Source organism: Neolewinella agarilytica, from assembly GCF_900110645.1.
Taxonomy (GTDB): domain Bacteria; phylum Bacteroidota; class Bacteroidia; order Chitinophagales; family Saprospiraceae; genus Neolewinella; species Neolewinella agarilytica.
This window is the reverse complement of the sequence record NZ_FOFB01000025.1, coordinates 1-57671: the sequence shown is the minus strand read 5'-3', so window position 1 is coordinate 57671 and position 57671 is coordinate 1. Positions and strand designations below refer to the sequence as shown.

The window sequence follows — 57671 nt, the reverse complement described above, 5'->3', positions numbered from 1 at the left end:
AAGTCAAAGTGGTCTGGGTATAGCCGCCCGGATGGAGCTATACTTCAGTCGTGGCCGATTGTTCTCCCCGGATATTATTTCAGGACCTATCCCTGATTCCTAAGGTGCCAGGAGAGCGCTTTCGTCAGTTCGTACACCCCGTGGATGTTCTCTATTCCCTAAAACCGCCAGCGCCTGAAGGCTTCCATTGCTTCGTACTCTGTCAGACCCAACTGGTTGTACCGTCTGGCCGTCTCCCGGTTGCGCTGCTCCGCGCGCTGCCAGAACTCCCGGTCGTCCTCTCCCTGAAACATGACACCATCTTTTTGGCTCTGGTGGAAGAAAATGGCTTGTCTTTTTTTGTCTACTTCCTGAGGGCTAAGCGGTACGGCCATCTCAATTTCATGGATGGGCCATTCCTGCCAGGCGCCCCGGTAGAGCCAGAGCCAGGTGTCTTTGATGGCTTTGTCTCCCTTCAATCGCTTCAGAGATTCGAAGACGATGTCAAGGCAAACCCGGTGTGTACCGTGCGGGTCCGCCAGGTCACCGGCGGCGTAAATCTGGTGAGGGCGGACCTTTTTGATCAGCTCAATGGTTTTTTCGTAGTCGGCTTCGCCGGGAGGGTTTTTCTGGTTGTCGCCGGTCTCGTAAAAAGGCAGATCCAGGTGGTGGATCTGATCATCCGGCAGGCCGCAGAAACGCGCGCCGGCCCGGGCTTCGCCCCGGCGGATGAGCCCCTTGATGTTGAGTACTTCCTTGTGGGGTTTCTCTGATCGCTTTTGTTTGCGCAGCCGTTTGATGACCTGGTCCAGTTTCGGGTTTTCAACCTTAGCATGTTGGTTGAGTTGCTGGCTGAACTCAGCGAAGCGCAAAGCGTCGGCATCAGACACCGCAATGTTCCCGCTGGTTTGGTAGGCAACGTGTACTTCGTGCCCCTGGTCTACAAGCCGCAGAAAAGTGCCGCCCATACTGATCACGTCATCATCCGGGTGCGGGCTGAAGAGAATAACCCGTTTATGCTTCGGCTGCGGGCGCTCCGGCCGGTTCTGTCCTTCCGTTTTTTCTTTGCCTCCCGGCCACCCGGTGATGGTGTGCTGCAGGGCGTTGTACATCTGAATATTGAGCTCGTAGGCGGAACCTTCCCGGGCGAGCAAGTCAGACATGCCGTGGTTGTTATAGTCCCGTTCGGTAAGCTTAAGGATGGGCTTTTCTACGTAGCTGCTGAGCCAGACGATGGCTTTACGCTTCAGGTCTTCGTCCCAGTTGACGGGCCCAACCAACCAGGGCGTCTTAAAGCGCCGCAGTTCAGAACAGGCTTCCTGATCGAGCAGGACGGTGAGGTTGTCGTGGTCCTGCAGGAAAGAGGCCGGAACGACGGAGGTGCGCTCGCCTTCGACGGCCGTCTGAACGATCTCCGCCTTTTTGTGGCCCCAGGCCACCAGTACCACCCGCTTAGCCTTCCGAATGGTGTTGATGCCCATCGTGATGGCTCGCGTCGGCACGTTGTTCATACCCTGGAAGGCAGGGGCGGCGTCTACCCGCGTAAGATGATCGAGGGTAATGAGCCGGGTGAGGCTGCGGGAGTTGGAGCCTGGCTCATTAAACCCTACGTGGCCGGTTCTGCCAATGCCAAGCAGCTGGAAATCGAGTCCGCCATGATCATCGATCATTTTTTCGTACTGCATACAGTGGCTGTAAACATCCGCCAGCTCAATCATGCCGTCGGGGATATGGATGTTCTCCGGCGTGATGTCTACGTGTTTGAATAGGTTCTCCTGCATGAAGTGCCAGTAGGACTGGATGTCGCTCCGCTCCATGGGGTAATATTCATCCAGGTTGAAAGTGACGACGTTGCGGAAGCTCAGGTTTTCTTTTTCGTGTAGCCGAACGAGCTCTTTGTAGACTCCGATGGGGGAGGAACCGGTCGCCAGCCCGAGTACGCACTGTTTTTTCTGGTAAGCGCGTGCCCGGATCAGGTCCGCAATTTCGCGGGCTACGGCAATGGAGGCATTGTCGCTTTCGGAAAACACCTCTACGTGCATCTTTTCGTAGCGGGTGAGGTCCGTGCTGCCAACGTGACGGTAGGAAATATCGGCGTCGGGAGAGTTGTGAATGCTAAGCAGATCGATCATAAGTCAGTAAAATCAACAGTTAGCGAGTCAAGTTAGTAAAATCCTGCAATCTTCAAAATGTCAGTACCAATCCGCCACTCCCCGCACCATCTCCGTAGCTACCGCCTACGGATAGTCTGGTCCGGTGCTTTCGCTGCCAGTTTTTATGTATTTGCGGGGTCATGATACCGAAGAAAGCACCGACGGCCAGGCCAGCTACGGAGTCAGAGGGAAAGTGCTTCAGGGCTCGTACCCGCTGTACGCCAGCGAAGATAGGGGGGATGCTGGCCAGGCCGAAGGCCAGCGCCCGTTGGCCGCCCGTCCACTGCGGGTTATAGTCAGACAGAACTTTGGCGAAGAAGAAAGTACCCACGGCCGTCGTGCTCACGTGGCCACTGAAAAAGCTGTTCCGGCTATTTCCCTGGCTCCTTAGCCCGAAGTCCACCTCAGGGTAGTAAGCCACTGGCCGGATCCGGTCATTGAAGGTTGGCCCAAGAGGAGTCCAGGCGTAGGTATTCCCCGAAAGCGCATGGGCTTCGATATACAGCGTTGTGATATCCAACCAGTCTTTCCGGAACTTTTTATGCGTGAATAGCGTCAGCGGAAGAAGGATGGAGGCATTGAAGATATAATCGCTTACTTCCTCGGAGGCTTCCCGCTTTTCGGGGTCACGGCTAAGGCCGTAGCGATCAAAGCCCGGAACGTCGTCCCGGTTAAGGGCGTTTAATTCGTCGAGTGTAAAGCCTTCTTTTTCCCGTAACCGGTCGATGCCAATAGTAGAAATGAGCATGCCTCCGACGCCGACCCCTCCACTAACCCAGGGGTTAACGCGGTAGACTTTTTCGGTCTTGGGGTCATAAGTGTCTTCGTCGGTCTTCTGCGCAAATAGACTAATGGGGAGCAGGGCTGCGAGTACTGCGAAGGGAAATACTTTCATCTTGTAGCTGTGTTGTCTACCCAACGTAACCCAAGATGAGATGGTTCGTAGGGCGCTACCGCAGGTGCAAAGGGAGGTTGTAAAGGGCTAACGCATACTCGCTACCGGACCCTAACCGCGCAGCAGCCCCAAAGGGAAAGGAACATTTTACCCCTCGCTCCGCTCCGGAAAAGGTACGCTTCGAAGTCCTGGACTGTCCTTTTCAGGGTCCCGAAGGCGCTCAACCATGGAGCCGGAGGCGAAATTACAGAGTTCCTTTCAGCGTCCGGCGAGTCTGAACACGCACAGGAGTACATGTGATGGCCGGGCTAAAAAATCAGGGAAAATCCGGCTCCCGCTGCTCCGTTGCCGTAGACCGGCCGAAGCATCATCTTGCTCTTGTGGCGGCGCTCCCACCAGCGGTGGAGCTCCGGCACAAGGATGCCGCTGATGGCCCCGACACCGAGGCCGATGGCCACGTCAGTAGGGTAGTGCTTCAGGCCGCGAACGCGCATCCAGCCACCAACAAGTGAAGGGATCGAAGCACCGGTGTATAACAGTACGCGCTGGCCACCAGTGAACTGCGGGTTGTGATCGTCGATCATCTTGGCCGTAAAGTAAAAGCCGGTAGACATCGTGCTCACGTGGCCGCTAAAAACACTGTTGCGCTGGTTACCGTCAGTGCGGGACTCAAGCTCCGCCTCATCGTAGTATACCCTGGGGCGATACCGATCAATACTCGTAGGGCCAAAGGGAGCGAAGCCGTAGAAAAGCCCCTGGGTTACCTGTGCTTCGAAATACATCAGGCTGATGTCTAGCCAGTTCTTACGGTACTTCTTCCAAATGAAGAGGGAGAAAGGGGCGAATTGCCCAAAGCCAAAGAGATTGTCGGAGTTGATGATGGCCTGCTTATGCTTGTCAAAATCCTGCCGCAGGGCGATGCGGTCGATGCCGGGGACATCGTCCGGATTGCGGTTGGCGATCTCCAGGGGAGTAAGCCCGGGCTTATCCTGTAACTTTTTCAGGCGGGTCTGGCTACCCCACGCCCCGAGCGCAATGACGGGCACACTCACCCAGGGGTTGACGGCGTATTGATCGTGAATGTCGAAGTCTGTCGTCCGGGTAGTGTCCGTGTACTGAGCGAAGAGACTGCTTGTGGTAAACGCCACAAGGAAGAAGAGGGGGTAAAATAGTTTCATATAGTTTGTTTTGCACTCGCCCGCTTCTAACGGGCCGGAGAACCTTTTGTTCCCTGTTAATAGTACCGGAAGGAATTGTCAACAGGCTGTGAATAAGGCACTTTGTTCATGCATTCCTGTGAAAACCCGCATCTTAAGCTAAAATCAATACTGATGAGATTAATCCGATGTTTTACGCTCCTTGCGCTCTTAACCCTTCTCTGCACCTGCGACAGCGCCACATCCTCCGAAATGGCCAGAGACGCCGGGATGGCGATGGAGTCACCCACGATCATGGAGGAGATGCAATTTGATGGAGATGATAGCGATGGAATGGTAAGTAACCTGACGGTGGAATCTTCACCTGACGTTTCCCCGGAAAAGGCCTCGACTGCTCCCAAAATCATCTACACCGCCAGCGCCCGCGCCCGTGTGGAACAGCTGGATACGGCGCTGGCCATCGTAAGCCGCACGGTAGCTGAAGCGGGGGGCTATCTGGCCAGTCAGCACCGCCGGAACTCTTCCTACGAGCATACGGTGACCATGGAGATTCGTCTGCCGGCAGATCACCTTAGCAGCACGCTGGAGCTTTTGCCCCTGATTGCTCAGGACATCGACTATCAAAACCTGGACAGCCGCGACGTAACCGCCCAGTGGCTTGACCTTGAATCTCGCCTGCAAACCAAACGCGACGTTCGGGATCGTTACATCGATGTTCTGCGTAACCGCGCCCAGAAAGTGGAGGATATTCTTAATGCGGAAGACAAAATCCGCGTCATTACCGAAGAGATCGAATCAAAAGAAGGGCAGCTGCGCTATCTCCGCGATCAGGTTAGCCTTTCGACGCTGACCCTGGAACTTTACGAGACACAGGAGTACCGGGACACGGGAGATAGCTACCGGCGTAGTTTCGGTAATAAGTTGTTGTCGAGCCTGGCCTTCGGCTGGGAAATGATCCAGGAGTTGGTGCTGGGCCTTGTTGCCATCTGGCCTTTGTTACTGATTGGTGGAGTAGCGTTTTGGGGCTTTCGGCGGTGGCGACGGAAGGGGCGGGGATAGGTTCGCTGCTTGCCCTGGGGTTTTCTCACGCAGAAGGACGCGGAAGGGAGGAGAGGACGCAGAAGGGAAAGGCAGGGGAGGGGAGTGCTTTGTTATTGTAATTCCCTCCTTCAATAATTCTCTCCTGTTCTCGATTTTGCCTAGCTTGCCTTTGCCCAAGCCAACCACCCATAAGCACACAATATGTACAGTACGATTACAGCCGGCGTTGCCGGCACCGGATTCATCGGCCCCGTTCACGTAGAAGGCCTTCGCCGCCTGGGCGTCCGGGTTAAGGGGATTTCGAGCGCTACGCTTGAGTTAGCAGAAGAAGCCCGCCAACAGCTCAACCTGGAGCACGCTTACCCTGATTTTGACGCTATGTTAGCTGACGATGAGCTCAACGTCATTCACCTGGCGGTGCCCAACGTTTTGCACTACCCGATGGTGAAGCAAGTCCTTGCCGCCGGAAAACACGTCATGTGCGAAAAGCCACTGGCCATGACCTCTGAGCAGGGTATCGAACTGGTCGAACTGGCCAAAAAGAGCGGCCTGAAGGCCGGCGTCAACTACAACCTTCGCTTCTACCCCATGAACCTGGAGGTGAAAAAGCGACTGGAAGAAGGCGATGCAAAAATCTTCTCCGTTGTGGGGGGCTACCAACAGGACTGGCTACTCTACGATACGGACTACAACTGGCGCGTACTGGCCGATCAGGGCGGCGCCCTGCGTGCCGTGTCCGACATCGGAACGCACTGGCTGGACCTGGTCCACTTTACCACCGGTCTCGAGGTGGAAGCCATCCTGGCGGACCTGACGACGGTGCACAAGACCCGCCGCCGGCCCAAAGGCGAAGTAAGCTCCTTCAATAACGAGGTGCTACGCGACGAGGACCTGGAAACCATCGACATCACCACTGATGACTGCGCCAGTATCCTCCTTAAGTTTAAGGGGGGCGCTAAGGGCCAACTCTTTGTCACCCAGGTCAGCGCCGGGCACAAAAACCGCCTGACTTACGACATTGCCACCTCCGACGCTGCCTACGAGTTCAACAGCGAACGCCCGAACGAACTCCTCATCGGTCGTCGAGACCAAGCCAGCGAATTCCTGCTGAAAGACCCAGCCCTACTGCAGGGCCTGCCAGCACCTTTCGTAAACTACCCCGGTGGCCATAACGAGGGCTTCCCCGATACCTTTAAGCAATGCTTCCGGGCCTTCTACGATGCCATCCTCGCCGGCGATGCCGCCGATGACGAGCACACCCTCTACGCCAACTTCGAAGATGGCCTGCGGGAGCTTGTCATCTGCGATGCCATCATCAAAAGTGATGCGGAAGAGCGGTGGGTGTATCTGTAGGCGGTAGTAATGTCCATTTGGTGATATACACGATGGTAACCGCGTGAGACAGGGCAATCGGTTTTAGTGCTTATGGCCTTTTGAGCTTGCCGAAGGGCGCACCGAAGGCCTGATTTGTCTAAAAGTGATTGCCCTGCCGCGTGCAACGTTCCCTCGAAAAAATACGTTATCTTAGCAATATGACTGTGCAAAATTTGCCCATTCCGGTATTGGATGAAACGGAACTGATCCTGAATCAGCACACCTGGACGTTGGAGCAGTACGAAATGATGATTGAGTCAGGAGTGCTGGGGGACACAGATAAGGTAGAGTTGCTTTTTGGAAAAATTGTTGATATGAGTCCGATTGGTGCGTCACATTCTTTTGTGTTGCAAGAGATGAATTACTTCATGATAACGAATTATGGAAAGAAGTACATCTGCCGCCAGGAGCAACCCGTAGCCTTTCCACTTCACAGTATGCCTGAGCCAGATTACGTGCTGGCCCGTAAAATGAAGCATCGGTTTCGCAAAAAAAGACCGCAGCCAGAAGACGTCAGACTGATCGTCGAAGTAGCCGATTCTACGCTAGGCCGCGATCGTGGTCCAAAAGCTAAGCTCTACGCCTCTTACGGAATCCAGGAGTACTGGATCATCAATCTGATTGACCATCACCTGGAACTGCATACCGAACCCACCGAAAAGGAGGGGTACGAAAGCATTGTGTTCTTCTCTCGTGATGAAACGTTCGATAGCCCGCTATTGGGCTCGTTTGCAGTTGGCAACGTGCTGCCACGGTCTAAGTGGGAAGAGGAATAAACGGAGCTTTACGCTAAGCGAGTATCCGCTCCAATATCCGCACCGTAATCAAGTATGCCGGCTTTACGCCATCAACTCCCAGCGAGCCGGAGGCGAGCGTATGACCGGTCACCAGCGGATTATCACTGGCGTAGTAGGCATAGCGGAGCTTTAGGTCAGGGTTGACGGACTTGCGGATATGCGTAGCGGCCTGGATGGCTTTCTGATAGTGCGCGCCTTCCATTTCCAGGCCCGAAGCTTTCCAGCTGCTGGTGAGGAAGTAATCCAGAATCGGAATGTTCTGCAAGCTGGTGCCCAACACGGTAACCATGGGGCCGGCGTATACATCGAGGCCTTCGTCGGTAAAATCTTCGACGGTAAAGTCGTTTTTGAACGGGTAGTTATCCGCCGTACCTTCAAAGATGTGCGCATCGGGCACCATGATGTCGCCCTTTTTCCCTTCCAGAATACCGGCTTTACCCATCACGTTAATGCTTTCAACGGGCATGTCGTAGACTCTGCCCGTGGTAAGATCATGGTAGGGGCGCAGGAGCTCATCCATCGCCTCGTAAGCTTGCTCGCCGAAGGGGTAATCCATCACGAGCAAGACGGGGGCCTGATCGGGGTTTTTCGCGGGGCTGAAGTTTAGCTCCGGAGCGATGACCTTGGGGTCAAAGGCCGCGGTGTCAAAGAGTTGAACGCCCAGGTTGGTGCCGCTTTGGTCCGCTACGTCGATTAAGCCGTTTTCCCGGGCTACCTTAAACACTTCGGGGCGCAAATGCTTGAATTCCTGCTGGCTCATGGCTCTGGCGAATTCAAAGAGGCCCTTATGCTTTTTTAGTTTTGGAGATAAGGCTGCGGCACCGAACAGGCTGTTCGCCACGCTGTGTAAGTTGGCGCTGATAATGTGAATGGGGCGCTCGATCAGCTTATGCTTCAGCAAGGCCGCTTTAATGTTGAGCGCCCACTGCTCTCCATAGTAGTGGTGCCCGGTATACTCCCGGAGGGTGTTGCTGAAGGAAATTTCCCGGTCGTGGTCGTGCTCGGATTCTTCTTTGGCCAGGCGACCAAGCCAGTAGGTGATGTGGAAGAGTGAGTTCACCTCATCGACGGCGGCGAAGCGCTCGCAGGCGTTGACGACCTCATCATAGGTGCGGCCCAGTAACGTGCTCAGATAAGTGTAGGCCGTCTCCACCTTGGCGGGGCTGTTTTTCTTTTTGTTCAGTACAATGTCTTCCAGTAGCCCCCATTCCCGTTTAGGGCGATCTTTGCTGTCAAGGCTGTTCTGGTAAATCTTATTGGCCTCGGCGTAGAGAAAGGTGAGGTGGGTCAGAATATCATAGATGTCAGAGCGCCCCCGCGTCATCTCGATGTACATCTCATTATCATCAATGCGATAGGCAGAGCGACGGCGCGCAGGTGCAATGATGGGCTCGAAGTGGCTGTTTTCATAGCCTTCCCGGGTAATGAGTTTCACGAAGCGGCATTCTTCAATCCCCTTCGGCAGCCGGGTAAAAATGTAGTGCAGGCCGTTGAGCTCTACCTTCTCGTCGTCAGCAATAGAACCGTAGATTTCCGGACGTAGCACCATCAGGTTATCCATCAGCGTCTTACCGCTCATGCCACCGGGCTTGTAGCTGCCACGAATCAGCAAGTGACGCATAGCAATGTAAAGACGTTGAACGGCGGTACGGGATTCTTGAGCGCGGGTACGGGACATATGTAGACGGTAGTTTGGTAGACGGTAGACAGTAGAAGGGTAGAGCGGTAGTTTTGTAGACGGTAGACAGTAGGATGCCTTATCTCTGAGGATTCTGGAGAAGACAATTTGATGGCCGCTTTTGTTGCCTGCACCAACTGGCTTCCTGACTGGCTAAAGTGTGATAATACATCACCATTAAGATTGTTCATTGGTGCAGGCAGGCAGGCCCGTCAAAAAAAGCTCCGTAGCCGAAAATAAAGAGCGTTAGCCGGGCAGCGAACCTGTTCCGGCCAGCTTGCGTTGCCAAAAAAAACCGGTCGCCGGGTAATTTGTGTAAACGCTCTTCGTTCTGGTGACGCTAAGAATAACATTTTATAACCACACCCAAATTCTAAACTTAGGTTTCTGATTTTTTCAAAGCCGGTCACTTTTGCACCAGTCGCCGGTAAAACCAATTTAATCCATTATCATGAACGCAAATTTCATTTTCACACGCTTCGCCGCGTGCCTCCTCCTTGTGTCCGTACTGTTCAGTTGTGAAGATGACGACGTTGTCGTCTCCACCAGCGAAGGACGCTTCTCCCTTGAGTTAACCGATGCCCCGGTAGATGACCCTAACGTCAGCGCGGTCTTCGTTACGGTAGCTGACGTAAAACTGGACGGCGCTTCCGTTTCCGGTTTCTCCCGCACTACGGTAGAGCTCTCCGCTCTGCAAAACGGCGTAACGGAAATGATTGCCAACGCCGACGTAGAGGCCAAAGCCTACAATTCCGTTGAAATCGTTCTGGACGACGCTAACGATGCCACCAATTCCGGTGGGCCTGGCTGTTACGTGCTTACCGCTGACAATGCCAAGGTCGCCCTGGAGGTCGTCGGAGATGGCAGCCTGGAGGCCGCCAACTCAGGGTTCACCATCACCCAGGGCGGTAACCTGGCTACGGTCATCGATTTTGACCTGCGCAAGGCACTCGTCCGGACGGACGATGCCGCCCGCCCCTACGCCTTCGCCGCCGAAAACCGTCTGGAGAGCAGCCTGCGGTTCGTAGAGCGGGAGAGCACTGGTACGCTAAGCGGTTCGGTCACTAACAACTCCGGTGAAGACACCGAGGTGGTTATTTACGCCTACGCCGCCAATACTTACACCGCTGCAGAAAGAGAAGGAGACAGTGATGATGAACTGTTCCTAAACGCTGTTGCTTCCACGAGGTTATCCGCAAGCGGTGACTATGAATTTAATTTCCTCCCGGCCGGCAACTATGAGCTCGTTGCCGTTGCCTACGAAGACGAAGATGGTGACGGAGAAACAGCGCTGAAAGGTAGCTTTGTGCTCAATGCCTTTGGCTCTCTGAGCTTGTCCGGGGTTCAGGTCAGCGCTCAGGCTTCCACCACCATAAACCTGACACTGCTGTCACTGCTTCCTTAAGGAAAGTGACGGCTATCCGGCCAACGGAAAGTCTAATCCGCCCCCCATTGTAGTCAGCTGCAGTGGGGGCTTTTTTTGCAAAAAGCAGAGGAGGTGAATCCACCCGTATGAACTTTTACGTAAGTAGCGGTAAGGTATAAGTTCTCATTTAATCCCATTCATTTCTGGCAGCCCCTGATCAATATGTGTCAGGGGCTTTTTCTGTGCGGTTAGCATTGGAGGGAGGGACCTTCCACTGCACCTGCGCGCCGTCGCCCATATTCTCCCTGGTCATCCTAACCACCAAAGCAAAAAACTTCCCACTGCGAGTACTACACAAAGCGGACTGTAAATCGCCTTGTCCCGCTCTGCAAAGATACCGGTTTGCCCCCGCTGAAAGAGCCCGACCTTTTTGAAATCCCCGACTGCCCGGATCGTGAAAATAGCGGCAACACCCAGGGTGATCCAGGGGCGGTAGGGCAGGAGAAGTGCCGGAATATCCCCTTTCCAGTAACTCAGCATCAGGTAAGCCATCAGGCCCAGACCGATAGCTACTACCAGTGTCATCAGCCGGAAACTCCACTGCCGCTCCGGGCGCATTACCTGCTCCCACATTTCCGGAAGCATGGCTCCATCCAGTGCCCGGCGCCCGCCGGCGACCCAGTAAAAGTGCATTCCGGAAAGGAAAGCGAAAACGGCGAACAACGTTATGGAGAGAAAAGGAATCATGGCTATAGAAATTTGCTGCCCTGAAGGTAGCCAGACCGGACAATATCTGAATTGTACCTTTACGACCCCGTAAAAAAGACCAGAGAAAACCAGCTTATTTATGCTCTCCATCATCATCCCCGCCTACAACGAGGAACGCACTATTCACCTGATTCTGGATAAAGTCCGGGATGTAGAGTTGATCGGCGGGCTGACTAAGGAGATCATCATTGTCAACGACTGCTCGTCGGACGATACGGCGGGCGCCGTAGCCCGCTACCAGCAGGCTAATCCGGAACTGAATATTCAATACTTCGCCCACGAGGTAAATAAGGGCAAGGGAGCGGCGTTGCACACGGGCATTGCCCGGGCCACCGGCGAGTATCTCATCATTCAGGACGCTGACCTGGAGTACGACCCGGAGGAGTATAACGACTTGCTGAAGCCCGTGCTGGCGGGCTTTGCGGACGTGGTCTACGGCAGCCGTTTCATGGGCAGCAAGCCGCACCGGATCCTCTTCTTCTGGCACACGATCGGGAACAAGTTCCTCACGACTCTCTCCAATATGTTCACCAACCTGAACCTGACGGATATGGAAACCTGCTACAAGCTTTTTCGCCGGGAGATGATTCAATCACTGACCTTGAAGGAAAAGCGGTTTGGCTTTGAGCCCGAGGTGACGGCGAAGATCAGCCGCATCAAAAACGTCCGTATTTATGAAGTAGGCATCAGTTACTACGGCCGCACCTACGAGGAGGGTAAAAAGATTGGTTGGCGAGATGGGGTACGGGCGATCTACTGTATTGTGAAGTTTGGTCTGCGGTTAGGGTAGGGCGCATACGCAGGTGCAAAGATTGTTTTTGGAGCGGTGTAAGTTGCTTCCCGCAGCGACCGGCCGCAGCGGCTTCCAGCCACGCTACGAATTTATAGCGCGTACGCCGGGCGCAACTAGTTTTCCCCGAGGAGCGTTATTTTGCAGCCATTAACCTCCCGCTATGCCTAACACCCCTGCTGATTCCAGTTTCAACTTCCAGGTAAATCTCGCCGGTATCATTGATATCCTGGCTAACCACTTGTACAGCGAAGAAAAAGTCTTCCTGCGGGAACTCCTGCAAAACGCTACGGATGCCATCACCGCCCGCCAAAAAATTGAAGACGGCTTTGTGGGGCAGGTGCGCCTTGATTTGATTCCCGGAGACGGGGACAGTCCGGCGCAGATCATTTTTGAAGATAATGGGGTAGGGCTGACGGAGGAGGAGGTCCATCTTTTCCTTTCCAGTATTGGCTCCAGTTCCAAGAAGACCGTCAATGAAGTGACTTCCCGTGAGGACTTTATCGGGCAGTTTGGCATCGGGCTGCTTTCCTGTTTTATGATCACTGATGAGATCGTGATGGTCACCCGCAGTGCTAAGGGCGGCTCCGCACTGGAATGGAGGGGCAATGCGGATGGCTCCTATAAAATTCGTCAGCTGGATCTCGAGCTGGAGCCCGGGACGAGGGTTTACCTCCGCCAGAAAGCGGGGGTAGAGAAATTCTTCCAGGCGGAATTTCTCCGTAAGCTGGTGAAGTACTACGGTGATCTTCTGCCCTTCCCGATTCACTTTGCGGAAGAAGCGACGCCGCTCAATGCCGGAGATGCACCCTTTATGAATGACCTGGTGTCGAGCGATGAGCTCGGTCGCTACGGCATCGAGCAATTCCGGACCCAGTTCTTCGATGCTGTCCCACTCCGTACATCGGACGGTACAACCCGGGGCGTAGCCTACATTCTGCCTTATGCTCCCAACCCCGCCGAGAAGACGACGCACAAGGTCTACCTGAAGCGAATGCTGATCTCGGAGAAGATCGATAACGTGCTGCCCGACTGGGCCTTTTTCGTTAAGTGTATCATCAATACGGGCAACCTTCGCCCAACGGCCAGCCGCGAATCTTTCTACGAGGACGAATACCTGAAGCAAACGCGGCAGGAATTGGGTGATGCCCTGAAGAACTACCTCAAGGGATTAGCGGCTAACCGCCCCGACCGGATGCGGCAGCTCATTTCCATTCACCTGGCTACCCTGAAGGGATTGGCCCTGCACGATGATGAATTCTTCGACGTTATCGTTGATCACCTGCCGTTCAAGACGACCTACGGGGAAATGCTTTTGCCTGAAGTAGCACGGCAGACGGACACACTTCGCCACGTACCGGACCTGGACGAATACCGCCAATTAGTAGGAGTAGCCAGTGCGCAAAAACAGCTTGTAGTCTGTAGCGGCTACCTCTACGATAACCAGTTGGTGGCAAAGTACGGGCAACGCAACCGTATTCCCGTTCAGGCGGTGAATACCAGTCACTTTATCCAGCACTTTGAAGACCTGACGGTAGCGGAGAGAGAGGCCACGTTTGACTTTCTGCAGCAGGCGGACGCTGCTCTCCACCGGTTTCAGTGTCAGGCGGTCTTGCGAAAGTTCGAGCCCGCTAACGTGCCAACGATCTACTACATGGACGACCGGACGAACTTTAACCGGTCCATTAAGAAGTCAAGAGAAATTGCGACGGATACTTTCGCGTCGATGCTAGATAGCCTGTCGGGGAGCGTTCCTTCCGTTTCCAATTCTCAATTATGCCTGAACTACCGTCATCCGCTGATTCAGCGGCTGGCAGCCAAAACGGGCGACCTCAAACTGGAAATAGAGATTTTATACGTTCAGGCGCTCCTGCTGGGCCATCATCCCCTGAACAATGATGAGTTAGATATTCTCAGTAACGGGCTGTTACAGCTTATGGATCGCTGAGGAGTGGCTCCGTTTTAACACGAATAATACCCCTGACTATGGCTGATTACCACGAAGAAATTGAACGCCTGCTGGCGCAAATTCCCAGCCGTGCTACGGAGCTGGAACATCTCCAAATGGCTGAGAACGCCACCCGGCTGGCGGATCTGCACCAGGATGAGCAGCTGGCGATAGATGCTCGTAACAAGCTCGTCCAGGCAGCTGTCCTGAACGGCTACCCTGAAAAGGCCCTGGTCGCTTATTCTTACCTGTTAGGCAAATTCGATAGTAAGCCTGAACTGTTTGGCGGTTTTCTGGATTCGCATATGCTAATGTGGCATTACAAATGGGTGATTGATAAGCTGCCGGCATTTCCCTTCATTTCCCGACAACAAATAGAGGATACATTAGGGGATCTTGAATCACGCTTTCAGAAGCTTGACCACGCAGAAGAGGCTATCCTGCAGTACCGGTTTCGGATTAATAGCAAAATAGGAGAATACGAACGGGCGGAAGCTGCGCTGGAGGAGTTGGGGGGACTGATTACAGAATCGTCCATGTTCAGCATGAGCGACTGTGTGGCCTGTTTTCGCAGCGGGCGGGTTTCTCATTACCGCAGACGAGGCATGTGGGAGAAAGCCATTGAGGAGGCCCAGCCTATTTTAAACGGGGAAGAGACTTGTGGTGAAATCCCATCCATGTTCTACGATGTAATGGCCATTCCTTACCTGAAAACCGGTCGGCGCGCAGAGGCACTGGCGCTGTTGGATAAAATGGAGCAGGAGGACACGGCCCGCAAACTGGATATCACCCACACGGCGCTCTTGCTGCACGCCGTTAATGATAATGTAAGCCGTGCTTTGGAATTGTTGGAGCGAAACTGGCACCTGGCTGACGGGATGCGGGAGCGACAAACGCCCTTTGATTTCTTTTTGGCTGCCCGCTTTCTACTGCGTCAACTCCGGGCTGCGGGGCGTGAAGAGGTTAAGCTGAACCTTAACGAACAACTTTCCTTCTACCGCTCAGAAAATAGTTATCCCGTAGCGGAACTGTTGGAAGTCCTTGACCATGAGATTGCGCTAATTCGGGAGGCCTTCAATAAACGCAACGGAAATGACCAGTACAGCCTGAGGGAGGGCTGGTTGGATGATCTGGGGGTTTAGAACGGAAAAAAACGACCAGCCATCAGTGCTCAAAGCGGTAGTGCCTGAGAGCTGATAGCTGGTCGTCAGGTGGCTCCGAAGAGCCGGTCATAATGATTATTCCCTTGTGTTACTCTTTTAGCTCAAAGAGAGTCTGGTCAATTTCGGCGTTTACCTCTGCATTCGTCACCTTCATTTCTATGGCGAAGGGCATAGCGCCGCTGATGGTCATGGCGTAGGGTAATTTTATCCCGCCTACCGTTTGGTAGTCGCCAAGATCGGTGGTGACGGTTTGTCCTCCCTGACTTTGAACAGTCCGTACCTGCAGGCCGGATTCCTGATCAAAATACTGCCGGCTGGTTCCGGTGGCACCTTCTACGGCCAAAACGACAACGTTCTTACCATCAATTTGCTCAATTCCGTCCAGCTTGACTTTGTCCAGCTGACTGAGCAGATCAACCACGGGGAAGAGTGCTGCCTGATCTTTCATCGCAGCATCGATTTCTGGGTTAGGGGGCATTGTTTGCCCTTGCTGAGTCATTTGCGCTTTCCCGTTGTTGTAGCGCTGGTCCATCATAACCATTCCCATCATGGTCATCTGGCTGCTCAGCTTAGAGCCACCATCCTTGATCAAGGTTTGGGAGAGTGTCTGCCCCTGAACGGAGGCTTCCATGGTCATTTTATAGTTCTTCACCTTCTCGATGGCAGCCATGCCGCCGATGGCATCAGCGTACTTCCTGACGACGCTTTCTACCGTAAGGTCAGAAGGGGCTTCCATTTCTACCATTTCTACGGGCTGACCGTTTTCGTCCAGGAAGTTTACTTTGCCGCTGGTGGCAAAGGAGGCTAGCTTTTCAGCGACACTCTTGTCACCGACAACGATGATATTAGTCGCCTGAGGCGTAATAACCTCCCTGGCAACTTCCAGCAGGTCATTAGCGCTGGTAGCAGCTACCTTTTTGAGGTAGGTGGGGTAGAAGTCGCGGTCCAGGCCATAGCGTACGGTGTTGAGGGCGTAGCTGGCGATTCGCTGCGGGCTTTCCAGGGCACGACCGAAAGAACCATTGAGCAGGCTTTTGGCACGGTTGAGCTCATCGGCCGTTACCGGCTCACTGCTGATTTTCGCCAGTTCGAGCATAAACTGTGTCACTGCGGAGTCGGTTACTTCATTGCGGACGTTAGAGTTCGCGCTAAAGCTGCCAATTACCTTGCTGGGAGACACACTGGAGTAAGCGCCGTAGGTATAGCCTTTGTCTTCCCGGAGGTTTTGAAATAACCGGCCGTTGAATCCGCTGCCAAGAATACTGTTTACGATACCGGCGCGGATGGCCTCTTTAGTGCCGGGTTGCAGCTCTACGGGGTGACTGATGATAATATTAGACTGCACGGCCCCGGCTCTGGGGACAAAACTCACGACGGTGCCCTGAGGCTGCTTTGGCATGGAGAAGGAAGGAGTTGGCACGTCTTTTTTCTTCCAGGAGCCAAAGTTTTCGTTGGCCAGTTTTTCGGCCTCTGCACGCGAGAGGTCTCCAACCATGACGAGGTAACTGCGGTTCGGCACGAAGTACGTTTCGTAGTACTTCTTGATGGTGGCCAGGTCGATGTTATTCAGGCTCTCCTCGGTCGTTAATTCTCCGAAGGGATGATCGGCACCGTAGGTTAATACCCGGCGTACCCGGCTGGCGATGGCGTCGGGGTCCGCAAGCTGTGACTTGAGCCCGGCGACTGCATCGGATTTTACCTTTTCGAACTCCGTTTCGGGGAAACGGGCGTCGAGCACGACCTTTGCCATCATGCCCATCATTTTGGATTTATACTTGCTGATGGTGGACGCAAAGGCACCGCTGCCGGAGGTAGAGAGTGAGGCTCCGATGAAATCGATCTCCTCGTCGATCTGTTCTTTAGTCATATCGGAAGTAGCCCGGCGAAGCATCTGCCCCATAATATCCCCTGCACCTGCGTACGCGCCCTCCAAATGCGGCGGCACATCGATAAAAAGCTGATAGCTTACGCGGGGAAGCTTGTGGTTTTCCACGAGAACAACCTGCAGACCGTTGTCCAGTTTGAAATCCTGAAAGTCTCCCAATTTGATCTCTGGCGCCGGACCGGCAGCGGGCGCCTTGGCCCGGAAGTCGTCCTTCATCATGGGAGTAGTGGCTTGTTCTGCCATCTTATCAGTAGTTGCTTTTGGCGTGTTACAGCCAGCAAGCAGAAGCAGGGCGAAAAGGCCCAGAAAAATGCGTTGCATTGATTTTATTTTTTCGGGCAATGCCCGGATAATTAATGTTGAAAAAAAGGGAGGGAGGCCTAAAGAAGCGAAATTGTCACGCCTGTCACGCCTGTCACGCCTGTCATGCTTGTCACGCCTGTCATGCCTCCAAAATGCGGCAGCCTACCAGACTACAAGACCACCAGACTACTTACTCGGCTTCTCGCCCGGCATCCAATACAGCGTGACCCGGTTGCCCTTCTTGTAGTATTCGCGTGCTACCCGGCGAATGTCTTCGCGGGTTACGGCCATATACTTTTCCGTTTCCGTGTTGATGAGATTAGCATCTCCCTGATACATTTCATAGTTGGCGAGGCCTTCTGCAATACCAGCCATTGTTCCGTAGCCGGAAATAGCGTCTGCCTCCACCTGGTTCCGTAGCTTTTGGAATTCCCGATCACTAATCAGGTCCGTTTGCATTTTTTTGACTTCACTGTTGAAGACTTCTTCTGCCGCCATTATATCCGCGCCTGGCTTTAGGATGGCGAAAGCAATGGCGAGCCCGGGGTCTTGGGTGAAAGAGGGGAAAGAACCGGCTTGTACGGCCAGTTGCTTCTCGTCAACGAGAACTTTGTTTAATCGGGAGCTTTGTCCCTGGCTCATTACCTGATTCAACATGCTGATGGCGTAGTAATCGGGGTGGTTCCGCTCTGGTGTCCTGTATCCCATAACCAGTGCAGGCAGTGGTGCTTTAGCATCGTAAACGGTGTCCCGGACTTCTCCGCCAAGTGTTGGCTCGACGATACTTACCCGTGGAGGCTCCGCTCCTCTGGGAATCGTACTGAAGTACTTCTCAACGAGCGCCTTGGTTTCTTCCAGGCTAATGTCTCCGGCAATGGAGAGAATGGCATTGTTAGGGACGTAGTACGTCTTATAGAACTTGACGTAATCCTCCGCTTCGGCGCTATTCAGATCATCCATATAGCCAATGTTCGGATCCTTGTAGGGGTGCTTGCTAAAGCCATGCTTGAACAGTTCGTAGAGCAGCTGCCCGTACGGACGGTTATCCATGCTCTGCCGGCGTTCTTCTTTCACGACCTCCCGTTGAGTATCAACGCCTTCCTGGTCAACAACGGCATGCAGCAGCCGCTCGCTCTCCAGCCAGAGCCCAAGCTCAAGTTGGTTGCTGGGTAAGATTTCGTAGTAATAAGTGCGGTCCTGGCTGGTGTTGGCGTTCAGGGCTCCGCCAGCGTCTTCAACGTATTTGGCATACTCACCACGGCCGATATTCTCGGAGCCTTCGAATAAGAGGTGCTCGAAAAAGTGAGCAAAGCCGGTCCGGCCTTCGTAGGAGTCTTTGCCACCTACTTCGTACATGATCGACACTGCAACAATGGGCGTCGATTTGTCTTGATGAAGAATGACCTTCAGGCCATTGTCCAGGGTGTATTTGGTGAATTCAATGTTGGTTTTCTGAGCGCTCATAGACATTGCGGCAAGGCAAAGGACTGCAATCGCTCCGAATCTTTTAAAAAGCATAAAATGGATTAGTTTGGTTAGCTAACCCACATAAAACTTAAAACTATAGCTTTCGTTTGCTCCATGACTGGTTTTTACCCGAAAAGAGGAATAAAAGCTGTGAGAAGCCGTCCCGCAGTAAAAATCCCGCTACACCAAACGGCGCGCGGGATAAGGAAAGGAGCAATAGAAGATATATAAAATGAAAATGGGTAAGGTGTTAAATGCTACGGGTCAAGGTGTTTAAATATTATGGGTTCTGGCGAATACTACTCTAGGATTTTCAGGGTGAACTCTATTGGGTTGTTGCTATGAAGTAGTGTTTATTTCTGGTCAAAGGGGTTGAAAGACATTCGATGCTGACAAATCTAAGGCTTGAAGGCTACTAAGTAAAGCTTGCTCACTGCCAGGCAAATCTTTTCCTGTCTTGCTAATGACAAATCTTAAGAACTGTTAAGACAGATGGGATTCTACCTGGTTTTGGCGGTTGCAGCTGACGTTTTAATTAGCCGGTGCTGCCTAAACGGCATGGTTTTTCCGAAAATTAGCCAACGCTAAAATTTTAACATTTACCGGAAAAGGGTAGAAAATAAAGCCCTCGCTACTGGTTTTTTGGCTGATTGTCGAACCAAAATTAAACATCTGTTAAAAGCAGTAGCAGGGCTGCAGCGAAGCCACATACCATTCTTTGGACGGCCATAGAGGCAAAAAGTAACTACTCCCAATCTACTTTCTGAAACCGAAGGATTTGAGCTCTGCAGTAGCCTGACTACATTTGTATTTCAAAAAAACACTGCTATGCGATTACTACTTACCCTATTGCTTGCCTTTAGCCTGGTTGCCTGTCAGGAAGCACCTCCGGTAGAAGTGCAGAGAGCCTCTGTAGACGAGACGGAGTACGAGGTGACTCCCGTTGATGGTTCAAAAGCTCTGCGGGCTGAAAGAAAAGATGCCCTTGGAGCAGTGGTGGAAAGCGGGTTTATTCTGAATGGCCTGAAGCAAGGAACCTGGACTAACTTCAATTTCGAATCCAGTGCTCCGGAAAAAATTACCAGTTATATCGACGGAGCTCTGAACGGACCTTACATCGAATTAGATCAGCAGGGAAGAATCTCACTTCTGTCCAATTATAAAGCCAACGTTTTACATGGCCCCTACGGCACTTACAAAATTGGGCGACCGGTTACGACGGCTAATTACATCGATGGTAAGTTAGATGGTATCATGATTGAGTACGATTATCGTACGAACAAGATTAAGCAGGAAGTAACCTACAAAATGGGACTGCAGGATGGCCCGATGCGCTACTACAACGAAGAGGGGAAGATCACGCTCGAGTACCTGTACAGGGATGGAGAACGGGTTTCCGGCGGAATCGTTGAGTAACAGGAACAGGAAAGCTATTCACTCCTTCGTTGACGCAGCAACTTGTCCTGAAAGGCTTTTGGGGTCATCCCCATCTGGTCGCGGAATACTTTGAAAAAGGTGCTCTTATTCTTGAAGCCACATCTTTGGGCAATGCCAAATAGCGTAGTATGCCTGGAGTCTCCTGCTAAAATTCTATACCTGAATTCTTCCAGCCGGTAACTGTTGACGTAACCAAGGAAGTTCGTATTGCCATGAAGGTTGATCACCTGGCTGAGGTACTTAATATTGGTTTCCAGTTTTGAGGCTAACATCCGTAGTGTCAGCTTAGGATTCAGGTATAATTTTTCCTGCTTCATAACCCGCTGAACGCGTTCAAACAAACGAATCTCGTTGAGCCCGCGAAGACTGCTGGATTCATACCTCCGGGGTAAAACAGCATGGGTTTCGGCCTGGCTGCTGGCTTCAAACTCTTCCATTTTCCCTTCTGTTTCGAAGGCAAGAAAATTGGTTAAATTTTGTTGGTGATCATGAATGGGATGGATGGCCAGCTGACAGACATATGCCTCCCCGTTCTTTCGATAGTTAATCAAAGCGTCTTCAAAGGGCTTCTCTTCAGCCAGCGCTTTTCTTATTCGGAGTACGGCGTCTTTACTCGATTCAGGCCCCTGAAGAATGCTCCCGGGGCTCTTGCCAACGAGTTCTCGCTTTGAATAGCCGGTCATGACTTCAAATTGATCATTGACCCAAAGGATCCGACGCCTGGCGTCGGTCAGAATGACAGATGTATTGTACACTACTTGTTTAGTTTGATCGAAAAGGATGAAGTCAATAATCGAAAATAAAGCACCTCTTTCCTGATAAAGATAGTAAATAGAGAGGAGAAAAGAAAGATGCCTGAAAGCCAAATCTCCTCGCAGAAGCGCCTGATTTTGTTACATCAATCTCCGATGACTTAAGTTTGTCAGCGAAAAAGGATACTTAACGAAATGAAGGAGTAAAATTTCCCCCTCGAGTATGGCCACGGATGAACTTTTCGAATTGTCAATACCGCCCGCATTGGGTATTCCCTATGCCGGGGAAAACAGTGGCCTGACTGCTCCTTCGGGTACCCGTGGCTCCGGAGCCTTTTTTTATGGCTTAGGTCAGTGTGTAAGGGCGCTCCGTAAAGAAGAGACCGTGTATCTTCTTTTAAGGAACGGTCATGAAGCCGGCAAGGTTCGTCAGGGACTTCAGATGGCGGCCAAACAGCTAATTGTAGAAACGGAAGAAGGGGAGGCTTCCGGCGGGCAGAAGGCTCCGCAGGTTTTTGGCCCCTACGGCTTTGCGGCAACAGTCGGCCTTTGGCTGAAGACGGCGGGGGAACCGGCATCCGCCCTGTTGAGTCCTTTCATTTCCACGGACAGCTTTGAGTTTACTCCTGCAGAATTTGTGGACCTCCGCGAAAGAATTGACCGCACAATGCGTCGTTTTGCCCGCCTGCCGCAGGTTTCCCGCTCTTTGGATGACCTGAATACGGGCTTTTTTCGCCACCAAAGCCTGGAGGAAAGCCGGCAGTTTATTACGACTAACCTGGAGGATTACCTCGATCGTATAAGTCGGTTACAACGGGAATATCAGCTGTTAATTAACGGGCACGCCCGGAAGTTGCTGTTTGAGCGGCAGGGAGAACTGTCCGAACGCCGGACCAAGATCGGAACGATTCAGGCAGAACTCCAACGCCTGGAAAAGGTCAATGGCCGGCAGGGGAGGAGACAGCTGAAGGAGGCTATTGCTGAATGGTCCGCTTACCGGGAGCGCTGGTATGGAACGACGACCCCCGTAAATCCACAACTACCGTTTCCGGCGCTACGCGAAGAACTTCAGGAAGAACTGCGGGCACTCCATCAACAGCGACAGAACCTGAACCGGGAACTGCGCCCGGCCAGCCTCTCCCTTAGCGTAGTAACGGTCGCCGGCGACGCCCCGCTGGCAGCATCGCTCAGAAAAATGGGCGAAGAACTGAGCGCATTGATTCGGGAAATTGACGAGGCGGGGCTCTACCAGCTACCTTTGGGCGGAACGGATGCTGCCACGGCACCCAGGCAGCTGCAATTGCTGGAAAGTGTTCGGGACCGACTGCGAAACACCCACCGTCACCTCCATGAGTTAGATGACTTTTATGCCCGACGGCATTTTTGGTATGCGCAGCCCGCCCGGCTGCGCCGGTTACTGGCTCCCCTGCGGGAACTCCCGCCAGAGGAATGGGAAACTGCCTTCAGCAGCTGGTACTTTGAGCGTTGCCTGCAGCGGGTGGATGCTACCGGAGAAGCCTGGTTGAACCCGGCCACGCTACAGAAAATGCTGGAGGAATCAACGGCGGCAACGGAAATAGACTGGGATCGGGTACACTTTGTGCTTCCGGGTGAGGAACTTCCGCAAAGGGATGGCATGAAAGCTTTTTGCTTTGATCTTACCGGAGGAGGCCGTCCTGAAAAATGGGCGGAGGGCCATTTTATCAGCCTTCGGCCCTTATGGGACGATACTGCTGATCACTACCAGTTGGCGGGCCGTTTGGAGGCTGGCTTGTTGTTCGGGCAACCCTTCTTACCGGTGTCCGGCCCTGACTGGGCGGAGGTGAGGACTAACGAAGCACCTCCCGGAAGCAATGGCCATTTGTGCTTGCAGGTGAAAGAAGGAGGTCCCTGGATGCCACTGCCCGAATGGGATGGTATTGCCGAAGGGGTTATACGGCTTTACTTACCGGATGAAATTTTGCCGGAAGACGGGCAGGCCCTGCAGGCCCGTGCAGAAGAAATTATGACCGTAGCCCCTGGTGTACGGATTTTCCATGGCTGGAGTAACGAGCGTATTACGCAGGCCTTGCTTAGCGATGGGGTAACGGTGGAATTTCTGGCGGCGGTGATCCTGCGGGCGGCGGAGGCCGCCATGGCGGAGCCCTATGACCGGGATGCGATCGTGGCCCTGGGCCGGGAATACCGTACCCGCTGCGGCCTGCCGGACCCGGCCCCTCATCCATTGGCGGAGAATCTGCGAAAGCTGCTGTCGGAACGGCTGCCGGACCACTTTTTTGAGCTGCACCAGGCGTGGCGGGATACCTTTTTGCCCCTTGTGGTACTGGCGCCCAGCGGCCGGAAGACAGTGCTTCTGCCGGATGGCCGCCTGCCGGGCCGGGCCGGGGAATGGGCGGAAGCTTTGCGACAGCGAGAGCTCCGGGCAGCGGGGTTCCATTGCCTGGGCTTGCGGGCTGATCGCCTGTGGATGGGGCTCAGCGAGGAGCTGGATGAAATCGTTAAAGCGATTCGGGAAGCCTGAAGTTGTTGAGCGGACGGAACGCGACAAGATCAGGCGCGGCCGCAGGTGCAGAGGGAAGTTAAAGAGCATTGCTCCTCCTGACCTCTACCCTGCACCTGCGGCCGCGCCTGAGCATGCCGAAGGGCTCCGGTGCCCTTAATTATTCCGTGTCTGCCGCTCACTATCTTTCTTGAAACTCCGGAAAAATTCCTTGAGTGTATCAAACTCCCGCCGCCAGCTGAGGCCCACGCCGCCCTGGATCCGCCGGCCACTGGCAATGTCTGGTTCAAGCCTTTGATAGAGGCGAACCTTCAGCGTGCGGGCGTCATTCAAGACATATTCAAGGGCCAGGTTATTGCCAATGAATGTACCTGAATTGCCCAGGCTGGTCAGTTGATTATTGTTGAGCACGTTAACGTCTCCCTGAATAGAGAGGCGGTTATTAAAATCTCGACGGAAAGAAAACTCAAGGGCAGAGCTTCTGCCATCATTATTCGTACTCAAACTTGAATTTCGGTAGCTATTGTAAGCCAGGTCGAACTCTATGGAAGAAATGAAGGCGTCTTCACCGAAGGCGTTTCTTACCAGGTCATTAAGCAGTAAGCTCAGGTAGTTGGACAGCCACTCACTGAGCGTGTTGATGGCTGCATCCGAAATGCCGAAGGAGAGATCAGACGGCAGAAACTGCCCCGCGACAATGAGTCCGAAAACCTGCCGGTTGAGCTCGTTCTGGTCCAGCAGCAGCAGTCTCCGTTTATTGTTGGCGTAGCTTTCCAACTGACCGGTCAGGTTAGGAAAGCCGATGTCAAAATTGATGTTGGGCTTACTCAGCAGGCCATCCAACTCCAGTGTAAGGTCAATCTCCGTAGCGTTTGCCGCGAAATCGGTTAATTCCTGTGGTGCCGTGACGAGATACTCCTGAATGAACGGAAGGATGGGCGTTTCCAGATTCTCATAGTCCGCCGAAACATCAAGCGTCGCTTCAAAGGGATCTCCGGTCCAGCGAACGGTCCCTCCGGGCCGGACAGAAAACTCTTTATTGATGATTTTCTGGAAGGTGAACAGGTAGTCTCCTCCGGTAATATTGTAGGTCCCGAACATTTCCATGTCTCCGTCCCGGGGAATGTTGAGCTGAAGATTGCCGTTGCCCTGGCCCCGAAGGATGTCGCCAACCTCCTCATCGAAAATGATCTCCCCAATGGCCTCATCGGTTACCACGAGGTCCATTTTCAAACTCACTCCCGTAGGCGTGGTCGATTTTTCCTGCTTGGTTTCTTCGGTGTAGATACTACGATTGACGAAGCGTACATTATCGATAGGCCCGGCCTCGGAGCCATAGGAAACGGGAATGGAGAGCTTGGAGTCACGCCCTACTTTGGCGGAGACGTAAATGTCCGTTTGCTGAAAATTACCCGTGAAGGTCACCAGTCCGCTACCAATGGCGGTGCCGAAAAAGTTGGGGTTCTGCCCCGGGGCAAGGTCGAGTGCCAGGAAGCGATTCGTCGTGATTCGGGCATCGAGCCCCAGGTTTTTCAGGCGGTTATGTGTCATACCTCCGCTGAGCTCTGCTCCGTTGCCAAAACGGTCAATCAGGCGGGTTCCCGTGAGGTCGAAGAGGGTGTTGTTGATGTTGACCCGGCTTTGATAAAAGCGGTAGCGGGTTTGTAGATAGTCAAGAGTGAAGGCACCGCCTAAGGCGTCGATGTAACCATCGACATCCAGCTTTTTAACGGGGCCCTTCACGTTGAGTTTGGCGTTAAACTCTCCGGTAATGTCAGACACGGAGCCACCAACCCAGTATTTGGCTAAGTCCAGAGGGTAGCCGTTGATGCCCACATTCAGATCCAGGTAGTTTTTCTGCTGTTTGGGTAGTGGATCAGATTCTACCAGGTCAGCGAGGTTGAAGGTCGCTTCTGCGATGAGTTGAGCGGTATCCCGATTGAGGTTCATGTAAGCAGTTAACTGGCTCCGGGGGTTAGGAGCAGAAACATCGACGCGCAGGTAGCCGTAGTCCTCATTGTTCATCAGGAAGGTGTCTGACCGGATTTGCGCAGAGATGCCTTCCTGGCGGAAGACGTCAGCTACGGAGATGTTGATGTCAACGTCACCGCTGAAGTCAAGGGGCGGATAGTTCCAGACGGAATCGATCAGGGCCAGATCCATATTCAGGAGGTCGAGATTCAGACCGTCCTCGCCAAAATTATTGAGCCGGATGCTGCGGCGACCGCTGCGGAGGGCAAAGTTCTGGGCGTCAATCAGGCGTGGCCCGAAGATGACGTAGTTGCCCCGGCTAATCTGCCAGCGCTGCTGGAATATTTCAAGCTGAGACGCATCAAACCGCAGCTCAAAATTCTGACTGTCGGGTAGGCTAAGCTGACCATCCAGGTTGATCCGGTCCAGGAAAATATTGTCCGGGTCTCCGCCGTAGGTGATGCCAAAGTCGATTAACTCATTGTCTACCAAACTGAGCAAAGTCAACCGATTAAGTAGCGGACGACCATTGACGAAGGTACTGTCGACCGAAAAATCCAGCTCACCTTCATCTTTTTCCCCTTTTGACTTAAGCACGAAATCTACGAAGCGGAAGTCCGCAAAATTCAGGTTCGGGGCAATGAACTCTGCCTGTAGCTCATCCTCGAAACCATCATAGGAACCATTGAGGGAAACGTCCACAATGCGGCCCAGTTGGGGACTGATTAGCCGGTTGAGCCCCTTGGAATCTAAAATCTGGAGGTCAAAGCTGAATCGATTCGGAGGGGGAACGTTTCTGGGGGGCTTGATTTTTAAGCGGCCCACCCAGGCGGGGTAGTAGTTAACCAGGTAGTTGGTTAAACTGGCAGGTACTTCTTCGAGGTCGAAACGACCGACAATCTCGCCAGTAGCAATGTCACTTTCCAGCTTAACGACCTTTTGCCCTTCGGCATCGAAAGTACTGTAGGCCAGGAGAGTGTCAATGTCTACCGCCAGGGTGTCAATCAGTACTTCGAAATCGGAGAGTTCTACACGACCTTCCATTTCGCTGAAGTTAGTTCCTACCAGGTTCAGATCAATGCCGCCGGAGAGCGCAATTGGCTTTTTGCTGAGGTTGAGGGCCAGCAGGTCAAGCTCACCAACGGTGGCGTCAAAGTCGAAGGTGGGGATAGAGTCCCGGAAGTCGAGTTCTCCCAGGAAGTTGAGGTCGATGTTTTCATCGGCAATCTGGAAATTCCCGTTAAAGAATTTTTCCTCCAGCCGGCCGTCAATGACGGCATTGGCATAGGTGTACCCCCGGAAGTTAAAATCCTGAATGGTGGCGTCCAGGTCTGCCCGGGCGGAGGCTGCCTCGAGGCCAATACCGTTTTCAATGGCTCCGCTGAAATTAACGATGCCAAAGTCGGGGTTGTTAGCCCATACGCCCAGGTCGAAGTCATTCAGGGCCAGTTGGCCGTTATAAGTTGCCGGAGCGTTGTCATTGATCACGAGGGCCATGTTGAAGATCGTCTGGCCGATGTCCGTACGCAGGTCTCCGGAAGCAAAAAAGTCCGTGAAGAAGCCATCGAAACTTCCCTTGAACTGTAGTGTGCCCAGCCGGTCAAAATTCTCCGGCGGGCTGAAGTCAGGGATCAGCCGGCGCAGGGTGTTCATGTTGGTCGTCAGGCGCTTCAGGTCGAGGTTAAGGGATTCGGACCCGCGCTTAGCGAGGTTACGGGAGCCAAAGCTTCCAACGAGGGAGGTGGAGTTGTCCAGGGAGATTTCTACGTCCCGGCCCCGAAGGTTATTGACCCGGCCGCTGAGGCGGCCGCCGAGGGTAAGTTTGCGGCCGAGGTTGTCGCGGAAGAAAGTGTTGAACCGGAGCTTACGGGCAAAATAGAGCAGGTCACGAACGGCTACCTGGCTGTTCTTTACCTTGATGTCCATGCGTACTTCATTGTTGAAGTCCGCCCAGGAGCCCCAACCATTCCGGAAGTTGAATTGGAGACTGTCCGATAGCTCGCTCTCTTCCGTCACGAGCTCCAGGTCGTATAACTGTAACTCCGTAGGCGTTATTTTTAGGTCTTGAACACTAAGGCGGTCCAGCACAAATCCTGACCTTTCTTCCAGACTCAGGTGTTTGAGCTTTGCCAGAAAGTCTCCATCAAAAAAGTCTACCTCAATCAGCTCCAGGTCGATGTCAAAAACACCCAGGCGGGCAAAGTCGACGGCGGTGATGTCTCCTGTTTGAATGGGCTCCTTCCGGAAGTTGTCGAGTTGGTAGCCGCCATCAATGACTTCAATACTGCCCGCCAGAAAACGCAGCGACTGCTGGCTCGTATCCTGAGTAATGCTGTCCAGCTTCAGCAGCGCGGGATCGATCGGGGAGGGGACGATGCTGGTTTGGCGAACCAGGGGTTCGCGCAGCTCGGCGCTGGCGATGCGGACTTCTCCGTTGGGGAGGTCCAGCTCGTCCATCCGCACCACTCCGGATTCCAGGCTCACGTCGAAGCGCTGCCCCTTCACACTATCGTTTTGGATGAAGGCAATTCGATGGAGGTCAACTCTTTTCAGTTTCAGGTTGAGCGGGGTGCTGCTGGATTCGGACTCCTTACTGAAGAGTTTCCCCAGGGCGGTGGTTAAGTTACTCTCGGGGTCCCCCAGGTCACGCCTGATCTGGAAGCGGGTATCTTCAATCAGAATCCCTTCAATTTCCAGTCCGTTGAAGATGTTGAAATTGGCTTCCAGGGTCTTTCCATAGAGTAAGGTGTCTCCGTATTTATCTTCGATGAAGACGTCTTCGATCCGCAGTTGGTCCAGCCAGGAAAGGCGGGCTTTGCCCACCGTTACCCGGGTTTCCAGGGTTTTGCTGATCGAGTTGGTCGCCTGGCGGGCCAGCCAGTCTTGTACCGGCTGCCACTGAAATAGCAGGATAATGCAGACCAAAAGCAGAACCGTCCAGATAAAAGTCCGGCGCACCCATTTCCATACCCGGCTCCGACGGGGGCGGGGCGGGTTTGGACTTGGTTCGTTCTGTACAGCTTGTTGACTCATGCGCGGTTCAGACCGCGAAAATACGCGTGTTCCCTAAGGAAACGTAGTGGTTGACGGATTAGTTAGTCAGACTCCACTTAGAGTGCATTTTTTAGGGAATTGGTAACGGTTTTGGAGATGGAACAGGCTTGAATGGAAAGCCCGCTGTAGCGGCATCAGCGTCCCTCAGTGTTTAACCTTTCGCTGGACAGCAGCCCTTTAAACCCTCTCCCTCGGTCCCTCTCCATACCGCTCGTGCCTCGCTGGAGAGGGATGACCCTCCGCTTAAGATGGGGGGAGGTATTGTAGGTTTTGGTTCTGATTAGTGGAGGATTTGTTCTAGAGCGCAGTGTCCTAAAGTAGAGTAGTAACTGGATTTCTGTTCCTTTACTTTTCAGCACTTGCTTCGCAGCAGCTTCTGCGTCTTCCCCTTCCTCTGCGTCCTTCTGCGTGAAAACAACTCTTAGCTGCGCAGCAGCCCTCCTGCGTCCTTCCCCCTCTTCTGAGTCCTTCTGCGTGAAACAACCCTTCGCTGCGCCACAACCCTTCCTCACCCAAACTGCCAAATCAACTGATTAATGAAAAAGAAGACCACCAGATATATCCACAGTGCATCCAGAAAATGCCAGTAAATTGTCAGTAACCGCAGATTAAGCCGCTTCGCCGGATCAGAAAAATAGACGAGTACGGACACGGGCTCCCGCATATACTTCCTTGCACGATAGAGAAATACCCCGAGAAAGGGAATCCCCCCAATAACGTGAGCAAAGTGCAGAAAGCTGATGACATAGAGATAGCCTGCGGAGTTGTCCGACGTGATGTAAATCTGCTGGGCAAAAAGCTGATACCAGGCCACACACTGCATGCCCAGGAAGAAAAAGGACAAGCCAAGGGTGACCCATAGCATATTGGTGTACTCCTTAGTGTTATCCGCCAGGTAGGCGCGCTTGGCGCGGATCATGGTGTAACTACTGGCGAGCAAAATACCGGTATTGACCAGAAAAAGGATGGGGAGCTTGATCGGCGGCAAATCACTCTGTACCCGGGTATACACGAAAGCTGCCGTTAGCGTCAGAAACAACATCGTCAGGCTGATGATGAGGAGCATGAGGACGACATTCTTCGGGTGGAAGGCGAAGTTGTCCTGGCTTTCATCGATGGGAGGGGCAACCTCGTAGGGGCGGTTTTCCATTTTAGTAATGTAGTATTGTAGTCGGTAGTAATGTAGTGGCTGCCGCAAGGCGGAGGTACGTCGCTGCACGACTGTAGGTAAAGTGGAAATTTAAGCAATCATAGAGTCAGATTAGTCACGCAATAACTTGTGAAGCGAGCTAATCACGTGCGGTAGCTACTGTTTGACTACTTGACTGTTTGATGGCCTGACTTGTTCCTCCGACACTTCTCCGAGCAGTACTTTACCTCATCCCAAACCTTCTCCCACTTCTTTCTCCAGTTGAAGGGGCGGTTGCAAACAGGGCAGATTTTGGAGGGGAGGGGACGTTTCATAGTATTATAGTCGGGTAGTTTGGTAGTAGCTACCGCTGTTGGAAGGCACGCTGCTATGCAGCTGGAGGTTTGATGGTAGGGTGCAGTAGTCAGCGTCAAAATGGTCACACACGAGCGAAGCGAGCAAGCCCCTCGCGGCAGCCTACAAGACTACCGAACAACCAGACTACCCCTTCTCCTTCAGTTCAATAATCTCATCCTCCACCTTTTTCGCTTCATCAATGATGGCAGCGTAGGCTTTGAGGTCTCCACTTCGCTGTACGTGCATCGCCTTTTCCATCAGCTGCGCGTGCTTCTTTTCGAGGGCTTTTACGGGGTCTTTTTTGAATAATCCAAACATAGTTTACTATTTGCTGGTGTAACGGCGTGGGGCGGGAATGGTTCTGGTTTTATCGACGTTTACGGGCTTATCGTTCACAACAGCAGATAGTTAGGCGCGGCCGCAGGTGCAGGGGCGGGTAAAGAGCAGGGGGCTTACCGGTGCTGTTGTATGGCTTCTTTGGGGGAGGTGTAAGCTCCCGTCTAATTTCAGCCGGTTAAAACTGGTGCTGTGTTACGAAGCTCTCCGAGCTGGAGTAATAAAACAATAGCTCGCAGAGCTTCGTAACACAGCACCGACTTTAGTCGGCCGCGTCATTTTCAAGCCGAACCCGTTCCTTCAAAGGTTCCAGCTCCAATACATCTTCCGAAATCGATTCTGCCACGCTCTCCCCCGGCAACCGAAAAGCCTCCCAGCTCACCGCAACGGGCCAGGTTTGAACCTGCTCTTTTAGTAGCCCCGGCGTTTTCAGGTATATTTCCCAGTGGTAGCCCTGTTGGTCGCGTCGGTAGCTGGTAGGGAGCTTGGAGTGTGGCCATTTGGGCCAGGGGAGGGTGGCCTCAATGAAGTGCTCGCGGGGCCGGGCAATGTCTTCCAGCGGGAAATCAGTTTTGTACAGGACGCGCCGGTTGATTTCCCTTTTTTTACCATCTTTATCAACGTGTGAACTGATTACCTGATACCCCAGCGTCATCTTTTTCCAGTGGCCATCTCCCCGGTCGAGCATGCGAACCTTGAGCTTACCGTCTCCGGTTTCCGCCAGCTCCATGGGGATATCTTTAAAGCGGTATAGACGAAACAGCAGTATGGCAATCACCGGAAGGAGAATCCACAGAAAAATGGCCGGAAGGAAGTTGGTGGTCTCGGCCAGATCAGTGGCCAAAGCCAGGTAAAAGAGAAATCCGAATCCGATCAGGGCGGCAATTGATTCCCGAAAACTGAAGTTTTGGATGTCAAGTTCTTTAGGAAGCGCCCTGAACTGCCCGTCACCATGTACGACCGGCACTTGCAGGGTAGTCTCTACGGCAGGGTTGCCTCCGGGTATCCGAATACTGTTCATCAGGCCGGACCTGGCCTTTTGGGGGTAAAATGTAAACTCCAGGCGCCAGAAACCCTTTGGCTTGCTATCGGTGTAATTAACCAGATGGAAGGGTTTGGCAAAGGAGAAGGGCAGGCGATGTTGTTTGCCGGCATCCAGGCGTAGCTCCCGGGAAACCATGAGTCCGTCATGATACTGACGGGATGACTGCTGATCTCCCCGCAGAATATATTCCAGACGGGCTTCAATTTTAAGGAGCGCTATAGTCATGTAAGGGTGTACGATCAATTCGCCCGTCAGACGATCCCCGATGTGATAATCCGTTTGGCCGCTCATCTGACTGAGCTGACAGCCGATCCGGAGGGAGGCTTTTCCAACCGCAATGGTAGTTTGTGGGTATTTGATCATCCTTTAGACGCTGCGAACTATCTTGAACCCACAAATTACGCACACACAATGAGAACCTTCCTCCACCTTGCTTTTTTTACCCTCCTTTGCACCTGCGTCAGCGCCCAAATGAACGCACAGGCCAAAACCAAGGCCCTCGTCGGAGGCACCCTGATCGATGGCTTCGGCGGGACGCCCCTCCGCAACTCAGTCGTCCTCATCGAAGGCGAGCGCATCAAGGCCGTTGGCACCCGCGCTACGGTAGACATTCCGGCCGACGCCGAAATCATCTCCACCGAAGGCATGAGCGTACTGCCCGGACTATGGGACATGCACGTGCACCTGATGATCAATGGCCACAGCGACTACGCCTACTGGGACACCGTGATGCCGCCCTACCTCGAAGAAATCATCATGCCCGCCAGCGCCAAACAACTGCTGATGGCCGGCATCACCAGCGCCCGCGACCTCGGCGGGCCGCTCAAGGAATCCCTCGCCGTCCGCGACCGAATCAATAAAGGTGAGCTCATGGGCCCGACGATGTATATGTCCGGACCCTTCCTCCAACACGAGCCCTATCCGGGCACCGAAGCCTTCCGCTGGAGCGTCAAAACCGTTGCCGACGCCCGCAGCAAAGTCAACGAACTGGCCGACGCCGGGGTAGACTGCATCAAGGTCGTTGACCAGGACCAAATCCCGATGGACGCCTTCATGGCTCTCGTCGATCAGGCCCACCGACGGAAGCTCACCGTGGTGGCCCACAGCCACCGTCCGGAAGAAATCCGCCGCGGACTCAAAGCGGGTGTTGACTGCTTCGAGCACACCGGCCTCAGCTCCGCCCCCGGCTACCCGGAAGATGTGCTGGAGATGATCCGCGAGCGTACCGCCCAGATGAACCTCGGGCCGCTTTACTGGACGCCCACCGTAGAAGGCCTCTACAACTACGAATATACCCGCGATAATCCCGAAGCCCTCGATAACGACTGCTGGCACGAAGGCCTGACGCCGGAAATCATCGATGATATCCGCGCCAGCATCCACCGTCCCGGTCAGCTGCCCTACTTTCAGTTGACGCCCATCCGCCGCCCGACGCTGGAGCGCAAAGTCAAGCAGCTCAAAGACGCGGGCGTGGTGCTGATGGTCGGTACCGACTCCGGTATCCCGATGAAGTTTCACTGCCAGAGCACCTGGAACGAGCTCGACGTCTGGGTCAATGAATTCGAGCTGGAGAGCATGTACACCATCAAAGCCGCCACCTACTGGCCCGCCAAGATGATGGGCGTCGACAAAGACTACGGCACCGTCACCGAAGGCAAATACGCCGACATCATCGCCGTGAAGGGGGACGTACTACGCCACATCGCCCTGCTGCAGGGAGTGGATATGGTGGTGAAGCATGGGGAGAGAGTGAAGTAGTCTTGTAGTCGGGTAGTCTTGTAGGGCTACCGCAGGGGAGAGGCGTTCGCTTCGCTCTCTTTTACAAGCGCTGCGTCTGCAAAAGTACAGAGCGGATCATCCGTAAATCCACCTCGCTCACTCCCTGGTGGCGGGCGATGTTGGAGTGGCCCGCCAGCATTGGCTCAACGCCTTCTCCCAGGGTGGCGAGCACGGCAACGGTAATTACCTCCCGGTCGGCGTAGCTCAGGGTCTGGTCGGCGAAGACATCGGCGAAGAGGTGTTCCTTGAGGAAAACGTCAATACGGGGAGCGAACTGGCCGTAGTCAGAGGGCTGGGTCCAGGCGCGGCCGGTGAGTTGTTCCAGGGTCGTCAGGCCCTGGTCGTACTTTGCGTCTTTTCCCTTTAGCAGCTTGGTGGGAGGCTCTGGCGGGGTAGTGGCCTGCGTGCTCATATCGTCGTCACCCGCAGCGCGTTTATTGGTTGTCGCCATGAGTGTTTTCAGCCCCTGAATACTCCGTGGAAAGCCTGCATAAGCATATAAATGCACCATCGCTTCGCGCAGCTCCGCCACGGTCAGCCCGGCCTCGAGCGCGTCGGCGAAGGCTATTTCAAGTTGGTGCAAATCTCCCTGGGTGGCGAGCGCCGCTACGCGGGCGAGGTGGTAGTAACGCCATGATTTTCCTTCGGCTGTGAGCCCGGCCTGGTACTGTCTGTTAGTCACCGGTTCTCCCCAAATGACGCGGCCGTCGGGGTGCTCTTTGGTGAGGGCCAGTTGTACGAACCAGTGGTCGTTGGCCGCGCCGTGCCAGTGCTCAACCCCGGACGGGCACTGTACTTTGTCGCCTTTCCGGAGGACCTGAACGCTCCCTCCTTTCTCCTGGTAATAGCCAACACCATCCAGTACCAACAAGGTCTGCCCGGCGGAATGGTGGTGCCAGTTGCTACGAGATTTTGGCGGGAAGGTGACGTTGCCGATGGGCACCGGTTGCGTTTCATCTTCGATGATCACCATGCGCTCCACCCATACTGGACCGGTGAAGTTGGGACTCTCGATGCGCTGGCCGGGGCCAAAGATGACGTTAAGGGAGTCGGGGATTTTTTGCGCGGACGCAGGTGCCATCAATAGTAGGAGGAGCAATGTTTTGAGGAAACGCATGGCCGGGGAATTTAGGAACAGGATGGGACACGTTAGCAGTAAAAGTAGTCCTGCGGCGTGAATAGCTCCTCCCGGCTGTCTTCTTCTCAGTAATTTGGGTAACTCAACCCGTAATCAGGGTAGGCGACCTTAGCCAGTAAGCTACGATCTTTACCCAATGGACAAAATCACCACCTTCGACACGATCAAGCAATACTGCGCCTTCAACAAACAGGGAGTTTTGCATCCGCAAATTGCGCTGGTCGATCTTTCGCTGGCTGACCCACGTAAGCTGCAACGGATGCAGTTTAATTTTTACCTCGTTTTCCTTAAGGAGATCAGGTGCGGCGACCTCCGCTACGGCTGCAATACTTATGATTACGACGAGGGAACATTAGTCTTCCTCGCTCCTGGTCAGGTAATCGGTCAGGCAGGTGATGTGGTGTATCAGCCGATCGGTCGGGCGCTGGCTTTTCACCCGGACTTCCTGCTCGGAACCGCCCTGGCGGGCAGCATGGAGGAATATTCTTTTTTCAGTTACGAAGCCAACGAGGCCCTGCACCTGGCGGAACGGGAGCGAAGGTTGATCGAAGATTGTCTCATCAAGGTGGGGGCCGAACTCAAGCAGGGCGTAGACAGACACACGAAGCGGCTGCTCATCAGTCACCTGCAGCTATTTCTCAATTACTGTATCCGCTTCTACGACCGGCAGTTCATCACCCGGACCAACGTCAACCAGGGCGTGCTGACAAAATTTGAGCTGCTGCTCGGAGAGTACTTCCGCTCCGGAAGGGCGGAAAAGGAAGGGCTGCCCTCCGTCAGTTATTTCGCCGATCGCCTCCACCTTTCGCCGAATTACTTTGGGGATCTGATAAAAAAAGAAACGGGGAAGTCTCCGCAGGATCATTTGCAACTGAAACTGATCCGCATCGCGAAAGAACATTTGCATGACCCACACAAAAACATTTCCGAAGTTGCCTACAGTCTGGGATTTAAACACCCACAGCATTTTACGCGCTTATTCAAAAAGGTAGTGGGGGTCACACCGGTAGAGTACCGGAAGCTGAGCTAAGTGCACTGTATTAGTTCAGCTGCTTTAAGCAAATTTCATTTTCCTATAAAATTGACCATCATGCGATCTCATACTCTTTTCTATTCTTGCTGCCTGTGGCTCTTTGTGGGCCTTTCTTCCTGCCAGACACCCGCCAGCGCCATCAAACAAAGTTCTCAGGATGTCGCCCGGGCCGAGCAACAAATCCGCCAGCTCTCCACTGACAAGTGGCAATGGATGGCGGACAAGGAGGTAGGCAAACTTGCGGAGCTATTCGATGACTCCGCCAAATTTGTCCACATGAGCGGGAGCTGGAAAAAAGACCGGGAACTCGAAATCATTAAAACCGGTAGCATCTGGTATAAGAACGCTGAGGTCCACGACGTGGCCGTAGAGGTATCGGGCAATACCGCTGTGCTCTGGAACCGCATCACCCTCGAAGCAGAGGTGCGCGGCAATACGGTAGAAAACGAGTTCACCGTAACGGAGGTCTACCAATGGCAGGGGCAGAATTGGAAGATGCTGGCCTTTACCTTCAGCAGCGTGCGGGATACGCATGAGATTGAACGGTAAAGCAACATCCCTAAAAAGGGTGGAACAAACCGTAATCCGGCTTAGCTGCTCTACTTATTATTCACTAACTTGACACAAAGAAAATTTTAAATGGCAACGATTAATTTGACGGTTAACGGTAAGTCGCGAAGCGTTGATGTTGACGCGGACACCCCTCTTCTTTGGGTACTTAGGGATCAACTCCAGCTCGTCGGCACAAAATATGGCTGCGGCATCGGCTCCTGCGGCGCTTGTACCGTTCATGTGGATGGCCTCGCAATGCGCTCCTGCCAACTGAGGGTGGAGCAAATCGGTGAGCAAAAGGTAACGACCATTGAAGGTTTATCTGAACACGGCGATCACCCCGTCCAACGAGCCTGGTTAGCCCATGATGTGCCCCAGTGCGGTTACTGTCAGGCCGGGCAGATCATGAGTGCAAGCTCCCTGCTGGAAAACACTCCCCACCCGAGCGACGTCGAAATCGATGCGGCAATGAACGGCAACATCTGTCGTTGCGGTACCTACACCCGCATTAAAGCCGCCATTAAGTCGGTTAACGCAGTGGGCTAGGGAACAGACTTCCCTTGCTCTTTCTACCTTTCTTTGCACCCGCGGCCGCGCCCCTTTCCATTCCTGAAAGCAACGGCGCGGTATTAAAATATTGACTGATGTCTACCTCTGCTAATTCTCAAAATCGTCGGAATTTTCTCAAGACCACCGCCCTGGGCGGGGGAGGGTTACTCCTGGGCTTCAACTGGCTGACGGGCTGCACCGGAAAGGCTTCCCAGCCGGGCAGCGTGGACCTCGGCCCGGAGCTCCCGGAGTCTTGGCACGACATCAATGCCTACCTGAAAATCGGTAACAACGGCACGGTGACGATCTATACCCCGAACCCGGAATTCGGCCAGGGGGTAATGACCGCCATGCCGATGATCCTGGCCGAAGAATTGGACGTAGACTGGAAAGACGTCATCTCCGAACAGGCCCCCTTCAACGCCGAAAAATTCGGCTTCCAGTTTACCGGCGGCAGCCGGGGCATTATGTCGCGCTGGGCCGGACTGCGACAGGCCGGCGCCACGGCCCGCCAGATGCTCATCGCCGCTGCCGCTCAGGAGTGGGAAGTGCCCGCCGAAGAAATTACTACGAAAGCCGGCCGCCTTTACCACGCCGGCAGCGACCGGGCGATGGGCTACGGAGACGTGGCTACGGTGGCCGCTGAACTCCCGATGCCAGAGGAGGCCCCACTCAAAGACCTGAAGGATTTCAGCATCATCGGGAAATCCAAAAAGAACGTACAGGGGCGGGAAATCGTGACGGGGAAACCCTTATTCGGGATTGATTACCATAAGGAAGGCATGCTGACCGCAATGATCGTACATCCACCCTCCTTCGGTCAACGCCTGGAGCGTATCCGGAACCTGGATGAGGTGAAGGCGATGCCCGGAATAAAGGACGTCTTTGCCATCAAAACCTATAAGGACGGCCAGGAAAAGGGCGGCTTTGATACCAACGCCTTCCCCGAGCTGGTCGCTGTTGTCGGCGACGCCACCTGGCGGGTAATGAAGGCCAAAAAGGCGCTACTGGTCGATTGGCAGGAGCAGGAAGCTTTCGAAGAAAGTATCAATGGCTTCCGGGGCAAGACGAGTCGTAAGGTCCCGGCCGGGCTGGAAAATTCGGCGGAGCACAGCAAACGAATGGAAGAGATGGCCGCTCAACCCGCCCGTGAAGTGCGTAAGGACGGTAATCCGGAGCTGGCGTTCCGGACGGCCGACCGGGTGCTGGAACGGAGCTACAGCGCCCCTTTTCTCGCCCACAACTGTATGGAGCCAATGAATGCTTTCGCCCACGTGGAGGGTGACCAGGTCTGGATCGCCGGCCCACTGCAGGCTCCCGGTTTGATTGAACCTACGATTGCCGCCCGCATGGATCTGCCGGTGGAGAATATCGACATCGAAATGACGCGAATGGGCGGCGGATTTGGCCGCCGGGCTTACTCCCACTACATGCTGGAGGCAGCATTGATCAGCAAGGAAGTAGCCGCACCGGTGAAACTGATCTACTCCCGTGAAGATGATATGACCAACGGCATCTACCGCCCCACCTACCAGGCTACCTACCGTGCTGCCATTGATGCGAATGGAGAGCTTACCGCTCTCCACGTAAAAGCGGGCGGCATACCGGAAAGCCCCCTGTTTGCGAATCGTTTTCCCGCAGGATCAATTGATAATTACCTGGCCGAAGAATGGTCGATTGACTCCAATATTACCATCGGGGCCTTCCGGGCCCCGCGCTCCAACTTTATGGCTGGCGCCGAACAGGCTTTCCTGGATGAACTGGCCGAAGAGCTCGGTAAGGACCCGATTGATTTCCGCCTGGAGTTACTGCAGAAAGCCAAGGACAAGCCCGTTGGTGAACGCAATGACTACGATCCGGAGCGCTATGCCGGAGTGCTTAAGCTCGTCCGGGACAAATCCGGTTGGGGCCAAGGCGACGAAGGAATCAGTCGGGGTGTGTCCGCTTACTTCTGCCACAACTCCTATGCCGCCCACGTGCTGGACCTCACGGTAGAAAACGGTAAGCCGGTAGTACAGAAAGTTACCTGCGCCATCGACTGCGGCGTTGTGGTTAACCCGGACGCGGCGGCGAACATGGCCGAAGGAGGCATCGTTGACGGCGTAGGCAATGCCTTCTTCGGAGAGATGACTTTTACCGACGGTAAACCCGATAAGCAGAATTTTGATAGTTACCGGATGATCCGGATGAGCGAAGCGCCCAAGGTTATTGACGTTCACTTCGTAGCGAGCGAGGTGGACCCCACGGGACTGGGGGAGCCACCCTTTCCACCGGTGTTCGGAGCGGTGGCCAATGCGATCTATCGGGCAACGGGCGAGCGGCGGTATAAGCAGCCGTTTATGGGGAAACCCCTGAAGGGCTAATGGCTGCTCAATGGTAGAGGACGCAGAGCGGGCAGCTGCCCCACTACCCATTCAACTGCTTAGCGAATAAGCGCGAGATGTCCTTAAAAGCCTTAAACTCCAGCGCATTGCCAAAGGGGTCGTAGAAGAACATGGTGTTTTGCTCACCGGGCAGGCCGGCGAAACGAACGTAGGGCTCAATCTCGAATTTGACGCCGTGGCTGCGGATGCGTTCGGCGAATTTCTCGAACTGAGACCATTCCAGCACGACGCCGAAATGAGGGACGGGGACGTGCTTACCATCCACCTCGTTGCGGTGGTCGTTTTCCTCTTTTTTCGGGGCCATGTGAGCTACCAGCTGGTGGCCGAAGAGGTCAAAATCAATCCATTCATCGTCCGTACGGCCTTCGGGACAACCGAGGATGGTGCCGTAAAAATTGCGGGCAATGGAGAGGTCCTGAACGGGAATGGCGAGGTGGAAGGGTTGAATCATGACAGAAGTTTTCGATAAGGTGATCTGGGCGGCGGCGGCCTTCGGCAAGATCAGGCGCGGACGCAGGTGCAAAGTATGACTTTTTGGAGCAATGTTTGCTCTTGACAGGGCCGTCGGCCCGATTCCCGGAGGACGAGGGTCAGCCTGCCGACTGGGTGACGGTCCGGGAAGTTTGTCTACCTTGCTGCTGTGCTATTCCAGACCTACTCCCAAATCGGTACTCACCACACCGATCACAACGAAGACGCCTTTGTCGTCGCTGACATCACCGACAGCCAGGTACTCCTTGCCGTTATGGACGGTTGCTCCATGGGCACCGAGAGCCACTTTGCCTCGGCGCTGGTGGCCAAGCTGCTGCGACGGATTGCGAAACAGACCGGGCTGCGGGCCTTCGCCGAAAGGAAGGCGTTCTCCGCAGGTGAACTATTGAAACAGACAATTGAAACGCTGTTTCAGGATCTGGCTCGCCTGCAGGCTGACCTCGATCTTGACGAAAAAGAGCTGCTGACGACGCTGATACTGGCCATTGTGGATACCCGCGGAGCGGAGGCGGAGATCATCGCCATCGGCGATGGTGTTATCAATGTCGACGGTCAGATTACAGAAATAGACCAGGACAATAAACCGGATTATCTCGGCTACCATCTTCGAGAGGACTTCGCTGGCTGGTGGGCGGGGCAAAGGCGACGTTACTCCGCCAAAGACTTTCTTAATCTCACCCTGGCTACGGACGGCGTGCTGACTTTCCGGGCCTTCAGCCACGATTCCTACCGGCCGGTTCAGGAAGCGGATCTCCTCCGTTACCTGCTCGATGAGCGGATGGACGAGGAGTCGGAAAACATGATCCGTAAACAAATCCTCTACATCGAGAATACGTTCGGGCTCCGCCCGACGGACGATTTGACGTTGGTGCGGGTGATGATTTGATTGGTGCTTTGGTCCGTTGGTCCGTTGGTCTTTTGGGCTACCGCATGTTGGAGGCGGGATAGGGTGAGACACCTTGTTAGCGAGCTTTCAAAAATCGCTCGGGGTGGGCCTGCATGTAGGAGATGAGTTTGCCTGCTCTTTCGGAAGCGTCCAGGTATTGGCCGTGGATGTCTTCGGTGATGTAATCGCAATCTAGTGCAAAGTCAAGCCATACCTGGGTTTCGAAGTTTTCGCTGGCACAATCGGCTAGCTTGGAGTGAAAATGTTTTGGGTATTCGCGTCTGCCATAACTTTCAGTCAGGTTAGCACACACAGAGCGGGAAGATCGACGAATCTGGTCAGTAAGGCTATACATCTCCGCTTTCGGAAACTGCTGTGTCATTCTGAAAATAGAACTTGCCAATTTGAAGGATTGCTCATAAGCCTGCCAGCTTTTGAATCTTGAATTTGCCATAGTATAGCATTTTGATGAGCCACAAAACTCGATCAGGCAAGTGCGTCTAGCCGTTTTTTAAAACGTATACTTACGTATATAAACGTAAACGTATAAATACGTCTATTTGTGGTGTAATATTCTGACTAGTAGCGCTTTGTGTATTTTCGCCTCCAACGCCTCCAACGCCTCCAACGCCTCCAACGCCTCCAACGCCTCCAACGCCTCCAACGCCTCCAACGCCTCCAACACCTCCAATATGCGGTAGCCCAAAGAACCAAAAGACCAAAGAACTAACGCACCAAAGAACTAACCCGCCAAACCACCATTCCCGTTGCTACTGCCACATTAAGGCTGTGCTTCGTTCCGAACTGTTCGATTTCGATTGTTCCGTCGGAGGCGTCGATAACGGCTTGGGAGACACCATTGACTTCGTTGCCAACGACGATGACGAGGTGTTGCGCCGCTGGCGCAACGAAATCCCGGAGGAGCGTACTTTGCTCCGTTTGTTCAAGACACTGCACCTGCGCACCGTCGCCCCGCAATTGCTTCACCAAAGCTTCCGCATCTTCGTGATGGCTCCAGCTAACGGACTGCGTTGCACCGAGGGCCGTCTTCAGAATATCCCGGTGGGGTGGGGTAGCGGTGATGCCACAGAGGTAGAGGTGTGCAAGTGCGAAGCCATCTGCGGTGCGGAAAATGCTGCCCACATTGTTAGCTGACCGGATATCGTCCAGCAAAACAGAGACCGGTATCTTCTTTGCTTCCCGGAAGGCCTCGGGTGAGAGCCGGCCGAGTTCTTCCATGCTTTTCTTACGATGTTCCATCAGGCGTTCAATTTATTTATTCCCGCGACCCAGGAGTCCGGCATGGGAGCCTTGCAAAGTTTGTCGTAGTCATAGGGAACGATAATTTGCTTGGTGATGGCAGCAATTCGCTCATGTTTTTCTGAGAAAACGGCCGTTTCCATCAGGAAGCGATCGGGCATTACTTCGATTGTTCGTACGCCGAGGATGGCTACGTCCGGATGCGTCATCGGAAAGATGTATTTCGCGTCTTGCCAGGCTAAGATCGGGCCAATATCGCCCGGGGCAAAGCTGGTATTCATTCCCATGGCGTCGAAATAAACGACACGAATGGTCTCCGCCCAGCGCAGATAAACGAGGTTGTTGATGTGTTGCGCTTTATCCATATCTCCCCAGTGGGTAGGGAAACGACGGGTGATGTTGAAGTCTTCGATGGTTAACATGGCGCAAAGGTAGAGAGTAGACGGTAGAGCGGACCATTGTTACACACACAAGGATAGTACTGAATATGCTCCCCCGGTGTAACGAAGCAGGTGAGAAGCGCATAAAAGGGGGAATACGGATGGTTGCCATCCGACAAATACTTACACTATGAAATCGTATTCCAATTCCTTCCTTAGCTTTCTGGGCGCTTTTTTAGTACTGCTCAGTTTTGCCTGTGATCCCTGCGAAGATATTCCAGGAACCGTTCGGGTAAATAGCAATGACGTAACGGGGCCGGTGATCACCTGGCAGGTGGTGACTTTTGCCAATACACCATCGGGGCCCATCAGTTCTCTGCAGTTAATTACTGACCTTAACGCGACCGTTAACATCAATACTAATGAGCGGGCGGAGATCCGGCTAATGGCCGAAGATGCTGAAAGTGGAGTGACCTGGCTTGACATTCAGGGTGGCTTTGGCTACACTTGTAATAACCCAGGGCAGGCCATTGTTTTTGATGGGATCATTCCCGGAGACCGGCTGTTTTTCCCAATTGCAGAAAGCGTTTGCGCTACGGTGGAGGCCAGCTATCCGGACTTTATCATTGATGCAACGAGCTTGTGCAGCGGGGCTCACCCGAACCTGAGTAACGGTGGTTATCAGTTTAATGGTAGTGCTTCAAACGCTAATGATATTCTTAGCCTGAGTACCCTGACGGTGAATATTTTTCCCGCAGCGATTTAGGTTTTTCCGCCGACTGACCGCCGGAGGCAGACGCGAAGCGCACTCAGCGGTACAAAACAGCCCCCGCTACGATCCGTAACGGGGGCTGTTTTTGCTAAAAGCCGAAGGCGTTTGGGCTTAGTTGCCCAGGTAGTTCTTCAGCAACTTCGAGCGGTTAGCTCCACGAAGTTTATTGATGGCTTTGTCCTTGATCTGGCGGACCCGCTCACGGGTGAGGCCGAATTTTTCGCCAATGTCCTCCAGGCTCATTGGGTGCTCTACGCCGATACCGTAGTAGAGTTTGATCACGTCGCACTGCCGCTCCGTGAGCGTGCCGAGGCTGCGATCGATCTCACGGCGGAGAGATTCTTTGTACTCCAGTGCCGTGTCCGTGCCGGGGGTGGCGGTATTGGCCAGTACGTCGAGCAGGCTGTTGTCTTCCCCTTCAACGAAGGGCGCATCCATAGATACGTGACGGGCAGCAACGCCGAGGGTGGTTTCTACTTCTTCGGCGGCAATGTCCAGTTGGTCAGCAAGTTCTTCGCTGCTTGGCTCGCGCTCGTAGCGCTGCTCCAGCATGGAGAAGGCTTTGTTGATTTTGTTCAGGCTGCCGACCTTGTTGAGGGGCAGGCGAACGATACGGCTCTGCTCAGCGAGAGCTTGCAGGATAGACTGGCGGATCCACCAAACGGCGTAGGAGATGAATTTGAAACCACGGGTTTCGTCGAAGCGTTGGGCGGCTTTGATCAGGCCCAGGTTACCCTCATTGATAAGATCACTCAGAGAAAGGCCCTGGTTTTGGTACTGTTTGGCTACCGAAACGACGAAGCGAAGGTTGGCCTTAGTCAGTTTTTCCAAAGCAATCTGATCACCCTGTTTGATCCGCTTGGCTAGATCGACTTCCTCTTCCGGGGTCAGTAGATCGACTTTACCGATTTCTTGCAGGTATTTTTCGAGCGACTGACTCTCGCGATTAGTAATCGACTTGGTTATTTTAAGCTGTCTCATGTAGGAGTAACGTTTTAGAAAGCGGGCGCAAAATTAAGACTTGTTTACCTATAAATCAAGGCCTTAACGTAGTTGCCACGAGCATACCTTTACACTAACATCGTATTCGCTCAATAGGTTGGGATATAAACTAATTTTGGTAGTCTCAGTTTATTTAGCTTAATTGGCCGCGATCATTACCCCAATCCCCTGATATGGAACGTGTTAAGTTTACCTCGGAGTTTATTTGCCGGGCATCCCCCAATATTGTTTACCAATTCCTTACAGATCCAGCCTGTCTTACCCGCTGGTTTTGTGATGAGGTAGATATTAATGACCAAACCTACACCTTCGTGTGGGAGGGCTCCGCCGAGATTGCAGAGCTCATTGAAGACAAAGAGGGCGTCATGGTTCGCTTTGCCTGGGAAGATGCAGACGATGATGACGAGTACCTGGAGTTCAGTATTACCAAAAGCCCCGTTACTGGTGAAACCATCGTATATGTTACGGATTTCGCTGACGACGACGAGGTGGATGACCAGCGTGCCTTGTGGGAAAGCCAGCTGCAGCGGATGAAGGCTAAGATGGGCGGGTAATTGATGCTCGATTAGCTTCGTTGAGCCCTTCGGGGTTCTTGATTTTTGATTGGCGATTTGTCCTCTATGATGGGGGCGTTGTAAATCGTTACGTACTCCTGCGGCATGAAAATATACTTAGGACTCACTTTTAACGACCCGCAGCTACTTCCCGCAGCGCCAGCTGAATTGGTAAATAGCCAAATCCTGTCTCCCTCCGGGCTGTTGAGCTACCTGGAGACTTTTTATTCGCTCGGTACACCGGCGGTAAACCGGGCGGCGTTGCGCACGGAGCAATATCGGCAAGTTCTGGTACAGTACCTGAAGGTCAGCGAACAAGATCCTTTTTACCTGGCGGCCTTTCGGGCGGATGAACTGGCCACTGCGGAAGAATTACTAAGCCGGCGCGACGAATTGCTGGATGCCGGCTACCCCCTCTCCGCCGAAGGAGCGGAAGAAACCCCGGCCAGAATCCGGGTGCTGCACGAACTGGAAGCCCTGCTGTTAGCCGATGATAATGAGCTTGATCTGTACGCCGGTCCGGCCGACCGGCTCAACCTGCTGCTCAGCAGTCTCGGCGAAGACCGCCACCCAAGGTTAGAGATTTTTATCAACGAGCCCCGCCACCTCTTTACGCCCGGAACCCGCCGGCTGCTGGATGCGCTCGAGAGCCTGGGAGACACTGTTTCTGCACTCCCCGAGCCCAAAGCTCCTTTAAAGAATAACGACCTGGGCTCCTGGCAACGCAAGTTGCGTGCTGTAAGTGGTATTGATAAGTTGAGCCCGGAGCCTGTTCAAGGATCACTTTTTGGTGAAGAGGCAAGCTCCGCTGCAGAAGCGACTGCCCGGGAGCAGGATTTAACGGGCGATGGTTCTCTGGTCATTCTGCGCGCGCAGCGCGAGACGCATCTGGCGGCCTATCTGGCCCGCCTGCTGCGGGACGCTCCTGACTGGCGGCCCGGTGCCCTGCTGACGGTCCGGAACCAGACGTTGGACAACGCCCTGGTGACCGAGGGGCTTCCCAGCCTGGGGGTCCCTTCCACCAGCCTGGCCCGCCCGAGTCTGCAGGTGTTGAAGTTGGTGACGGCCTTTCTCTGGGAACCCCTGGAGGTAGACCGGATAATGGAATTTGTAAGCCTGGTGACCAAGCCACTGGACTGGCGGCTGGCGCAGCGCATGGCCGTTCACCTGGCGGATACGCCAGGGATGTTCGGGCCGCGATGGGTAGCCATGGTGGAGGGGTTCTTCCGGGAACTGCAAGCAGACGGTGAAACGACTAACGATCAAATTGCGACGATCCGGAAGCAGTATGACGATTGGTTCCGTCGGCGGCGGATCAGCCGGGACGGGCGAATTCCTAAGTTTGACCTGCGGCAACTCTTCTTTGACCTAAGGGAATGGGCGCTACTGGAACGAACGGAAAAACGAAAGAAAGACGTACAACTCAAGCGTACGGTTGGCGATTATGCGGGCTTGCTGGTGCTTTCTGCCCAGGCGCAACGCGCCATGGAACTGCTGGATGCCCAGCCGGAGACGGACCTCAACTTTCTGGAAGTGGAACGACTGGTAAGGACGGTGTATGAGCCCGCCCCTACTCATTTTCAGCCGAAGGAGCAGGGCTCGCTTTCAACTATCTTTGCACCTGCGTCCGCGGCAAAACTACCCGGTACTGATCCGCTGAAGAAGCTTATTTGGTGGGATTTTATCGAGCATGAGCCCGATTATTTCTTCTCCCGCTATTATCCGGATGAGCTCGAATATCTGGAATCCCTCGGTGCCCGGCCCAACGGCCCGGCTCACCATAATGAACGCTCTGCCTGGCAACAACTCCGCCCGGTGCTGCACACCCGGGAGCAGTTAATCTTGTGCCTGCCCGAACGGGTAGACGGCAGCTCCGTGGAGGCTCATCCGCTTTTCGGAGACCTCGAAGCCGCCTTCCCCGATGGTGCGCTGGACCGGATTACGATCAACGTAGATGCCGCTGGCCAGGCTACGGGGCCACTGGTTACTGGTCAGCGACCAGCTTTTTCTCCGGTAGCGATCCATCCGCTTTCCCGGCCGGTGCCACAGTTCTCCATTGAGCGATTGCAGCAGGCTCAGCCCCGGGAGCGGGAAGCCCCGACGGCCATGGAAGACCTGCTCTACTACCCGCATAAATGGATTTTTCGCCACCAACTGCGTTTGCAGGGCACACCGATTCTCAGTATTGCTTCCGAAAATCGATTGCGGGGGAACCTGAGTCACTTATTCATTGAGCGGCTGCTGAATAAAATTAAGTCCGGAGAAGTGCTCATGGAACGCGCCTCCGTCCGGGAATGGATTGATGACAATGCGGATCGCCTGCTGGCGCAGGAAGGGGCCGTTATGCTGGAATACGGGCAGGAGCCGGAGCGGATACAGTTCATTCGTACGATGCAGTACTCGGCCTGGTCATTGGTGCATTATATCAAGGAGAATGGCTGGTCCGTTCGCGGATCAGAGCAGCGGCTGGAAGGCGAGTTGGAGCCGATGGGCGGGCAGTTTATACGCGGGCGGGCGGACCTGGTGCTGGAACGGGAAAAGAATGGAATCGTGGAAGTGGCCGTTGTTGACCTGAAGTGGCGCGGGAAGTCGGTCTTTAAAAACCTGCTGCGTAATGCCAAGGACGTGCAGCTGTGTCTTTATGCGGAATTTATCCGCCAGAACCTGCCCCCGGACGGAGAAGACAAGCCTCCTTACCGGCAGCCAGAGCGGGTGCACACGGCCTATTACGTACTGCGGGACGCCCTGATGTTAAGCCGTGATGAGCTGGCTTTTGCGAATATTGAAACGGTGGCCGGGGCAGATGAGGCGAAGGTTGTGCAGGCGTCAACGCTCAAGAAAATCCGGGCTACCTATAACTGGCGTTGGGAACAATTTGCGGACGGGATAGTCGAGGTTCGTTGCAACGAAACGCTGGGCCATCTGGAGGATCTTTATCAGGATTTGCCGCACGATGAGCTGCTGGAAATGGAAGCTGATGATGCGCGTTTTGATGATTACCGGAGTTTGATTGGGTTGGTGAGGTAGGGGGGCTGCTTCGCAGTGCTTTTTTCACGTGGAGGGCGCCGAGGGGAGGAGCAAAGCGGAGGTTGGCTGCTTCGCAGCGGTGTTTTTTCACGCAGAGGGACGGGTAAGTTTGGGTAAGTTTGGGTAAGTTTGGGGAATTGACTAAAGTGCCTGGTTTAATTTAGGGGTTGATAAAAGGATTCATCACTTCCTATTAATGATGACCCAATGCCTGAATGGGTAAATGAAGGTGCTAAAAACTTTCATCCAGATGAAATTTTTTTCTATGCTTGCTGTATTGTGCTTCACCGGAGTACTTAATGCGGCTCACTTAGAGATATTTTACGAATGCGAGGAAATTCCTGGTGTTCCTTTTGATTACTATGGTTTCGAAGTGGGCGGCGATGACGATGTTACGTTGACGTTAACTATTTCAGTCGACTGTTTCGATGAAAACTAATCATTGATTTGGACAGTGCCAAAATACCAGGAAGAGATTTGGCACTGTCCACTTTTAACTGATGCTTGTAATTTTTTTTAAAACAAATTAAATGAAATTTTTTGTTACAATAGGTTGTTTTTTGCTTCTTTGCTCAATACCTGTCTGTGGGCAAGAGGTACTCGAAGTGAAGTATGTACGTGAGAATGGTGAGAAATTTGATCCAGGGAAAGTTTTGACTGCTATTCCTGATAAAATGACTGGTATGACTGATGAAATATTAGGAGCCCTGGAAAAAAAACATTACTCAATGCTTGTCTTTACGGTTGAGCATTCTTTGTATACCAATATTTCTGATCAGAAATCACTTAGTAGTAATGTTAGAGTAGATGCGGATACAACTGAAGCAGTATATTACAGTTTCGGTGCGAAAGAAATACACCAAAATAAGCCGAGGAAATCTGGCTCTTTACGGTTGCATAGCTGCGATTTCTCTCATTCATATAGTTTGACCAATGTCTCGAAAACAATAGCTGGTTATACTTGTCTTGAGGCAAAAGTAGAATATTGCGGTAACGACTATTTTGTATATTTCACTCCGGAATTGCCATTCCCAACAGGCCCCAGGGCCTTTGTTGGTTTTCCTGGCTTGGTTTTAGCTGTAAATAACGCTGAAAAGACTTGGGTAGTAAAAGCAATAGAAGTAAAGGCAGAGAGCGAATTTCCGGAAGATCATATAGGCTTGGGAAGGCTTAAAGAATTGATCCCCGTAGCTAAAGAACTCACATTAGAAGAATACTGTGCGAGTAAAAAGAAGCAATAAGGCGGAATATGATTAAAATCATAAGATTTTTCATGCTGCTTTGTTTTCTGTTCTCAGGTTATGTGGCCTCATCACAGATCAGCCTTACGGTAATTGTCGAAAGTGAAGTGCAAGGGGAACAACTGCCAGGGGCTACTGTTATACTATATCGCGGAGATAGCCCTCAGATTCAAACCTTTACTGCAACCGATAACGATGGGTACGGGCAATTAACAGTCGATTCAAACTATGTTTTTCCCTCGTTGCTTATCACCAGAAGTCTTGGCTATAGACCAGATACAATAAGGTTTGAAGCACCGACTTCCTTTAAAGATACTTTGTCAATTAGGTTATTACCCCTGGCTAACTTCATGGAGTCCGTAATTGTTAAGGATACACGAAGGGGAATCAGGGTGAATGGCGATACCTTTGTTTATAGCATTGACAGGTTTAAGCTGGATAGCTCGGAACAATTAGGTGAAATATTAGAACGACTTCCTGGTGTAGAAAAGACTGATGAAGGAATCACTTACCTGGGGCGGCCGCTAAACCGCTTTCTGATCGATGGAGATGATTTCGCTAGTGAAAACGGGAGAGCACTTTTGACTAACCTCCAGGCCGGAGATGTTGATGAGCTAGCCTTTTCTCCCCAAAAGGGATTGAGAGGGAATGCCCTTGAAAATTTTGAAGTAGATATTCGACTGGAGAGTAATCGCAAGAATAGATTGTTCGGGAGAGCCAACGTTGCTGGAGGCATAGACGGGAAAGGGCTTCCTGGCTACCTGCACCAAGGTTTTGGGATGTATGTCAACAATAAAAAGTGGTTTGTTAACACGGCTTCACGTAATTTAGGGAACCCAGAGCTACAGCCGATTGATTATATATCGTTGGTTGGCCTGTCCTATGCGAAGGACGGCTTAAAGATTCCACGAATCTACTTTCGACAGCAGCCAATACGTAATTATGATCTTTCCTCAGTAGGCGTTAATGGTTCTCTAGCAGATAAAGAAAATCTATCCGCTTCTATTTCTTTAGTAGGCGTTTTTAATGCTTCCTCCCTTTCTTCAACAAGTTCTGTAATCGGACCCAACGGTGAGTTAAGTAGCAGCCGACTAGAGGATGATCAGGAAAGTTGGCATTTCACGGTTCGCAATAAAACGGAAAAGCGTTTTTCTGAAAGTGCTGCAATACACCTGAGCGCAGGAGTCACAGTAGAAAAAGGTTTTGTAAATCAGGGTAGCAGCACCAGGGTTTTTAATTCTATTCGAAGCCTGACGAGTGATTCAGAGAAAAATTATATGAGTGTTGCTGCTGGTGCATCATTGGATGGTTTTTTTATGAATAAAGGTTGGGCACACGAAATAAGCGGGAGTGTGAATGTTAAGCGTCTTCCTGAAAATCAGCTAAGATTGGCTTCTGCCGATAATTTGCCTGTTCTCCAGTTTATCTATGGGGTGGATGGTAATTCGGTTGTACAGCAAGAAAGTTGGCGCTCTCTCGCAAGTGAAATGGGGTACACTCTATCCAGGGAATGGAAGGGGGCTCAGTTGGGATGGTATAATTCGTGGCGTGCTGATTTTAACAATCATCAAGTAGAGCGGATTGCCTTGGAACGCTTTAGTTTTATTACTGGCTATCAACGATTTTCGTCGGGGTTAGATTTTCAGATGCAAAGAAAAGGACTGGAATTTAATGGAAGAATAGGTGGGGATTATCAAGCTGGATATTTGCGTCCATCTACGAATGTTGTTGTAGAGCATAAGTTTCGCTTCTCTACGGTGCGTGGTACTGTTAGTTATGCTCCTCAGGACTATGTCGCAAAATTGCCCGAAGGACGGTTGTCAATTGTTAGCGCTACTCAGGTGTCTGTTGATTTCCCTGAGGCAGTTACACAACTTAATTATTTAAATATAGGCCTGTACTGGTCACGTTTGTCTCCGAAAAAAGGGAGGACTGAAATGTTCTATTTGCAATGGGGGAAAAGGCAATCGATTCTTAGTTTTCAGCAACCGATAGTTGACGTTTTACTGAAAGATAAATTCATTTACGATGATGCTCAAAACTTATTTAGTCGTGCGTCAATGAATTGGCGTAGGAGCGAGAACTTAAGTGCAAAAATATCCACAAGTATTTTTTGTACTAAGTCTGGCGGATTCGGGGTCAGTGAGTTTGTGGATACTTATCAAACAAAAATTGAGGTGAAGGGCGAGTACGAAATCATGGTTCGTGATCAAATGATCAACTTGTCATCACAGCAACGTTTGAACTTAAATTCAACTGGGCCAACAATACTGACGAGTCTGTTTTTGCTGCAAGGCGAACGAAGTTTTGGATCTTTTCGACTTCAACTTAAAGGTGGAGCTTTGGCTCAATACAGTAGTTTGCTTTTTGTAAAACCTTCTTTCAGGGTGAAAGGAACCCATAAATTATCAAATCATTGGCAGCTGACAGCAAGTATAGAAAGCTATTCTCAAAGTCTTAATGATACGGGCCAATCTTTTTACTTTTTATTAAATGAAGTGCAGGTGCAAAGAGCGGATCTTCCACCATTCAGTGGCTTTTTAGGCTTTCGGTTTTCCTTTTAAAAGGTTTTCACTCAATCCATTTCTATCTTGTTCAATAGTAAACATGAGGGGCGCTTAGGGGTTGTAGCGTCACAAGTTTGCCTATGAAACTGTTGAGTACATTTTTTGTCATTCTCTTCTTCTTTTGTCCTTTTTTGGGTGCTACCGTGATTACTGAGCCTGCCGAATGTGCAGATGAAGAGATGCCGGTTGATGTAGAAAACGACAAAGTTGCCACCGCCCGCCGCATCAAAACCGTCAATTACCTCGGCCGGCCGCATTTTCGCATCAAAACCCGAACGGCCACCTATCTCTACGATCCCGTAGCGGGTGGCTTCAGCTCCATTCTCGATAAACTGGGTAATGACTGGGTGGGGTATCAGGACGAGCCCGGGGGCGAATACCCCGCCTCGGCTGCTTCCTCTTATCGCGGCGTGCCGAACCTGGTCTTCGGCGGAGATGATGATGGCGCTGGTCATCCCGGTCATAAGAAGTGTGAGAGCCGCGTGACGGGGCGCAACAAAATTCATACCGTAAGCACCTCCGGAGATTGGGCCTGGACCTGGACCTTCTACGCCAATTATGCCCGTCTGGACGTAGTGCTGACTCCCGAAGGTGTCAACTACTGGTTTCTATACGAAGGGCCCGCCGGTGGGAAATATCTGCCCCGGTCCACCTTCTGGGCCACTGATCTGACCGGCCCGAGCTACGACATTCACGACCACTTTCAGGGAGATGTTCAGCGCGGCCAGCACCGGTATCTGTATTTTGGCGAAGACCACAACCCTTACGTGTTTTTCATGGCCCAGAAAACCCCCGACACTCTGGGCGACCACATCAGTTACCTCGGTAACGAAGAGATTGGCGCCAGAGACAGCCCCGATGGAATGGTGGTCGCCGGCTTCGGCCGGGCCGAAGGCGCGACACCCTTGCTTTCCGGCCCGAACACCTTCTTAATCGGTCTGGCTCCTTACCGGATGGAAGACCCGCTGGCCGAAGGGCGGTTTCGGCGGCGGATGGGGAAATTGTTGCGGAGGCGGTGAGGCTGGTGCGGGGTGCCAGGTGCCAGGTTGCCGGGTGGGGAGAGGCGGAGGAGGTCGGTAAATTTGGAGCGTAGTGGCAAATTTTCCGTCCAGATGCTCGGAGCCGTGGCCAGCTTCGATCCGACCGCCAATGTTCTTCTAAGCTTCTGGTTCTTGTTTCCCGCCGACTGAAGTCGGCGGTACAACTTCCCGCCGCAGGAAAAAGACCGGCGAAACGAAGAGAATGACGATCACCGAGAACACCAACCCACCGATAGTCCCCGCCGCCAGGGCGTGCCAGAAGACTTCGTTTCGGCCGCCGAGCAGGAAGGGGATGAGGCCAGCGGCGGTGGAAATTACCGTTAGAACAATGGGCGTGATCTTGTGGCGGATGGCCGTGGCATAGAGCTGGACGGGCGTAGTTGCTGAGGCTTGCTTGCGCAGATAGTTGTATTCGTTGATGACCAGGATGAGCCCGTTTACCGCCAGGCCGGTAACGAGCAGGAAACTTACGTAGCCACCCTGGTCCAGCCGAACGTTGAACCAGTAGAAGGTCAGGAAGATACCGATGCAGGAAATCGGGATGAGCAGGACGATATTGAATGCCTGCCGTAGTGACTCAAATAAGACGGCGCAGATAAAGAAGATCAGTAAAACGGCCAGCCCCATGAGGGCGGTCATCTCTTTGGCCTGCTTGTCACGGGAATAACTCCGGCGCTCGGCGGTGAAGCCGAGGGGAAGTTCGGCGCGCAGGGTGTCCAGGCAGGCATTGAGGTGCTTATTGCCGAAGCGGGGACTACCCAGGTACTCGAAGGCGACAAGGCGGAGGTATTGCTGGTCTTCCTTGTGCAAGGCCTGGGGCGCGAGGCGTTTTTCGAGCGTGGCGACCTCCGGGAAATTAAGCTGGCCCGTATCGCGGGGGATGCTCCAGTTCTCGAGGCGCCAGCGGTCGTAGCGGTCGGCATTTTCGGCAACGAGGGCGACGGGCTCACCGCCGCGCAGGTAGAAGTCCGGCTGGGCGTTTTGGTCGAACCAGGCCAGGCTGGCCCGTAGCTCGTTGGGGGCGATGCCGCGCAGTGCGAGGTCTTCGGGGCGGGAGCGGAGCAGGTATTCGTAGCGGTCTTTTTCCCACCAGTTGAGGTTGGCGTCGGTGTTAACCTCCTGCACGCGCGGGTGCTTGAGCAGGAGGCTGGCTAGGCGACCAGACTGCGCGTCCAGCCCTGCCTGATTATAGCCTTTCAGGGTGACGTTAAAGCTGACGGGCCGGCCGCTGGCATCGTTGCTGTAACCCTGGCCGACGCCGTAGATGTTCCACTTTACACCGCCGAAATTGGTGGCGTAGGCCGTCAGCCGATTCTTCAGCGTGTAGGGGAATCCACCCCGCCCGCCATCGGGGAAAGTGATTTCGATGCGGGCATTTTGCCCGGAATATACTTGGGCCGTGAAGCGGTCGATCTTGTCAGGAAAACGCCCGAGGTAGGCTTCTACCTGGGTGACAACCTGATTGAGTTGCTCCAGCGTAGCGCCGTCGGGCAGGGCCGCGCCGACGTAGAGGCGGGTTTCCTCGGCGGGGCGATAGCCGCTGCCTTCGTAGACGTAGTAGCTGAAGAGACGGAAAGATCCGCCAAGGTATTTGTTGAGGTGAGGGCGGAGTTGATCGCGGTAAAAGTCGGAGCCGATGGTCTCGTTGTAGATCGGCCAGTCATCAACCCGGTTGGGCAGCCACCAGAGTGGCAAACCGAAGGCGAGGATGACGAGCAGGAGGGTGGTTTTGCGGAAGCGGAGGAGGAGGGTTAGGAGACGCTGATAGAGGGAGGATATGCGATAGGCGATATTTGATTTGGGATATTTGATTTGGCTGCCGCTCGTTGGAGGTTGGCCCTTCCCCTGCTCCTTCACCAGCGCCGGCACCAGCGTCAGCGCCACCAAAACCGAAGTTGATAAATTGATGGCCATTACGCGGGCGAGTTCGTAGAGTTGGGTGCGCAACTCATCGGAGAGGAACCAGATGACGGAAAGGCCGGCCAGGGTGGTGAGGGTGGCGCCGATGACGGCGGGAGGCAGCGGCCCGCCCTTTCGACCCAGGCCGTCGATGACGATGATCACGTTGTCAACCATGATGCCGAAAGAAACGGCGATGCCCGCGAAGGCATAGAGATTGAGCTCAACGCCGAAAAACCAGTAGCAGAGGAAGGCGAGGCCAAGGTTAACGGCCAGGCTGAACAAAACCACGCCCAGGCGGCGGAAACTGCGATACGCCAGGAGGACGAACAGCAGCAGGATGCCCATGCTGAGGGCCGTTCTTTTGCGGGTTTTGGCGAGTTCTTCGCGCAGGAAACGGGTGGCATCGTCTTCGAGGAAGAGCTGGTAGCCGGGGGGGAGAATGCCGTTGCCTGCCTCGCCTGATATTTGATCGCTGGCTGATGTAGTGAGGGCGCGGACGCGGGTGCTGAGTTCCCTTGCGAGGGCAATGCGATTGGCATCTTCGGTAGCGTAGGCCAGAAGTCGGATACTGTTTTCTCCGTTGATGCGGTAGTAGGCGCGGGCTGGCAGCGGTACGCGATCTATGCTTGCCAAGTCGCCAAGGGTGAGCTGACGTCCACCGGTGGTGGGCAGCGGAATGGCCGCCCATTCGGTGGCGGTTAGCGAAGACGTCTCCGTCGGTACGTCATTATAAGCGTACAGTTTTTCCTTTCCGGACAGCATAAATCCGAGCCCGGAACGCTCGAAGTACTGCCGTAGGTAACCCTGAATGCCAGCGGGCGTCAGCCCGGCGGCCGCCAGCGCCTCCGGCCGCAGACTGATGCGCCAGTGCGGGCGGTTGCCGCCCGTCACCTCCAGTCGGTTGAGGCCGCGCAGCAGACTCAGCCGTGGAGCGAGCTGCTCGGTGGCGTAGCGGTAAAGCTCAGTGGGTGGGTCGGGGCCGGAGAGGGTGTAGGTCATCACCGGCAGGTCGGTGAGTTTTTCGTTCTCGGCCGAGGCGTAATCGAGGGTAGGGTAGCCCACCTCCGCCGGTAACTCCGGATAGAGCCGCCTAATCTGACTGGCGACGTTGAAACGGACAAAGTCGCCATCCGCTCCCCGCCGTAATTTTAGGTTGATGCTGCCGCGCCCGGCGCGGCTCACCGAAGTGATCTCCTCTACATCCCGCACCAGGGCAAAGGCCGCTTCCAGCGGCGCGGTCACCTGTTGCTCCAGTGCGTCCGGCGCTGCCCCGGCCCAGGCGTAGCGGACGCTCAGGTTGGCCTCGCCCGTGCCCGGCTGCCAGCGGACGGTGAGCCGTGGCAGTAGCAAGTAGCCGATGAGGGCTAAAGCGGTTAGGGAGAGGAGGAGGGGGTAGGGTTTCAAGGGGGGGGGGCAGGTTGCAGGTTGCGAGTTGCAGGTTGCGAGTTGCAGGTTACAGGGTGCAGGTTGTGGATTACAGTTTTAGTACGAGGTAAAGTTAGGGTATTTTGAGTTGGGGGAGGATTGACAACATTAGGTGTGTGTTGAGATACACGGATGCCTTCTTCTGCTTCCGGCTGAAGCCGGTGCTGGGTTACGAAGCTCTTCGAGCTATCTTCACTAATAATAGCTCGAAGAGCTTTGTAGCACAGCACCGGTTCTAACCGGCGGTGAATTAGTAGTGCGATTTATAAAAGCGTCCCGGCCCTAGCTAAATTTTATCGCCTGAATTTGCATAACTCGGGTTTTGACCTTAATGCCGACTCGAAGTTTGGGTAAGTTTGGGTAAGTTGCAATTAATGCTCCCTTAAATTGGTCCTCGATAATAGGCTCCATCGCGCCTTTTTGTGATGGCCTTTACCTGTGTAAGGAAAAACCAGGTTGAAACCCTTTTTTATGAAAACTTTAGTTCTTAGATTAACGACCATCTTGGGCATGGTCATGTTTTGTATGATGCCAATGGCTAATGCTGCTGGGCCTGGTGGGGGTGGCATTGGAGGTGGTGGTGCTGATTGTGGATATATTTCCTTTATGGAATACTGTGACGCAACAGAAACTTCTGAACGCATCACCTGCGACTCGTCAATTGGAGGAGAGTCCAGTTGCACGCTAGTCAACTGTGATGGGACTCAGATCGAACTTGGAGGCCCGCTTCGAGGATGCTAAGCATTAGTTAAGTTGAATCTATAGTTGACATAATTCTTACTGATTTTGATGATAAAGGAAAGCCGACAAGACATGATTTTAATAAATTATTCATTGTCTTGTCGGCTTATAATTAAATATACTAAGATGAGACTATGCTGGAGTGCTTTTATGTTTTTTACCCTGTTAGTGGCGTTAGCTGCCTCTTGTGAGAGTGGGGGAGGGGGTACCCAAAAGTATTCCTTTGATTTTAAGGACTATAAAGTAACTAAAGGAAACGATAAGGTTGTTTTTAATGCGTCAGAGTTGTTTAGAAATATAGTCACGATTAATCTAACTAGAGAAACTGCGGAAAAAGTTGGGAATGTTTCTAGTTTTATGCTTGATGCAAGTCAGAATGTCATATTGGTAGACAAAATTTTCAGCATCATTTCTAGTGTTAGTATGGAAGGAGATATTATTTGGCAATTGACCGCTGATCCTACAGATTTTAGAGTTTTTAATGATGTAAGAGCAGTCTATTATAACTATTTTGACAATACTTTAATTGTGCAGAGTATCGAAAAAATTTATACTTATAATCAAGAGGGAAAGTTTGTTGACGTTGAGCCTAAACCAGTTTTTAACTTTAATCGAATGGCTTTCGTAGCTCCTGATGAAGTAGTTTATTCTTGCCAAGGCCGCCTGAATACACATGTATTGGATCGTTCCAAACAATTAATATGGACTGTTAAAGGGCAGGTCGAAAATTCGTTTATTACCTCGCTTCCTTATGCGCCTGAACATTTGCTTATAGGCGGGGTTCAGGAGTTTAGTCTACTAAATGAATCACTGTACTACCATGCACCTTTCCGGGATACCATTTATAGCGTTAATTTGCCTGAGGTGCGTCCGGAATTTTCCATAAAATTTGAAGGAACAATTAGATCGGAAGAGGTTATGAAAAAAGAAAGTATCCGGAATAAATTAAAATATATGCGAGAAGAAAGCGTGCCTCAACTGATGAGTCTTGCTGCAGATAGCTTACGGTTGGCTTTCCGTTATAAAGTTGGGCATAAAGATTACTTTGGATTAATAGATAGAAAATCAAATGAAATGGTGGTGAACCATAGATACCTAAAGTATAATCAATTAACTATTGAGCCACCCCAAATGTACCATGACGGTCATTTTCTCCGGATTGTTCCTGATTACCAGGTAAAGCATTTTGCCAAAATTGACCCAGACGCTACTGAAGTATCCAAGGAGTGGTTAGAAGAGTTAAAGGGGCTCGACGAGGCCTACAATGATGTTGGTCCCAAAACGCTTTACCTGATTAAGCTGTAGGCTAGGAGAAGGTATCGGAAATCTCATAGAGGGGTAGCAGGATTAGCCACATATCTCAAAATTCCTGCACCCAGAGGGGAGGTGGTAGTCGAGGGAAGGTATCTGTGTTTTGAAGGCCTAGTGCCGACTCGAAGTTTGGGGGTGATTAGTGTCATGAGAATTAAGTAGTGTATAGTTGCCTTCTTCCGGGAAGCCCCCCCCACAGGGCTAACGCATACTCGAAGCCGGACCCTCACCGCGAAGCAGCCCCGAAGGGAAAGGAACATTTTATCCTTCGCTCCGCTACGGAAAATGCAC

43 protein-coding genes are annotated in these 57671 nt (G+C 53.0%); 23 read left to right on the top strand and 20 right to left on the bottom strand.

Going from position 1 to position 57671, the window contains the following annotated elements; genetic code table 11:
* Positions 1–158: 158 nt before the first annotated feature.
* The 3 genes from nagB to BM123_RS18890 all read right to left on the bottom strand — a co-directional run bounded on the left by nagB (position 159) and on the right by BM123_RS18890 (position 4205).
* Positions 159–2111, bottom strand: coding sequence for a glucosamine-6-phosphate deaminase (gene nagB, locus BM123_RS18900; protein ID WP_090171809.1), 1953 nt, complete (start codon positions 2109–2111; stop codon positions 159–161).
* Positions 2112–2163: 52 nt separating this feature from the next.
* Complete coding sequence (locus BM123_RS18895) at positions 2164–3027, bottom strand: phosphatase PAP2 family protein (protein ID WP_090171807.1); 864 nt, start codon at positions 3025–3027, stop codon at positions 2164–2166.
* 308 nt (positions 3028–3335) lie between these two features.
* The gene (locus tag BM123_RS18890) at positions 3336–4205 is read right to left on the bottom strand and encodes a phosphatase PAP2 family protein (protein WP_090171805.1); all 870 of its coding nucleotides are present in this window, start codon (positions 4203–4205) and stop codon (positions 3336–3338) included.
* Between the two features lie 153 nt (positions 4206–4358).
* On the opposite strand from BM123_RS18890, the gene BM123_RS18885 reads away from it, so the two are divergent.
* From BM123_RS18885 to BM123_RS18875, 3 genes are all read left to right on the top strand, one after another.
* Entirely contained in the window at positions 4359–5243 is an 885-nt protein-coding gene (locus BM123_RS18885; RefSeq protein ID WP_175489463.1) for a DUF4349 domain-containing protein, read from the top strand.
* Positions 5244–5426: 183 nt separating this feature from the next.
* Entirely contained in the window at positions 5427–6578 is a 1152-nt protein-coding gene (locus BM123_RS18880; RefSeq protein WP_090171801.1) for a Gfo/Idh/MocA family protein, read from the top strand.
* Positions 6579–6757: 179 nt separating this feature from the next.
* A complete protein-coding gene (locus BM123_RS18875; RefSeq protein WP_090171799.1) occupies positions 6758–7375 on the top strand; it encodes a Uma2 family endonuclease in 618 nt (205 codons plus the stop codon).
* A gap of 13 nt (positions 7376–7388) precedes the next feature.
* Here the strand turns inward: BM123_RS18875 and BM123_RS18870 are convergent, their stop codons facing one another.
* The gene (locus tag BM123_RS18870) at positions 7389–9074 is read right to left on the bottom strand and encodes a DUF6909 family protein (protein WP_090171797.1); all 1686 of its coding nucleotides are present in this window, start codon (positions 9072–9074) and stop codon (positions 7389–7391) included.
* Between the two features lie 451 nt (positions 9075–9525).
* Here BM123_RS18870 and BM123_RS18865 point away from each other — a divergent pair, with 451 nt between their 5' ends.
* The gene (locus BM123_RS18865) at positions 9526–10479 is read left to right on the top strand and encodes a DUF4382 domain-containing protein (protein WP_090171795.1); all 954 of its coding nucleotides are present in this window, start codon (positions 9526–9528) and stop codon (positions 10477–10479) included.
* A 270-nt stretch (positions 10480–10749) separates the two neighbouring features.
* Here the strand turns inward: BM123_RS18865 and BM123_RS18860 are convergent, their stop codons facing one another.
* On the bottom strand, positions 10750–11187 hold the full coding sequence (locus BM123_RS18860) for a DUF3995 domain-containing protein (protein WP_175489462.1): 438 nt from the start codon (positions 11185–11187) through the stop codon (positions 10750–10752).
* Positions 11188–11287: 100 nt separating this feature from the next.
* Between BM123_RS18860 and BM123_RS18855 the strand changes: the two genes are divergently transcribed.
* From BM123_RS18855 to BM123_RS18845, 3 genes are all read left to right on the top strand, one after another.
* The gene (locus BM123_RS18855) at positions 11288–11998 is read left to right on the top strand and encodes a glycosyltransferase family 2 protein (protein ID WP_090171791.1); all 711 of its coding nucleotides are present in this window, start codon (positions 11288–11290) and stop codon (positions 11996–11998) included.
* A 163-nt stretch (positions 11999–12161) separates the two neighbouring features.
* Positions 12162–13946, top strand: coding sequence for an HSP90 family protein (locus BM123_RS18850; protein WP_090171788.1), 1785 nt, complete (start codon positions 12162–12164; stop codon positions 13944–13946).
* Between the two features lie 38 nt (positions 13947–13984).
* Positions 13985–15088, top strand: a complete 1104-nt coding sequence (locus BM123_RS18845; RefSeq protein ID WP_090171786.1) for a hypothetical protein — start codon at positions 13985–13987, stop codon at positions 15086–15088.
* A 109-nt stretch (positions 15089–15197) separates the two neighbouring features.
* Here BM123_RS18845 and BM123_RS18840 read toward each other — a convergent pair whose 3' ends face one another.
* Both BM123_RS18840 and BM123_RS18835 read right to left on the bottom strand, forming a co-directional pair.
* Positions 15198–17315 carry a M16 family metallopeptidase gene (locus BM123_RS18840; protein ID WP_090171784.1) on the bottom strand — a complete coding sequence of 706 codons (2118 nt, stop codon included), beginning with the start codon at positions 17313–17315 and terminating at the stop codon, positions 15198–15200.
* 168 nt (positions 17316–17483) lie between these two features.
* A complete protein-coding gene (locus BM123_RS18835) occupies positions 17484–18815 on the bottom strand; it encodes a M16 family metallopeptidase (RefSeq protein WP_090171782.1) in 1332 nt (443 codons plus the stop codon).
* A 777-nt stretch (positions 18816–19592) separates the two neighbouring features.
* Here BM123_RS18835 and BM123_RS18830 point away from each other — a divergent pair.
* Positions 19593–20180 carry a toxin-antitoxin system YwqK family antitoxin gene (locus tag BM123_RS18830; protein ID WP_139211952.1) on the top strand — a complete coding sequence of 196 codons (588 nt, stop codon included), beginning with the start codon at positions 19593–19595 and terminating at the stop codon, positions 20178–20180.
* A gap of 14 nt (positions 20181–20194) precedes the next feature.
* Here the strand turns inward: BM123_RS18830 and BM123_RS18825 are convergent, their stop codons facing one another.
* A complete protein-coding gene (locus tag BM123_RS18825; RefSeq protein WP_090171848.1) occupies positions 20195–20956 on the bottom strand; it encodes a helix-turn-helix domain-containing protein in 762 nt (253 codons plus the stop codon).
* 220 nt (positions 20957–21176) lie between these two features.
* On the opposite strand from BM123_RS18825, the gene BM123_RS18820 reads away from it, so the two are divergent.
* The gene (locus BM123_RS18820; RefSeq protein WP_090171778.1) at positions 21177–23474 is read left to right on the top strand and encodes a hypothetical protein; all 2298 of its coding nucleotides are present in this window, start codon (positions 21177–21179) and stop codon (positions 23472–23474) included.
* A gap of 135 nt (positions 23475–23609) precedes the next feature.
* Here BM123_RS18820 and BM123_RS18815 read toward each other — a convergent pair whose 3' ends face one another.
* From BM123_RS18815 to BM123_RS18795, 5 genes are all read right to left on the bottom strand, one after another.
* Positions 23610–28457: a translocation/assembly module TamB domain-containing protein gene (locus BM123_RS18815; RefSeq protein ID WP_090171777.1), complete on the bottom strand. Its 4848-nt coding sequence runs from the start codon at positions 28455–28457 to the stop codon at positions 23610–23612.
* A gap of 529 nt (positions 28458–28986) precedes the next feature.
* The gene (locus BM123_RS18805; protein ID WP_245748619.1) at positions 28987–29697 is read right to left on the bottom strand and encodes a cytochrome c oxidase subunit 3; all 711 of its coding nucleotides are present in this window, start codon (positions 29695–29697) and stop codon (positions 28987–28989) included.
* A gap of 98 nt (positions 29698–29795) precedes the next feature.
* A complete protein-coding gene (locus BM123_RS18800) occupies positions 29796–29942 on the bottom strand; it encodes a DUF2256 domain-containing protein (protein WP_090171771.1) in 147 nt (48 codons plus the stop codon).
* 166 nt (positions 29943–30108) lie between these two features.
* A complete protein-coding gene (locus BM123_RS24060) occupies positions 30109–30282 on the bottom strand; it encodes a DUF6435 family protein (protein WP_139211951.1) in 174 nt (57 codons plus the stop codon).
* Between the two features lie 280 nt (positions 30283–30562).
* Complete coding sequence (locus BM123_RS18795; protein ID WP_090171769.1) at positions 30563–31708, bottom strand: hypothetical protein; 1146 nt, start codon at positions 31706–31708, stop codon at positions 30563–30565.
* A gap of 48 nt (positions 31709–31756) precedes the next feature.
* Between BM123_RS18795 and BM123_RS18790 the strand changes: the two genes are divergently transcribed.
* Positions 31757–33103, top strand: a complete 1347-nt coding sequence (locus tag BM123_RS18790) for an amidohydrolase family protein (RefSeq protein ID WP_090171767.1) — start codon at positions 31757–31759, stop codon at positions 33101–33103.
* A gap of 61 nt (positions 33104–33164) precedes the next feature.
* Here BM123_RS18790 and BM123_RS18785 read toward each other — a convergent pair whose 3' ends face one another.
* Positions 33165–34241: a cupin domain-containing carboxymuconolactone decarboxylase family protein gene (locus tag BM123_RS18785; protein WP_090171765.1), complete on the bottom strand. Its 1077-nt coding sequence runs from the start codon at positions 34239–34241 to the stop codon at positions 33165–33167.
* A 157-nt stretch (positions 34242–34398) separates the two neighbouring features.
* On the opposite strand from BM123_RS18785, the gene BM123_RS18780 reads away from it, so the two are divergent.
* The 4 genes from BM123_RS18780 to BM123_RS18765 all read left to right on the top strand — a co-directional run bounded on the left by BM123_RS18780 (position 34399) and on the right by BM123_RS18765 (position 38759).
* Positions 34399–35292, top strand: coding sequence for a helix-turn-helix domain-containing protein (locus BM123_RS18780; RefSeq protein ID WP_090171763.1), 894 nt, complete (start codon positions 34399–34401; stop codon positions 35290–35292).
* A gap of 60 nt (positions 35293–35352) precedes the next feature.
* Positions 35353–35844 (top strand): nuclear transport factor 2 family protein, encoded by a 492-nt coding sequence (locus BM123_RS18775; RefSeq protein ID WP_090171761.1) that lies wholly within the window; start codon positions 35353–35355, stop codon positions 35842–35844.
* A 90-nt stretch (positions 35845–35934) separates the two neighbouring features.
* Positions 35935–36393 carry a (2Fe-2S)-binding protein gene (locus BM123_RS18770; RefSeq protein WP_090171759.1) on the top strand — a complete coding sequence of 153 codons (459 nt, stop codon included), beginning with the start codon at positions 35935–35937 and terminating at the stop codon, positions 36391–36393.
* 98 nt (positions 36394–36491) lie between these two features.
* The gene (locus tag BM123_RS18765; protein WP_090171757.1) at positions 36492–38759 is read left to right on the top strand and encodes a xanthine dehydrogenase family protein molybdopterin-binding subunit; all 2268 of its coding nucleotides are present in this window, start codon (positions 36492–36494) and stop codon (positions 38757–38759) included.
* 43 nt (positions 38760–38802) lie between these two features.
* Here the strand turns inward: BM123_RS18765 and BM123_RS18760 are convergent, their stop codons facing one another.
* Positions 38803–39231: a VOC family protein gene (locus BM123_RS18760; RefSeq protein ID WP_090171847.1), complete on the bottom strand. Its 429-nt coding sequence runs from the start codon at positions 39229–39231 to the stop codon at positions 38803–38805.
* Between the two features lie 189 nt (positions 39232–39420).
* Between BM123_RS18760 and BM123_RS18755 the strand changes: the two genes are divergently transcribed.
* Positions 39421–40158 (top strand): protein phosphatase 2C domain-containing protein, encoded by a 738-nt coding sequence (locus BM123_RS18755; RefSeq protein ID WP_090171755.1) that lies wholly within the window; start codon positions 39421–39423, stop codon positions 40156–40158.
* Positions 40159–40234: 76 nt separating this feature from the next.
* Here the strand turns inward: BM123_RS18755 and BM123_RS18750 are convergent, their stop codons facing one another.
* The 3 genes from BM123_RS18750 to BM123_RS18735 form a co-directional block, all read right to left on the bottom strand.
* Complete coding sequence (locus BM123_RS18750) at positions 40235–40612, bottom strand: four helix bundle protein (RefSeq protein ID WP_090171753.1); 378 nt, start codon at positions 40610–40612, stop codon at positions 40235–40237.
* A gap of 272 nt (positions 40613–40884) precedes the next feature.
* Positions 40885–41418 (bottom strand): TrmH family RNA methyltransferase, encoded by a 534-nt coding sequence (locus BM123_RS18740; RefSeq protein ID WP_090171749.1) that lies wholly within the window; start codon positions 41416–41418, stop codon positions 40885–40887.
* Complete coding sequence (locus BM123_RS18735) at positions 41418–41840, bottom strand: acyl-CoA thioesterase (protein WP_090171747.1); 423 nt, start codon at positions 41838–41840, stop codon at positions 41418–41420. The genes BM123_RS18740 and BM123_RS18735 overlap by 1 nt, the downstream gene beginning before the upstream one ends.
* 148 nt (positions 41841–41988) lie before the next feature.
* On the opposite strand from BM123_RS18735, the gene BM123_RS18730 reads away from it, so the two are divergent.
* Positions 41989–42564, top strand: coding sequence for a hypothetical protein (locus BM123_RS18730; protein WP_090171745.1), 576 nt, complete (start codon positions 41989–41991; stop codon positions 42562–42564).
* Between the two features lie 117 nt (positions 42565–42681).
* Here the strand turns inward: BM123_RS18730 and BM123_RS18725 are convergent, their stop codons facing one another.
* On the bottom strand, positions 42682–43551 hold the full coding sequence (locus BM123_RS18725; protein WP_090171743.1) for a sigma-70 family RNA polymerase sigma factor: 870 nt from the start codon (positions 43549–43551) through the stop codon (positions 42682–42684).
* 194 nt (positions 43552–43745) lie between these two features.
* Between BM123_RS18725 and BM123_RS18720 the strand changes: the two genes are divergently transcribed.
* The 6 genes from BM123_RS18720 (at position 43746) to BM123_RS18695 (ending at position 51980) form a co-directional block, all read left to right on the top strand.
* Positions 43746–44126: an START-like domain-containing protein gene (locus BM123_RS18720; RefSeq protein ID WP_090171741.1), complete on the top strand. Its 381-nt coding sequence runs from the start codon at positions 43746–43748 to the stop codon at positions 44124–44126.
* Positions 44127–44231: 105 nt separating this feature from the next.
* Positions 44232–47153 (top strand): PD-(D/E)XK nuclease family protein, encoded by a 2922-nt coding sequence (locus tag BM123_RS18715; RefSeq protein ID WP_139211950.1) that lies wholly within the window; start codon positions 44232–44234, stop codon positions 47151–47153.
* Positions 47154–47403: 250 nt separating this feature from the next.
* Positions 47404–47592 (top strand): hypothetical protein, encoded by a 189-nt coding sequence (locus BM123_RS18710; RefSeq protein ID WP_139211949.1) that lies wholly within the window; start codon positions 47404–47406, stop codon positions 47590–47592.
* 91 nt (positions 47593–47683) lie between these two features.
* Positions 47684–48394, top strand: a complete 711-nt coding sequence (locus BM123_RS18705) for a GLPGLI family protein (RefSeq protein WP_090171735.1) — start codon at positions 47684–47686, stop codon at positions 48392–48394.
* A gap of 8 nt (positions 48395–48402) precedes the next feature.
* The gene (locus BM123_RS18700; protein ID WP_090171733.1) at positions 48403–50958 is read left to right on the top strand and encodes a peptidase associated/transthyretin-like domain-containing protein; all 2556 of its coding nucleotides are present in this window, start codon (positions 48403–48405) and stop codon (positions 50956–50958) included.
* Between the two features lie 83 nt (positions 50959–51041).
* Positions 51042–51980, top strand: coding sequence for a hypothetical protein (locus BM123_RS18695; protein ID WP_090171731.1), 939 nt, complete (start codon positions 51042–51044; stop codon positions 51978–51980).
* Between the two features lie 138 nt (positions 51981–52118).
* On the opposite strand, the gene BM123_RS18690 is transcribed toward BM123_RS18695, so the two are convergent.
* Positions 52119–55307, bottom strand: coding sequence for an efflux RND transporter permease subunit (locus tag BM123_RS18690; protein ID WP_090171729.1), 3189 nt, complete (start codon positions 55305–55307; stop codon positions 52119–52121).
* An 888-nt stretch (positions 55308–56195) separates the two neighbouring features.
* Between BM123_RS18690 and BM123_RS18685 the strand changes: the two genes are divergently transcribed.
* On the top strand, positions 56196–57374 hold the full coding sequence (locus BM123_RS18685; protein WP_175489461.1) for a 6-bladed beta-propeller: 1179 nt from the start codon (positions 56196–56198) through the stop codon (positions 57372–57374).
* Positions 57375–57671: the final 297 nt, after the last annotated feature.

Excerpts from the sequence above, each read along its gene's own strand:
- nagB (WP_090171809.1), bottom strand. The coding sequence starts at position 2,111 with ATGATCGATCTGCTTAGCATTCACAACTCTCCCGACGCCGATATTTCC.
- BM123_RS18895 (WP_090171807.1), bottom strand. The coding sequence starts at position 3,027 with ATGAAAGTATTTCCCTTCGCAGTACTCGCAGCCCTGCTCCCCATTAGT.
- BM123_RS18890 (WP_090171805.1), bottom strand. The coding sequence starts at position 4,205 with ATGAAACTATTTTACCCCCTCTTCTTCCTTGTGGCGTTTACCACAAGC.
- BM123_RS18885 (WP_175489463.1), top strand. The coding sequence starts at position 4,359 with ATGAGATTAATCCGATGTTTTACGCTCCTTGCGCTCTTAACCCTTCTC.
- BM123_RS18880 (WP_090171801.1), top strand. The coding sequence starts at position 5,427 with ATGTACAGTACGATTACAGCCGGCGTTGCCGGCACCGGATTCATCGGC.
- BM123_RS18875 (WP_090171799.1), top strand. The coding sequence starts at position 6,758 with ATGACTGTGCAAAATTTGCCCATTCCGGTATTGGATGAAACGGAACTG.
- BM123_RS18870 (WP_090171797.1), bottom strand. The coding sequence starts at position 9,074 with ATGTCCCGTACCCGCGCTCAAGAATCCCGTACCGCCGTTCAACGTCTT.
- BM123_RS18865 (WP_090171795.1), top strand. The coding sequence starts at position 9,526 with ATGAACGCAAATTTCATTTTCACACGCTTCGCCGCGTGCCTCCTCCTT.
- BM123_RS18860 (WP_175489462.1), bottom strand. The coding sequence starts at position 11,187 with ATGATTCCTTTTCTCTCCATAACGTTGTTCGCCGTTTTCGCTTTCCTT.
- BM123_RS18855 (WP_090171791.1), top strand. The coding sequence starts at position 11,288 with ATGCTCTCCATCATCATCCCCGCCTACAACGAGGAACGCACTATTCAC.
- BM123_RS18850 (WP_090171788.1), top strand. The coding sequence starts at position 12,162 with ATGCCTAACACCCCTGCTGATTCCAGTTTCAACTTCCAGGTAAATCTC.
- BM123_RS18845 (WP_090171786.1), top strand. The coding sequence starts at position 13,985 with ATGGCTGATTACCACGAAGAAATTGAACGCCTGCTGGCGCAAATTCCC.
- BM123_RS18840 (WP_090171784.1), bottom strand. The coding sequence starts at position 17,315 with ATGCAACGCATTTTTCTGGGCCTTTTCGCCCTGCTTCTGCTTGCTGGC.
- BM123_RS18835 (WP_090171782.1), bottom strand. The coding sequence starts at position 18,815 with ATGCTTTTTAAAAGATTCGGAGCGATTGCAGTCCTTTGCCTTGCCGCA.
- BM123_RS18830 (WP_139211952.1), top strand. The coding sequence starts at position 19,593 with ATGCGATTACTACTTACCCTATTGCTTGCCTTTAGCCTGGTTGCCTGT.
- BM123_RS18820 (WP_090171778.1), top strand. The coding sequence starts at position 21,177 with ATGGCCACGGATGAACTTTTCGAATTGTCAATACCGCCCGCATTGGGT.
- BM123_RS18815 (WP_090171777.1), bottom strand. The coding sequence starts at position 28,457 with ATGAGTCAACAAGCTGTACAGAACGAACCAAGTCCAAACCCGCCCCGC.
- BM123_RS18800 (WP_090171771.1), bottom strand. The coding sequence starts at position 29,942 with ATGAAACGTCCCCTCCCCTCCAAAATCTGCCCTGTTTGCAACCGCCCC.
- BM123_RS24060 (WP_139211951.1), bottom strand. The coding sequence starts at position 30,282 with ATGTTTGGATTATTCAAAAAAGACCCCGTAAAAGCCCTCGAAAAGAAG.
- BM123_RS18795 (WP_090171769.1), bottom strand. The coding sequence starts at position 31,708 with ATGATCAAATACCCACAAACTACCATTGCGGTTGGAAAAGCCTCCCTC.
- BM123_RS18790 (WP_090171767.1), top strand. The coding sequence starts at position 31,757 with ATGAGAACCTTCCTCCACCTTGCTTTTTTTACCCTCCTTTGCACCTGC.
- BM123_RS18785 (WP_090171765.1), bottom strand. The coding sequence starts at position 34,241 with ATGCGTTTCCTCAAAACATTGCTCCTCCTACTATTGATGGCACCTGCG.
- BM123_RS18780 (WP_090171763.1), top strand. The coding sequence starts at position 34,399 with ATGGACAAAATCACCACCTTCGACACGATCAAGCAATACTGCGCCTTC.
- BM123_RS18775 (WP_090171761.1), top strand. The coding sequence starts at position 35,353 with ATGCGATCTCATACTCTTTTCTATTCTTGCTGCCTGTGGCTCTTTGTG.
- BM123_RS18770 (WP_090171759.1), top strand. The coding sequence starts at position 35,935 with ATGGCAACGATTAATTTGACGGTTAACGGTAAGTCGCGAAGCGTTGAT.
- BM123_RS18765 (WP_090171757.1), top strand. The coding sequence starts at position 36,492 with ATGTCTACCTCTGCTAATTCTCAAAATCGTCGGAATTTTCTCAAGACC.
- BM123_RS18760 (WP_090171847.1), bottom strand. The coding sequence starts at position 39,231 with ATGATTCAACCCTTCCACCTCGCCATTCCCGTTCAGGACCTCTCCATT.
- BM123_RS18750 (WP_090171753.1), bottom strand. The coding sequence starts at position 40,612 with ATGGCAAATTCAAGATTCAAAAGCTGGCAGGCTTATGAGCAATCCTTC.
- BM123_RS18740 (WP_090171749.1), bottom strand. The coding sequence starts at position 41,418 with ATGGAACATCGTAAGAAAAGCATGGAAGAACTCGGCCGGCTCTCACCC.
- BM123_RS18735 (WP_090171747.1), bottom strand. The coding sequence starts at position 41,840 with ATGTTAACCATCGAAGACTTCAACATCACCCGTCGTTTCCCTACCCAC.
- BM123_RS18730 (WP_090171745.1), top strand. The coding sequence starts at position 41,989 with ATGAAATCGTATTCCAATTCCTTCCTTAGCTTTCTGGGCGCTTTTTTA.
- BM123_RS18725 (WP_090171743.1), bottom strand. The coding sequence starts at position 43,551 with ATGAGACAGCTTAAAATAACCAAGTCGATTACTAATCGCGAGAGTCAG.
- BM123_RS18720 (WP_090171741.1), top strand. The coding sequence starts at position 43,746 with ATGGAACGTGTTAAGTTTACCTCGGAGTTTATTTGCCGGGCATCCCCC.
- BM123_RS18715 (WP_139211950.1), top strand. The coding sequence starts at position 44,232 with ATGAAAATATACTTAGGACTCACTTTTAACGACCCGCAGCTACTTCCC.
- BM123_RS18710 (WP_139211949.1), top strand. The coding sequence starts at position 47,404 with ATGAAATTTTTTTCTATGCTTGCTGTATTGTGCTTCACCGGAGTACTT.
- BM123_RS18705 (WP_090171735.1), top strand. The coding sequence starts at position 47,684 with ATGAAATTTTTTGTTACAATAGGTTGTTTTTTGCTTCTTTGCTCAATA.
- BM123_RS18700 (WP_090171733.1), top strand. The coding sequence starts at position 48,403 with ATGATTAAAATCATAAGATTTTTCATGCTGCTTTGTTTTCTGTTCTCA.
- BM123_RS18695 (WP_090171731.1), top strand. The coding sequence starts at position 51,042 with ATGAAACTGTTGAGTACATTTTTTGTCATTCTCTTCTTCTTTTGTCCT.
- BM123_RS18685 (WP_175489461.1), top strand. The coding sequence starts at position 56,196 with ATGAGACTATGCTGGAGTGCTTTTATGTTTTTTACCCTGTTAGTGGCG.